The organism is Micromonospora olivasterospora (assembly GCF_007830265.1).
Taxonomy (GTDB): domain Bacteria; phylum Actinomycetota; class Actinomycetes; order Mycobacteriales; family Micromonosporaceae; genus Micromonospora; species Micromonospora olivasterospora.
Map to the genome: position 1 here is coordinate 633,841 of NZ_VLKE01000001.1, position 57,201 is coordinate 691,041.

Sequence of the window (57,201 nt, forward strand, 5' to 3'; positions counted from 1 at the left end):
GTGGCCCCGCCCGCGCCGCCGCCTCCCACCCGCTGACCGGGCGAAGCCGGGCCTGGCCACCCGCCCGCCGGCCGGGCGAACGGGCCGGGCGAAGCCGGGCCTGGCCACCCGCCCGCCGGCCGGGCGAACGGGCCGGGCGAAGCCGGGCCTGGCCACCCGCCCGCCGGCCGGGCGCACCGGGGCCGGGCGAACCGAGGCCGGGCGAACGGGCCGGGCGAACGGGCCGGGCGCACCGGGGCCGGGCGCACCGGGGCCGGGCGAAGCACCGGGCCGGGCGAAGCACCGGGGCGGGCCGGGTGGCGGTGGACGGGTCAGGGGCGCCAAGCCGTCCGGGCGGCCCACTCCTCGGCGAGGTGGTGCTCCTCGTCGAACCACGGCTCCTTGCCGTCGGCGTAGCCGGCGACGTCCGGCCCGCCGGCCGCCAGCCGCCGCTTCAGCGCCAGGTACGCCTCCCGCCGCTGCGGGTCGGCGCGCAGGTGGTCGCGCATCAGCAGCGCGTACCGCCAGCCGGGCGAGCCGGCCGGCCGCAGGTGCAGGTACACCGGGCGGCCGGGGTCGGCGCTGCCGTGCAGCCGCTTCTCCCACCGGCCGCCGCCCGGGTCCGCCGTCCCCCCGGCCAGCCCCGCGGATCCCGCACCGCCGAGCGTGACCGCGCGGGCGTTGTCCCACCAGTCCCCGGGCAGCCGCGGAAAGCCGGCCGCGGCGAGCCGCTCCGCCAGCGGCCCGTCCGCCTCCGCCAGGCTCGGCACGGTGAGTTGGACGTCGACGACGTCCTTGGCCGCCAGGCCGGGAACGGCCGTGGAACCGATGTGGTCGATCCGCAGGTCGGCGGGGGCGATCGCGTGCCGGATCCGGGCGGCCAGCCGGGCGTACTGCTCCGGCCAGCTCGGGTCCGGCCCGGTCAGCACCACCCGGTCCGGGCGCGCCGCCCGCCGGTGGCGCACGTTCGCCTCGTACGGCAGCAGCCGCTCCCGCCACAGCCGGTCCACGGCGGCGTGCAACTCGTCCAGGCTGCCGTCGTTGCGCAGCACCACGTCGGCCGCTGCCCGGCGGCGCGCGTCGTCGGCCTGCGCGGCGATCCGCCGCTCGATCTCCGCCCGGTCCATCCCCCGGTCGCGCTCCAGGCGCGCGAGCCGGGTCGCCACGGCCGTCTCCACGACGACCACCAGGTGGTACGTCGGGGCGAGCCCCACCTCGACCAGCAGCGGCACGTCGTTGACCACGACAGCGTCCGGTGCCGCCGCGGCGGCCAGTTCGGCGCTGCGCGCCCGGACCCGGGGGTGGGTGATCGCCTCCAGCCGGAGGCGGGCCTCCTGGTCGGTGAAGACCACCGCGCCGAGCGCGGCCCGGTCCAGCGCGCCGTCGGGCCCGAGCACCTTGTCGGAGAAGGCGGCGACGATCTCGGTCAGCCCCTCGCTGCCCGGCGCGACCACCTCGCGGGCGATCCGGTCCGAGTCGAGCACCACCGCGCCGAGCGCGGCCAGCCGGGCCGCGACCGCGCTCTTGCCGGACCCGATCCCGCCGGTCAGTCCCACCTTCAGCACCGGCCCAGTCAACCGGATCACCCCGCCCTCCGCCACCCCGGGCCACTCACCCCACCCCCCACCCCCACCCCCCGCCTCCCCGCCTCCCGCCTCCCCGCCGCCCGCCGCCCTCCTCCCCTCCCCTCCCCTCCCCCTCCCCTCCCCTCCCCCTCCCCGCGATCTTGCACTTCCGGCCCCCGGTTCGGGAGTTTGTGCCCGGTTCGTCCGGGCCGAAAGTGCAAGATCGCGGAATGCCGGGGCGGGCGCGCGCGGGGGCGGGGAGGGGCGGGGAGGGGCGGGGAGGGGCGGGGAGGGTGTGGGCGCGGGGAGGTGGAAGCGGCGCGGGCCCCGCCCCCGACGATCCGGTGGTTACCGGATCGCGGGGACGGGGCCCGTCGTCGTCAGCGGCGACTCACCGCGCGGCGTCAGACGCGCCGAGCTGGAGTCGTCACCAGGGTCACTTGCCGCCGGCGAGCTTCTCCCGCAGAGCGGCGAGCGCCTCGTCGGTGGCCAGGGTGCCCGAGGGCTCCTCGGCCTGCCGGCTCGGCGCCGCGGCGGCGCCGCCGCCGGACACGGCCGGAGCCGGGTTGGCAGCGGCCTCGGCCTCGGCGGCCCGGGAGTTCTGCACCTGCTTGGTGTGGGCCTCCCAGCGCTGGCGCGCCTCGGCGTACTGCTGCTCCCACGCCTCGCGCTGCTTCTCGTACCCCTCGAGCCACTCGCCCGTCTCCGGGTCGAAGCCCTCCGGGTAGATGTAGTTGCCCTCGGCGTCGTAGGTCGCGGCCATGCCGTAGAGGGTCGGGTCGAAGTGCTCCTCGCCCTCGACGAAGCCCTCGTTGGCCTGCTTGAGCGACAGCGAGATCCGGCGGCGCTCCAGGTCGATGTCGATGACCTTGACCATGACCTCGGAGCCGACCTGGACGACCTGCTCCGGGATCTCGACGTGGCGCTCGGCCAGCTCGGAGATGTGGACCAGGCCCTCGATGCCGTCGTCCACCCGGACGAAGGCGCCGAACGGCACCAGCTTGGTGACCTTACCCGGAACGATCTGCTGGATCGCGTGGGTGCGGGCGAACTGCCGCCACGGGTCCTCCTGGGTCGCCTTCAGCGACAGCGAGACCCGCTCGCGGTCCAGGTCGACGTCGAGGACCTCGACCTCGACCTCCTGGCCGACCTCGACAACCTCGGACGGGTGGTCGATGTGCTTCCAGGACAGCTCGGAGACGTGCACGAGGCCGTCCACGCCGCCCAGGTCGACGAACGCGCCGAAGTTGACGATCGAGGACACGACGCCCTTGCGGACCTGGCCCTTCTGCAGCTTGTTGAGGAACTCGGTGCGCACCTCGGACTGCGTCTGCTCCAGCCAGGCCCGGCGGGACAGGACCACGTTGTTGCGGTTCTTGTCCAGCTCAATGATCTTGGCCTCGAGCTCGCGGCCGACGTACGGCTGCAGGTCGCGCACCCGCCGCATCTCGACCAGGGAGGCGGGCAGGAAGCCGCGCAGCCCGATGTCGAGGATGAGACCACCCTTGACGACCTCGATGACCGAGCCGCGGACGACGCCGTCCTCGTCCTTGATCTTCTCGATCGTGCCCCAGGCCCGCTCGTACTGCGCCCGCTTCTTGGAGAGGATCAGGCGACCCTCCTTGTCCTCCTTCTGGAGGACGAGGGCCTCGATGTGGTCACCGACCGAAACGACCTCGGCCGGGTCCACGTCGTGCTTGATCGACAACTCCCGCGAGGGGATGACGCCCTCGGTCTTGTAGCCGATGTCGAGCAGGACCTCGTCCCGATCGACCTTGACGACGGTGCCTTCGACAATGTCGCCGTCGTTGAAGTACTTGATGGTCTCGTCGATCGCGGCGAGGAAAGCCTCCTCGGAACCGAGATCGTCGTGGGTGACCCGGGTGGCGCTCGAGGGGGCCTCGATGCTGCTCGTCATGTGGGCGGTTGCTCCGGTCGGATGGTTTGTCACAGCAGGCGTGGTGTCGCGGTGACCTGTTCGCGCCAGCGGATCCGTCGCCGGGCACACCGAACGATCGCTCAGTGGGATCATGTGATGTGGCTCCGTTGACCGCGCACCTGCTCCCTGCCGAGGCACACGATCCGCGAGCGCGTCGTCTAGCCTACCCTCTGCATTACCACAGCGTGCAAGCCCTCCCGCCCTCGCGACAGCGCGTCAGCTGCGAAAGCGGAGATTTCGGCTGTAAGGAGCCACGGCTGTCTCACACGTCACATCCACCACGGCGGTAGCGGGTGGCCGCCGCCGAGGGCCTAGCGTGGCGGGCGTGGACGACGACAGCCGGGTGACCCGGCGCCGGGTCGGCGACGCGGAGGCCCGGCGCGCCAACCGCGGGTGGTGGGACGCCGACGCCGACGACTACCAGGCCGAGCACGGCGCCTTCCTCGGCGACGTGGACTTCGTCTGGTGCCCGGAGGGGCTGCGGGAGGCCGACGCCCGGCTGCTCGGCGACGTCGCCGGGCAGCGGGTGCTGGAGCTGGGCTGCGGGGCGGCCGCCGCGGCCCGCTGGCTGGCCACCCGGGGGGCCCGGCCGGTCGCGCTGGACCTCTCCGCCGGAATGCTGCGGCACGCCGCCGCCGCGGCCGAGCGCGCGGGGGTACGCGTCCCGCTGGTGCAGGCCGACGCGCTCGCCCTCCCCTTCGCCGACGCCGCGTTCGACACCGCCTGCACGGCGTTCGGGGCAATCCCGTTCGTCACCGACTCGGCGGCCGTGATGCGCGAGGTGTTCCGGGTGCTGCGCCCCGGCGGCCGGTGGGTGTTCTCGGTGACCCACCCGATGCGGTGGATCTTCCTCGACGACCCGGGCGAGCGGGGTCTGGTCGCCGTGCACTCGTACTTCGACACCGACCCGTACGTGGAGCAGGACGAGACGGGCGAGGCCACGTACGTCGAGCAGCACAGAACCCTCGGCGACCGGGTGCGGGAGCTGGTCGGCGCCGGATTCCGGCTGGTCGACCTGGTGGAGCCGGAGTGGCCCGAGGGGCACGAGGGGATCTGGGGGCAGTGGAGCCCGCTGCGGGGACGCCTCTTCCCCGGCACCGCGATCTTCGTGGCCGAGAAGCCGGCCGGCTGACCCAGGGCCCACCCGCGGCGTGACCTGCACGCATGCCGGCAGGGCGCGAGTGGCACGCCGGGCGGCCCGCCGTTTCCGGGCACCGCCGCCGGGTACCCGGCGGGCATGGCCGAGAAGGAGTTCCACGAGGGCGACCACGTCTCCTGGGCCAGTCACAGCGGCCGGGCGCACGGCGTGGTCAGGGAGAAGCTGATCGACCGGACGCACGTGCGGGGGCACACGGTCAACGCGTCCCCGGAGCACCCGCAGTACCGCATCCGCAACGACGACTCGGGACGGGACGTCGCGCACAGGCCGGAGGTGCTGCGTCGTGAGGAAGGATGACCCGGGCCGGGACACGTACCGCGAGTTCACCGAGGCCGTGAACATGAAGCCCGGCGAGCTGTCGAAGTGGCTGGAGACCGAGGAGTCGCAGCACGTCGGCTGGCGCAGGAAGGGCAGGGCGAGCGGGGAGTCGGTCGGGCACGAGTCGGGCCGCAGGATCGTCGGCCTGCTGCGCCGCAAACGCTCCGAGCTGTCGGAGGCGGACCTCCGGCACATGCGCAAGGTCATCGGGTACGTCCGCCGGCACATGGCCCAGCGCCCCTCGGGCGACGTCCGCGACACGAAGTGGCGCTGGTCGCTGATGAACTGGGGCCACGACCCGCTCAAGGCCCCGCTCCCGCCGCCGGGCGGCCCGTCCCGCCGCGCCCTCGAGCGGCACGGCGCCCCGCCGAAGGAGCGCCGGGGCCCCGGCCGGTGACCGGCAGCCATGTCGGCGACATGGCGGGGTCCGGGCGACCTGGACACCGCGATGTCGCCGACATGGAGAGGATCGAGGGGTCAGTGGCCGGCGCCGTTCCAGTCTCGGCCGTCGCCGACGGAGACCTCCAGCGGCACCGACAGCGGGTACGCGTCGCCCATCTCCCGGCGCACCAGCGCCTCCAGGGTCTCCCGCTCGCCGGGGGCGACCTCGAAGACGAGCTCGTCGTGGACCTGCAGCAGCATCCGCGAGCGCAGCCCCGCCGCGCGCAGCGCGTCGTCGACGCGCAGCATGGCGACCTTGATGATGTCGGCCGCAGAGCCCTGGATCGGGGCGTTGAGCGCCATCCGCTCGGCCATCTCCCGGCGCTGCCGGTTGTCGCTGACCAGGTCGGGTAGGTAGCGCCGGCGGCCGAGGATGGTCGAGGTGTAGCCGTCGTGGCGGGCCCGGGCGACCACCTCGTGCAGGTAGTCGCGGACCCCGCCGAACCCGGCGAAGTAGTTGTCCATCAGCCCGCGCGCCTCCTCGGCGCTGATGCCGAGCTGCTGGGACAGGCCGAACGCGCTCAGCCCGTACGCCAGGCCGTAGTTCATCGCCTTGATCTTGCGCCGCTGGTCGGCGGTGACCTGGTCGACCGGCACGCCGAAGACGGACGACGCGGTCGCGGCGTGGAAGTCGGCACCGGAGTTGAACGCGTCGATCAGCGCCTCGTCCGACGACAGGTGCGCCATGATCCGCATCTCGATCTGGCTGTAGTCGGCCGTGAGCAGGCAGTCGTAGCCCTCCCCCACCACGAAGGCGCGCCGGATGCGCCGGCCCTCCTCGGTGCGGATCGGGATGTTCTGCAGGTTCGGCTCGGTGGAGGAGAGCCGCCCGGTGGCCGCCACCGTCTGGTTGAAGGTGGTGTGGATCCGCCCGTCCTCGGAGACGGACTTGAGCAGGCCGTCGACGGTCGACTTGAGCTTGGCCACGTCCCGGTGCCGCAGCAGGTGTTCCAGCACCGGGTGCGGGTTCTGCGCGTACAGCCACTGCAACGCGTCCGCGTCGGTGGTGTAGCCGGTCTTGATCTTCTTGGTCTTGGGCAGGCCCAGCTCGCCGAAGAGGATCTCCTGGAGCTGCTTGGGCGAGCCCAGGTTGAACTCCCGCCCGACGGCGGCGTACGCGCCCTGCGCGGCGGCCTTCACCTCGGCGGCGAAGTGCGCCTCCAGCTCGGAGAGGTAGTGCGTGTCGGCGGCGATGCCGGTGCGCTCCAAGGCGGCGAGGACCCGCATCAGGGGCAGCTCCACCCCCGCCATCAGCCGTGCCGACTGCTCGCCGTCGCGGGACAGCTCGGCGTCGATCGCGTCGGCCAGGTCGAGGGTGGCCCGGGCCTGGAGCATCAAATTCTGCTCGGCCTCGCCGTCGTTACCCAGCCCCTCGAAGGTGAGCTGGCCGGTGTCCGGCGCGTCGACCCGCAACTCCCGGTGCAGGTAGCGCAGCGCGAGGTCGGTCAGGTCGTACGAGCGCTGGTCGGGGCGGGCCAGGTAGGCGGCGATCTGGGTGTCGCGGGCGATCCCCTCCAGTGACCAGCCGTGGGCGGCGAACGCGAGCACCGCGGGCTTGCTGTCGTGCAGAACCTTGGGACGCCCGGCGTCGGCCAGCCAGGCGGCCAGCGCCGCCCCGTCGGCCGGGTCGAGGCGGGCCGGGTCGAACCAGGCCGCGGCGCCCCCGGCGGTGGCGAGCGCCATGCCGAGCACCGAGGCGGTGTGCCGCCGGTTGGGGCCGGTGTCGAGCTTGACCGCCACCCCGACCGGGTTGCCGGCCGAGGCGTGCGCCGCCAGCCAGCCGGCCAGCGCGCCGGGCTCGGTGAGCACCTCGCCGGCCAGGTCGAACCCGGCCTCGGCCTCCGGCTCCACGGCCTCCAGGTACTGGTAGAGCCGGTCGCGCAGGATGCGGAACTCCAGCGTGTCGAAGACCTGGTGCACGGCCTCCCGGTCCCACCCGGCCCAGCGGGCGTCCTCGGGGCGGATCGGCAGCTCCAGGTCGGAAACCAGGCAGTTGATCTCGTAGTTGCGGATCACGTCGGCCAGCCGCTCGCGCAGGCTGTCGCCGGCCTTGCCCTTGATCTCGTCGGCGCGGGCCACGACGCCCTCGACCCCGCCGTACAGGTTGATCCACTTGGCGGCGGTCTTCGGCCCGACGCCGGGGACGCCCGGCAGGTTGTCGCTGGTCTCGCCGACCAGGGCGGCGAGGTCGCGGTAACGCTGCGGGCCGACGCCGTACTTCGCCTCGACCGCGGCGGCGTCCATCCGGGCCAGGTCGGAGACGCCCTTGCGCGGATAGAGCACGGTGATCGAGTCGTCGACGAGCTGGAACGCGTCCCGGTCGCCGGTGGTGATGAGCACCGACATGCCCTGGTCGCGGGCCTGGCAGGCGAGGGTGGCGATGAGGTCGTCGGCCTCGTAGCCCTCCTTCTCCACCACCGGGATGCGCAGCGCGGCCAGGACCTCCTTGACCAGGCTGACCTGGCCCTTGAAGTCGGTGGGGGTCTCGCTGCGGCCGGCCTTGTACTCCGCGTACTTCTCGGTGCGGAACGAGCGGCGGGACACGTCGAAGGCGACGACGATGTGCGTCGGCTGCTCGTCGCGCAGCACGTTGATCAGCATCGACGTGAAGCCGTAGACCGCGTTCGTCGGCTGCCCTGTCGTGGTGGAGAAGTTTTCCACCGGCAGGGCGAAGAACGCCCGGTATGCCAGGGAGTGTCCGTCGACGAGGAGCAGGCGCGGCGTCGTAGCTGTCACGCAGCGACTCTAGCCCGTACGCCCGACAACTCCGTTCGCCACGTCCGGCGGGGCAGCGGGATTCACCGCACTGCGATAGCGTCTCGTCAATCTCTTCGAACGGGGGTTCTGAACGAAGAAGTTGATGACGCGCGCCCTGGTGGCGACGTGCGTCGGTGTGCTCGGCGCGGCCTCGGTGGCCGGGCCGGCCCAGGCCGGCGTCTGGATCCACGCCACCACCAACCCTTACGGCTCCGAGGCGGAGTGCGACGCCGCCGGCTCCCGGTACGTCGCGCACTACTGCACCTTCACCACGTATCCGAAGGACTGCGGACGGTGCGGCGTGCGGGGCTGGTACCTCAGCTACTACCTCGACTGACCGGCCCGCGCCCGGGTGCCCGTGGCTCCGGCCGGGTCCCGGGCATCTTGACGGAAGAGCCGGCCGGCGAGGTGATCCCGCCGGCCGGCTCTTCCGTCGTACGGTGCGCGTCCCGGCGCGAGCATGCGCCCCGCCGGGACGCCTCCTACAGCACCTTGGCCAGGAACGCCCTGGTCCGCTCGTGTTTCGGGTTGGCGATCACCTCGCGCGGGTTACCCGACTCGACCACCACGCCGCCGTCCATGAAGACCAACGAGTCACCGACCTCCCGGGCGAAGCCGATCTCGTGGGTCACCACGATCATGGTCATGCCGTCGCGGGCCAGGTCCTTCATCACGTCCAGGACCTCGCCCACCAGTTCCGGGTCGAGCGCGCTGGTCGGCTCGTCGAACAGCATCAGCTTCGGCTGCATGGCCAGCGCCCGGGCGATCGCCACCCGCTGCTGCTGCCCGCCGGAGAGCTGCCCCGGGTACGCCCCGAGCTTGTCGCCCAGCCCCACCCGGTCCAGCAGCGCCGCGGCCCGCTCCCGGGCGGCGGCCTTCTTCTCCCGCCCGAGCAGCACCGGCGCCTCGGTGACGTTCTGCAGCACCGTCATGTGCGGGAACAGGTTGAACCGCTGGAAGACCATGCCGATCGCGCGGCGCTGCGCGGCCACCTCCTTCTCCCGCAGCTCGTGCAGCTTCCCGCCGCGCTCCTGGTAGCCGATCAGCTCGCCGTCGACCCAGATCCGACCGGCGTTGATCTTCTCCAGGTGGTTGATGCAACGCAGGAAGGTAGACTTGCCCGACCCGGAGGGGCCCAGCAGGCAGCACACCTCGCCCGCGCGGACCTCCAGGTCGATGCCCTTGAGCACGTCTAGGGGCCCGAACGACTTGTGCACCTGCTCGGCCCGGACCATCGGCGGCGATTCCGCCGCCGGGGCGCCCGCCTGGGCGGGTACGGTCAGCTCGGTCATCGGGCCGCACCCCCGCCGAGGGCACGCAGCCGCGCCCGGGCCTGGCCGGTGGCGCCGTAGCCCCGCCCGAAGTGCCGCTCCAGGTAGTACTGCCCGACGAGCAGGATGCTGGTCAAAGCCAGGTACCACAGGCAGGCCGCCACGTACATCGGGAAGATCTGGAAGGTCCGTTTCCCGACCGCGTCCAGCTGGAAGAACAGCTCGACGCTCACGGGCACGTACAGCAGCAGCGAGGTGTCCTTGAGCATGGCGATGGTCTCGTTGCCGGTCGGCGGGATGATCACCCGCATGGCCTGCGGCAGCACGACCCGGCGCAGCAGCTGGCCGCGGCTCATGCCGAGCGCCTGGGCGGCCTCGGTCTGCCCGGGGTCCACCGACTGGATGCCGGCCCGGACGATCTCGGCCATGTACGCGGCCTCGGAGAGCGCGAGCCCGAGCAGGCCGGCCATGAACCCGGTGAGGATGTCCCGGGAGGAGAACCCGAACAGCCGCAGTTGCAGGTTGTCGATGCCGAACAGCTGGCCGAGCTGGGTGTCGAACGGCACCCCGAACTCGATGCGGCTCCACAGGATGCCGATGTTGCCGAAGACGGCCAGCAGCACCAGCCGGGGCACGGCCCGGAAGAACCAGGTGTAGAGCCAGGCCACCCCGCGCAGGATCGGGTTGTCGGACAGCCGCATCACCGCGACCACCACGCCGAGCGTGACGCCGATCAGCATCGCGCTGACCGTCATCAGCACGGTGCCGCGCAGCAGGCCCTCGATGATCGGCGGACGGAACATCTTGTCCACCATGAACGACCAGTTGAAGGCCTGGTTGGTGACCAGCACGTGGACGAACATCGCGGTCAGCACGCCCAGCACGGCCACCGCGACCCAGCGCCCCGGGTGCCGTACGGGCACGGCGCGGATCGGCTCCGGCCGCGCCCGTACGGTAGTCGCTTCCTCAGACTTCATGTCGGGTTACGGGTTGACCGCGGGGTCCGTGATCGCGCCGTCGGCCACCTTCCACTTGTCCAGCACGGCCTTGTACGACCCGTCGGCGATCAGCGCCTTCGTCGCGTCCCGGACGGCCTCGGCGAACGCCGCCTGGTCCTTGGCCACGACGTAGCCGTACGGCGCGGCCTCGTACTGCTTGTCGAGCAGCTCGAGGGCGTCGTTGGACTGGGTCACCGCGTACACGCCGACGGGGTAGTCGGCGAGCATCGCGTCGTCCTTGCCGGAGACCACCGCGGCGGTCGCGGCGTCCTGGCCCGGGAACTGCTCGATCGTGATCGCCGGCTTGCCGGCGTCGGTGCACGCCTTGGACCGCTTCTGGATGTCCTCGACCTGGACGGTGTCCTTCTGCACGGCGATCTTCTTGCCGCAGGCGTTGTCGAGGGTGACGCCGGCCGGGTTGCCCTTCTTGGTCACCCACTGGGTGCCGACCTGGAAGTAGCTGACCATGTTGGCCTGGCCCTTGCGGTCGTCGTTGATCGTGAACGACGAGACGCCGACCTCGTACTTTCCGGTATTGACGCCCGTGATGATGTCGCCGAACGGCGCCGAGACGAACTCCGCCTGGAGGCCGAGCTTCTGGGCGACCGCGGTGAACAGCTCCACGTCGAAGCCGATCGCCGTCTTGCCGTCCTGGTCAAGGAACTCCGCCGGGGCGTACGTCGTGTCGCTGCCGACGATGATCTTGCCGTCGGCCTTGATCGCGGCCGGCACCTTGTCCGCCAGGGACGTGTCCGCCGACGCGCTGACGGCCGGGCCGGCGCCGGGCTGCTCGGTGCCCTCCTCCTCGCCGCAGGCGGCGAGGGAGAGCAGCAGCGCGGCCGCGCCCGCGGCGCCGAGCGCCGCCCGCCGGCCACCGTTGAGCTGGAACATGAGGGGAACTCCTAACTGAGGGGGATCGCCGGTCAGGCTACGCCGAGGTACGCCTCTTTGACGGAGGGGTCGTGCAGCAGCTCCGCGCCGGTGCCGGACTTCACGATCCGGCCGGTCTCCAGCACGTACGCCCGGTGCGCGCGGGCCAGGGCCTGCTGGGCGTTCTGCTCCACCAGCAGGATCGTCGTGCCCTGCTGGTTGATCTCGGTGACGATATTGAAGATCTGCTGGATCAGCATCGGCGCCAGCCCCATGGACGGCTCGTCCAGCAGCAGCAGCTTCGGCCGGCTCATCAGGGCCCGCCCGACCGCCAGCATCTGCTGCTCGCCGCCGGACAGCGTGCCGCCAGGCTGCTTGCGCCGCTCGGCCAGCCGGGGGAACAGCCCCAGCACCCGGTCCAGGTCCTGCGCGATGCCGGCCCGGTCGCGCCGGGTGTAGGCGCCCATGTCCAGGTTCTCCAGCACCGTCATGCCCGGGAAGATGCCCCGGCCCTCCGGCGCCTGGCACAGCCCCCGCCGCACCCGCAGGTCCGCCCGGAGCTTGGAGATGTCCTCACCGGCGAACCGGATGCGGCCCGAGGCGATCGGCCGGATCCCGGAGATCGCCCGCATCGTGGTCGACTTGCCGGCGCCGTTGGCGCCGATCAGCGCCACGATCTCGCCCTCGTCCACCGTCAGGCTGATGCCGTGCAGCGCCTGGATCCGCCCGTACAGCAGGCTCACGTCGTCGATCTCAAGCAGCATCGTCCGGCACCCCCAGGTACGCCGCGATCACCTTCGGGTTGTCCCGCACCTCGGCGGGCAGCCCCTCGGCGATCTTCTTCCCGAACTCCAGCACCACGATCCGGTCGGTCACGCCCATCACCAGACGCATGTCGTGCTCGATCAGCAGCACGGTCACGCCGGTGTCGCGGATCTGGCGGATGAGCTGGAGCAGCTCCTCCTTCTCCGCCGGGTTGAAGCCGGCCGCCGGCTCGTCCAGGCACAGCAGCACCGGGTCGGTGGCCAGCGCCCGGGCGATCTCCAGCCGCCGCTGCTCGCCGTACGACAGGTTGCGGGCGAACTCGTGCATCCGGTTGCGGATGCCGACGAACTCCAGCAGGCGCTCGGCCTTCTCCCGGCCCTCGCGCTCCTCCCGCCGGTGCCGCGGCAGCCGGAACAGCGCGGAGATCACGCTCGTCTTGTGGTGCGCGTCCGCGCCGACCTGGACGTTCTCCAGCGCCGTCATCTCCGGGAACAGCCGGATGTTCTGGAACGTCCGCGCCATGCCCATCCGGGTGATCTGGTGCCGCCGCTTGCCGCTGATCTTCTGGCCACGGAACCGGATCTGCCCCTCGGTCGGCTGGTAGATGCCGGTCATGGCGTTGAAGCAGGTGGTCTTGCCGGCGCCGTTGGGGCCGATCAGCCCCAGGATCTCCCCCTTGTAGAGGGTGAAGTCCACATCGTTCAGCGCCACCACGCCGCCGAAGCGCAGCGTGACGTGGTCTACCTCCAACAGCGGCTCCCGCTGCGGCACCGTCTCGACGGCGGGCGCGCCCGCCTGGGCCGGAACCGCCCTGGTCTGCTCGGTGTCACTCACCGACGATCACCTCCTTGCGGCGGTCCTTGAACTCCGCCGCCCGTCGCCGGTTCGGGATCAGGCCCTGCGGGCGGACGATCATCATCAGCACGAGGACCAGGCCGAAGAACAGGAACCGCCACTCGTACAGCTCGATGCCGAGCAGCTCGATGCCGCGGAACCGCTCGATCATGTACGCCACCAGGCCGCCACCGACGATCGCGCCGACGATGTTGCCCGACCCGCCGAAGATCACCGCGGCCAGGATGATGATCGAGTTGAGCAGCTCGAAGTTCTGCGAGTTCACGAAGTTCTGCTTGCCCGCGAACAGGGCGCCCGCCAGACCCGCGATCGCCGCGCCCGCCGCGAACGCCCACAGCTTGAACTTGAACGTCGGCACGCCCATCAGCTGCGCCGCGTCCTCGTCCTCCCGGATGGAGATCCACGCCCGGCCCACCCGGCTGTGCGTCAGGTTCCGCACCCCGATCACCACCAGGATGATCAGCGTCAGCACCAGCCAGTAGTACGGGCGGGCATCCAGCACCCCGAAGAACGGCCTCCCGTCGGCGTACTTGCCCGGCGGGTGCGGGATCTGGCTGAAGCCCCGCTGCCCCTTCAGGAACGGCGAACTGACCGCCGCGATCCGGATCATCTCGGCGAAGCCGAGGGTCACCAGCGCCAGGTAGTCGCCGCGCAGCCGCAGGGTCGGCGTGCCCAGCGCCACCCCGGAGACCATGGTCAGCGCGATCGCGATCGGCACCACCACCAGCCACGGCCACAGCGTCTTGATGTCGCTGCTCGGCGAGGTCAGCACCGCCACCGTGTACGCGCCGACGGCGAAGAAGCCGAAGTAGCCCAGGTCGAGCAGGCCGGCGAAGCCGACCACGATGTTCAGCCCGACCGCCAGCAGCACGTAGATCGAGACGGTGAACAGCACCTGCGTGAAGTTCGCGCCCGGGGTCGGGATCGGCCCCAGGTACTGGTAGAACTCCTTGTTCGGCAGCGCGTAGAAGAACACGATCACCGCCGCCAGCAGCACCCAGCGCACCCAGCGCGGCGCGCCGTGCCACCGTTGCCCGACGGCCTCGCGGCCCGAGCGCACCTTCTCCAGGACCGTCGTCATGCCCGCGCCCTCCCCAGCGATTCGCCCAGCAGGCCGGTCGGCCGGAACATCAGCAGCACCACCAACAACGCGAAGGCGGCCAAGTCCTTCCACTGGCTGCCGAACAGGCCGGAGGCGTAGTTCTCGATCACGCCCAGCAACAGGCCGCCCAGCAGCGCGCCGCGCAGGTTGCCGATGCCGCCGAGCACCGCCGCGGTGAACGCCTTGAGGCCCAGCAGGAAGCCCACGCTGTAGGTCAGGGTCTGGATCCGCACGTCGTAGAGCAGGCCCGCGACACCCGCCATCGCGCCGCCGGCGATGAAGACCATCAGGATGATCCGGTCCTTGTTCACGCCCATCAGCGCCGCGGTGTTGGCGTCCTGGGCCACCGCCCGGATGCCCCGGCCGATCCGGCTGCGGTTGATGAACAGGTCCAGCGCGATCATCATCACCAGCGCGGCGCCGATCGTGAGCAGCTGCACCGGGTCGATCGGCACCCCGAACAGATGAAACAACGGCTTGGAGCTGACCAACGCCGGCGCGCCCTCCGGCAGCCGGCGGGTCCAGATGCCGAACGCCTCGGAGATCGCGATCGAGGCGCCGATCGCGGTGATCAGGAACGCCAGCGGCGGCGCGTTGCGCTTCCGCAGCGGCCGGTACGCCACCCGCTCGATCACCGTGGCGGTGCCCGCCGAGGCGATGGCCGCGACGATCATCGCCACCAGCAGGTAGAACAGGATCGAGCCGACCCCACTGACCGTCGAGTCCTGGTCGAGGCCGAATCCGTTCCAGGTCCAGATCGCGGCGAACGCGCCGGCGATGAAGACCTCGGAGTGGGCGAAGTTGATGAGTCTGAGCACGCCGTAGACCAGCGTGTACCCGAGCGCGACCAGGGCGTAGATGGCGCCCTGCGTCAGGCCGGTCGTGGTGAGTTCTCCGAAATTGGAGAACAGTCCGTCGAAGTTCAAGGAGGGACGCTCCGTCAGCTCTGGAGAAACAGAAGGTGCGGCCGGGAGCGAGCTCCCGGCCGCACCCGCGATCACGACTCAATCGCTTGTGGCAGCGACCGGCGTCAGGACTTGGGGATCTCCTGGTCCGGCACGACCTTGCCGCCCGTGACCTTGAACGCCCAGACCTTGACCTGCGCCGGGTCCAGCTCGCCGCCCTCGACGAACTTGTAGCTGGCCGCGACGCCCTCGCCGCTGTAGCCCTTCACAAACTCCAGCAGGCCCGCGCGGTCGGTCTTACCGGCCTTGATGCCCGCCAGCAGGATGTTCGCCGCGTCGAAGGCGGTGTCGCTGTAGGTGCCCGGGTCGACGCCGTTGAGCGCCTTGTAGTCCGCGGTGAAGGTGCCCCGGGCCTCGGCCGCCGGCTGGCACGGGCAGGTGAGGATCGTGCCCTCGGCCGCCGCCTGGCCGGCGGAGGTGATGTACGCCCCGTCGTTGACGCCGTCGCCGGCGACCAGCGGCGCGGTGACCCCGGCAGCCGAGAGCTGCTTGCGGATCAGGCCGGCCTCCTGGTAGTAGCCGCCGTAGAAGACCGCCTTGACGTTCGCCGTCTTGACCTTGGTGACCACGGCCGAGAACTCGGTTTGCTTGCCCTCGCCCTGGACCTTGTCCGAGCCGACGACCGCCGCGCCGAGCACCTTCTTGACCTCGTCGGCCAGGCCCTGACCGTACGCCGACTGGTCGTCGATGACGTACACCCGGTCGGCCTTCATCACGTTCTTGATGTAGACACCGGCGGCCGGGCCCTGGCTCAGGTCGTTGCCCACGGCCCGGAAGAAGGTCTTCCAGCTCTTCGTGGCCAGGGTCGGGTTGGTGGCGGAGGGGGTGATGGTGACGAGGCCGGCCTCGTTGAACAGCGGGCCGGCGGCCTCGGACTCACCCGAGTAGGCCGGGCCGACGATGCCCAGGATCTTGGTGTCGTCGATGGCCTTCTGCGCCAGACCCGGCGCCTGGTCCGGGCTGCCCTGCGAGTCCAGCTCGACGAGCTCGACCTTGCAGTCCGCGTTCTCCTTGTTGTACTTGTCGACCGCGAGCTTGACGCCGTTCCTCTCGTTGATGCCCAGCGCGGCGGAGCTGCCGGTGAGCGCACCGAAGAACCCGATCTTGCTGCCGCAGGCGTCGCCGCCGGACGCCTCGTCGCTGCTGCTGCTGGAGCAAGCGGTGCCGCCGGCGACGAGCGCCAGCATGGCGACCCCGCCGATCACGCGTGCGAGCTTCTGCCTCAAGGCCCGAACCCTCCTCCATCCCATGGCCCGAACCACCCGCCGCTCATTGGCTCTTGCAGGGCGGACGAACCAGACCGTCGTCGCCGGTCTGGGGCGGGACGTTATCCCACCCGGAAGCGGTGACAAAAGCCCTGCGAACACGGGTTGACCGAACCGTTACACGCCGTGGCGGATTGGAAACGATCGCTGTAAGAACCTTCGGTTCCGAGAGAGTCTCACCTTCCATTCGTCGGTAACGAGCGCACCTTTCTCCGCTCCCTACCGATCGACCTCCGCTCCCTACCGATCGACGCCCGGCAGCGGCGCCCACCAGGCGCTGGCCCCCCGGTCGTCGTCCGCCACCAGCACCAGCCGATCCCCCTGCGCCGCCACCGCCACCGCCGTGTCGCCGCCACCCGGCACCGCGACCGGCATCGTCACCGCCCGCCACGACGCGCCGCCGTCCACCGAACGCCACACCCGCCGCCCGCCGCCGTCACCGGTCGCCGCCACCAGGACCCGCCCCACCGCCACCAGACCCGACACCGACAGCACCCCCGGGCCCACGTGCCCGTACGCGGATTGCCGTGCACCCCGCCGACCTGCGCGCCCAACGCCGCCACCCGGCCGTCCCGGCACGCCGCCGCGTACAGCACGTGCTGCCGGCCGTAGAACGTCTCACCCCGCACCGGCAATGCCGACCAGGAGATGCCGTCCCCGCTCGACCACGCCGCCGGCCGCGTCCCGCCCGACGCGTCGGCCACCGCACCCACCGCGAACCAGCGGCCCCCGCACGCCACCGCGTCGCGCAGCACCAGCCGCCCCGGCCCGCCCGGCGGCGCCGGCAGGTCCACCGCCCGCCACTCCGGCCGCACCGGCTCAGGCGCGGGCGCCGGGCCCTCCGCCGACCGGCAACCGGCCAGCAGCACGGCACACCCGACCAGCACGCCGAGCGCCGCCAGCGGCCACCGACGAGGCATGCATCCGATCGTATCGATCGGACGGGCCGGCCGAAGCCCCCGAAGCCGTCAGGACGCCGGCTGGGCCACCTCGCCGCCAGCCGTCTCGGCGAGGATCCGCTCGGCGACCTCCTTCATGGTCATCCGGTGGTCCATCGCCGTCCGCTGGATCCACTTGAACGCCTGCGGCTCGCTCATCCCGTACGTCGTCATCAGCGCGCCCTTCGCGCGCTCGACCGTCTTGCGGATCTCCAGCCGGTCGGTCAGGCCCGCGACCTCCGCCTCCAGCGCGGAGATCTCCGCGTACCGGGACAGCGCGATCTCCACCGCCGGCACCAGGTCGCTCTTCTGGAACGGCTTCACCAGGTACGCCATCGCGCCGGCCGCCCGCGCCCGCTCCACCAGGTCCCGCTGGCTGAACGCGGTCAGGATGATCACCGGGGCGATCCGGGCGCCCGCGATCCGCTCGGCGGCGGCCAGCCCGTCCATGATCGGCATCTTGATGTCGAGAATCACCAGGTCAGGCTTCAGCTCGTCGGCGAGCCGGACGGCCGTCTCGCCGTCACCGGCCTCGCCGACGACCTCGTAGCCCTCCTCGACGAGCATCTCGGCGAGGTCAAGCCGGATGAGCGCCTCGTCCTCGGCGATCAAGACCCGCCTGCGCTCGGCATCCGTCTGCGTCTCGGCCACGAGCCTCTCCTACCAGTTCAAACTGACACCGCCGTGCCGGGTGTCGCGGCCCCTAGCCTAGTGGGTACTCTGTCAGTGCCGAATCACGGAAGCCCCTGTACTCCAACCGGGAGAGAGACGGAGCTCAAACCTCCGACAGTGTGGGTTCGAATCCCACCGGGGGCACAAACTGTCATACGTGCGTTCAAAACTGGGCACGTGCACCCACCTGAGATTCGCGCCCGAGCAAGACGCCTCTACCTGGCCGGCGCCACCGTCGCGGAGGCCGCCCGCGCCGTCGGAGTCTCCTACCCCACTGTCCGGCACTGGTGCAAAATCCGACCGGAGCCGAAGCCACAGGGCACAGCACTGCGCTGCTTCCGCTGCCGCACCGACGTCGGCAAGCCGACAGACCTCGGGCAGTATGCCTACCTGCTCGGCCTCTACCTCGGTGACGGCTACCTGGTTACCACCGCCCGGGTTCCGGTGCTGCGCATCTCCTGCGCCGATACGTGGCCCGGCCTGATCGACGCCTGTGAGGACGCCATGAAGAGGGTTCTCGCGACGGAGGTGCAGCGCGTCCAGCAACAGGGCTGCATCAGTGTGCAGAGCTACGGCACGCACTGGCCGTGTCTGCTGCCGCAGCACGGACCCGGCAGGAAGCACGAGCGTCCCATCGTCCTCGCCGACTGGCAGCGGGAAATCGTCACCGCCCATCCCGGGGACTTCGTGCGCGGCCTGTTCCACTCCGACGGCTGCCGGGTCGGCAACCGGGTCACGGTTCGCGGCAAGGCGTACGTCTACCCGCGTTACCTGTTCACCAACGAGTCCGCGGACATCATGGGGCGGTGCCAGTGGGCGCTGGGCCTGCTCGGCGTCGCCTGGAAGATGAACCGGCGCAACTCGCTGTCGGTCGCGCGCCAGGACGCGGTGGCCGCCCTGGACCGGCACGTCGGCCCGAAGTCCTGACCCGACGCGTCACGCGCTGCGGCACGGCCAGGCATCCTCGCCGAGTGCGTCGCCTGCGACGCGCCCAGCCTGCACGCCCTGACGAGGCAGGGGCAAGGCACTACTGCCCGACAACATCCACGAGGGGGGTCGCCCACGGCGGGTGGCCCGCCTCGCCGCGCAGCGGCCCTCACGGCAAAGGCGGCGAACGTAAGACTGACGCGCAGCGGACCCACCGCAGAATATTCTGTTTGTGGTCCTTCTACGGCGTGTGAATTCGGAGCAGGATGGGCGCATGCCCGTTTCACTGAACGACGTGCGGCCGTTCGCGGCCCTGGACGATGTCGATCGCGCGATTCTGCGGGAGCTGACGGCGGACGGCCGGCTGCCGAACAACGCCCTGGCGGAGCCGGTGAGGGTGGCGCCGTCGACGTGCCTGACGCGGACGCGGGCGCTGCGGGAGTGCGGGGCGATCCGTGGGTTCCACGCGGAGGTGGACCCGGCGGCGGTGGGGTTGCCGTTGGAGGTGCTGGTGTCGGTGCGGTTGGCGGCGCACGAGCGGGCTACACGCAGACGAGTTTGATTTTCGAGCAGGCGCGCGGAATGGGGTGAGCCACACGTGCCCGGCCGGGAACATTTCGGGCGCGCTGCGGGTTGGGGTGTCGCATGATCGACGTACCGTTGGCTGTTCTTGATCTTGCACCGGTCGCGGCCGGCGCGGGCGCGGGCGAGGCCCTGCGGCACACGACCGAGCTGGCCCGGCGCACCGAGGAGCTGGGTTACCACCGGTTCTGGGTGGCGGAGCACCACAACATGCCGGGGATCGCGAGTTCGGCGCCGGCGGTGCTGATCGCGCACCTGGCGGCGGCGACCTCGACGATCCGGCTGGGGTCGGGCGGGGTGATGCTGCCGAACCACGCGCCGCTGGTGGTGGCCGAGCAGTTCGGCACCCTCGAAGCGCTGCACCCGGGCCGGATCGACCTGGGCATCGGTCGGGCGCCGGGGACGGACCAGGTGACGGCGCTGGCGCTGCGCCGGACGATGGAGGGGCTGTCGGCGGAGGGCTTCCCCCGGGAGCTGGCGGACCTGATGAACTACTTCACGGGCGAGCGGCCGGGGCCGATCGTGGCCACGCCGGGGCGCGGCGAGCTGCCGGCGATCTGGCTGCTGGGGTCGAGCGGGTTCAGCGCGCAGCTGGCCGGGCTGCTGGGCTTGCCGTTCTCGTTCGCGCACCACTTCAGCGCGGCGAACACGCTGCCGGCGTTGGCGCTGTACCGGCAGCACTTCCGGCCGTCGCGGTATCTGGAGAAGCCTTACGCGATGGTCGCGGTCAACGCGGTCTGCGCGGATACGGACGAGCGGGCCCACTGGTTGGCGGGCCCGGCCGACCTGTCGTTCCTGCGGCTGCGCTCGGGGCGGCCGGCGGCCCTGGCCACGCCGGACGAGGCGGCGGCGTACCCGTACACGGAGCTGGAGCGGGAGTTCGTGACGCAGCGGCGGGAGGGGCAGGCGCTGGGGTCGCCGGAGACGGTGCGCCGGCAGCTGACGGAGCTGCTGGCCCGCACGGGGGCGGACGAGCTGATGCTGACGACGCTGGTGTACGACGTGGCGGACCGGGCGCGCTCGTACGAGCTGATCGCGGAGAAGGTGGCGGGCGGCCTGCGCCGCTGAGCCGCGGCGGCGCGGGTGGCACCGCGCCCGGCCGACGGGTCGGACACCTGCGCGAAACGCCCGAAACACGATCTTCATACCGGCGTCACCCCCGCTTCGCGGACGCCGCCTAACGTTGTCGCCGGTGGTGGTACGGCATCTCCCGGTCGGGACGGGTCGGGGAATGCCGCGGTGTGGTGCACCGGGCCGGAGCTGTGCGGATTCCGCGGCTGCGGCCCGGTGCCTGCCACCCCGGTGCGGACCGGGCTCTTGCCTCGGGTGGTTCCCGTTTGGTCGACTCGGCGGATGGCTGAGCACATGGACCCCGAGGAGTTCCGCCGGGCCGGGCACGCGGTGGTCGACTGGATCGCGGACTACTGGGCGACGCTGGGGCAGCGTCCGGTCACCTCGCAGGACCCGCCGGGGGCGCTGGCGGCCGCGCTGCCGGCCGGGCCGACCGCCGACGGCGAGCCGGTGGAGGCCGTGCTGGCCGACCTGGACGCCCTGGTCGCGCCCCGGCTGACGCACTGGCAGCACCCGGGATTCTTTGGCTACTTTCCGGCCAACACCTCCGGCCCGAGCGTGCTGGGCGACCTGGTCAGCGCGGGACTCGGCGTGCAGGGCATGCTGTGGGCGACCGGCCCTGCCTGCACCGAGCTGGAGACGGTGCTGCTGGACTGGCTGGCAGGCCTGTTGGACCTGCCGGAGCGGTTCCGCTCCACGGGTCGCGGCGGCGGGGTGATCCAGGACTCGGCTTCCTCGGCGACCCTGGTGGCCACCCTCGGCGCGCTGCACCGGGCCGGCGGGGGGCGGTGGCGCGAGGCGGGGATCGACCGCCGGTACCGGGCCTACACCTCCACCCAGGGGCACTCGTCGATCGAGAAGGCGGCGCGGATCGCCGGCCTCGGTTCCGACGGCGTACGAATGGTCGAGGTGGACCCGGAGACGCTGGCGATGCGCCCGGAGGCGCTGCGGGAGGCGATCCGGGCGGATCTGGCCGCCGGGGACGTCCCCGCGATCGTGGTGGCCACGATCGGCACCACCTCCACCACCGCCGTGGACCCGCTGCCGGAGATCGGGGAGATCTGCGCGGAGTACGGCGTCTGGCTGCACGTCGACGCCGCGTACGCGGGGGCGGCGGCGGTCTGCCCGGAGCTGCGCTGGTCGCACGCGGGGCTGGAGTACGCGGACTCGTACTGCTTCGACCCGCACAAGTGGCTGCTCACCGGGTTCGACTGCGACGCGTTCTGGGTGGCGGACCGGGGTGAGCTGATCGAGGCGCTGACGGTGCTGCCGGAGTACCTGCGCAACGCGGCGACGGAGTCCGGCGCGGTGATCGACTACCGGGACTGGCAGGTGCCGCTGGGCCGCCGGTTCCGTGCCCTGAAGCTGTGGTTCGTGTTGCGCTGGTACGGGGTGGAGGGGCTGCGGGCGCACGTCCGTGCCGGGGTGGCCCTCGCCGGCCGGTTCGCCGACCGCGTCCGGGCCGACGACCGGTTCGTCCTCGCCGGGCCGCATCCGTTCTCGCTGGTGTGCTTCCGGCTGGCCGCGGGGGACGAGGCCAGCGCGGAGCTGCTGTCCCGGGTCAACGCCACGGGCCGGGTGTTCCTGACCCACACCCGGGTCGGTGGCCGGTACACGCTGCGTCTCGTGGTCGGCTCGCCGCTGACCACGCAGTCGCACGTGGACGAGGCGTGGGCGCTGGTCAGCGAGGCGGCCGGCACGGTGCTGTCCGACGCGGGCTGACCCGGGCCGGCGGGCCGACCCGGGTGCGGCACGCGTGGGTGGTGCCGCAGGCCAACCGCGAGTGCCGTTCCGGGCGGCCCGCCGTCTACCGGGTGCTCAACCGGCCGCGCTCACCTCTCGACGGCGGCGAGCGGGACGGGCTGCGCCGGGGTCTCGTTCCGTGCGGGGGCCGCGGTGGCCTGGTCGCGGCGGTTGCGGCGCAGGGCGCGGACGGCCAGGACCATCGCGGCGACCCAGCCGGCGGCGAGCAGCCCGTACGCGAGCCACTGGACGCCGCCGGGCAGCTCGCCGGCCCGGACCAGGGTGCGGGCGTTGGTCAGCACGATCACGCCGCCGACGGTGGCGCCGAGCAGTTGGGCGGGGACGATCCGGATCAGCCAGGCGGCGACCGGGGCGGCGATCAGCCCGCCGATCAGCAGGGCGGCGACGGTCGGCAGCAGGAAGCCCTCGCTGCCGAGACCGATCAGGAAGCCGGCGCTTGCGGCGCCGGCCACCAGGAACTCGGCGGTGTCGACCGAGCCGATCACCCTTCGGGGCTCCATCCGCCCGGAGACGAGCAGCGCCGGGGTGGCGACCGGTCCCCATCCCCCGCCGCCGGTGGCGTCGACGAACCCGGCGACCAGGCCGAGCGGGCCGAGGAACCGGCCGCGCAGCCGCCCGGCGCCGGGGTTGACGCGCAGCGGCCGGGCGAAGCGCACGAGCAGGTACGCGCCGAGGGTGAACAGGATCGCGGCCATCCACGGGGCGGCGGCCTCGGTGGAGATCGCGCTGAGGAAGGTGGCCCCGCCGAACGCGCCGAGCGCGCCGGGGACGGCGATGCGGGTGACCACGCGCCAGTCGACGTTGCCGAACCGCCAGTGGGCCACCCCGGCGGCCAGCGTGGTGCCGATCTCGGCCAGGTGGACCGACGCGGACGCGGCGGCCGGGGCGACCCCGGCGACCAACAGCAGGGTGGACGACGTCAGGCCGTAGGCCATGCCGAGCGAGCCGTCGACCAGCTGCGCGACGAGCCCGACCAGAGCGAGGACCAGCAGCTTGCGCACGGGCGCCCCCTGACTTTTCGGCATGTCCTATCGACTTGGTCGACAATGCGGCACGGACGCGCTGCGGTCAAGCCCCCTATCGACTACTGGGACGCGCCGAACGGCCGGGGCGCCCGCGGCGAAGGGACGCCGCCGGAGGAATCGGTCAGCTCCAGGCGCGCGGGTCGGCGGCCAGCTCGTTGACCCGGCCCGGAAGGCTCCCCCTGGCCACGTCCGCCACGGTGACCAGTTCGAGGATCTCCCGCTCGCTGGCCCGCAGCGCGATCCACACGTCCTGCAGGGCTCGCGCCGCACCGTGGTACCCGAGCTGCTCGGGGCGCTGCCCCCGGACGTGCGCCAGCGGCCCGTCGATCACCCGGATCACCTCGGCGAGGGAGATCTCGGCGGCCGACCGGGCCAGCCAGTAGCCGCCCTCGGGGCCACGCTGGGCGTGCACGATGCCACCGCGGCGCAGTTGCAGCAGGATGCTCTCCAGGAACTTCGGCGGAATCTCCTGCGCCTTGGCGATCTGATCGGCGGTCACGGGGCGGGACCGCCCGGTGCCGGCGCGCTCGGCGACCGCGGCGAGCTCGGCGGCCGCGCGCAGGGCGTAGTCCACCCGGGCGGAGAGACGCATGTCCGACAGATTAGACCCCTGGTCAGCGGGCGGAGCTGCCGCCCCTCCGCCGAACGGTCGACCGGCCGCCCCGCTGGGCGGGGCGGTCAGCCGCCGACGCGGCGCAGCAGCCCCTCCTGCACCGCGCTGGCAACGTGCCGGCCGTCGGTGGTGAACATCCGGCCGGTGGCCAGGCCCCGGGCCCCGGAGGCGGACGGGCTCCAGCAGTCGTAGAGGAACCACTCGTCGGCCCGGAACGGCCGGTGGAACCACAGCGCGTGGTCGAGGCTCGCGCCGACCACGCCGCCGGGACCCCACACCTCGCCGTGCACCGACAGCACCGAGTCGAGCAGGGTCAGGTCGGAGGCGTACGTCAGGGCGCAGGCGTGCAGCAGCGGGTCGTCCGGGAGCTTGCCGTCGATGCGCATCCAGACCCGCTGGTTCGGGTCGGCGGGACGGTCGCCGGGGCGTACCCAGCCGGGCTCGCCGACGTAGCGCACGTCGATGGGGCGCGGGATCTGCCCCCAGATGCCGAGCCGCTCGGGGTAGCGGGCGAGCCGCTCGGTCATGGTGGGGACGTCGTCCGGGGCGGGAACGTCGGGCGGGGTGGGGGCATGGTGGTCCAGCCCCTCCTCGCGCTGCTGGAACGACGCCGACATGAAGAAGATCGGCCGGTCGTGCTGGAGCGCCACCGAGCGGCGCACCGAGAACGAGCGGCCGTCGCGGACGTTCTCCACCTGGTACTCGATCGGCTCGGACGGGATGCCGGGCCGGACGAAGTAGCCGTGCAGGGAGTGCACGAAGCGGTCCGGGTCGACGGTGCGCCCGGCGGCGACCAAGGCCTGGCCGGCGACCTGGCCGCCGTACACCCGTTGTGGGCCGACCGGGGGGCTCACCCCGCGGAAGGTCATCTCGGCGGTGTGCTCGAGGTCGAGGACCTCCAGCAGTTGGTCGACGGCCGCCTGGCCGACTGTGACCCCGTCGGTCACTGCAACGCCCGGGCGGACGCGGCGTCGACCAGCGAGCCGAGCTGGTGCACCCGCAGGGTGTTGGTGGAGCCGGGGGTGCCGGGCGGGCTGCCGGCGACGATCACCACGTAGTCGCCGGGGTTGGCCCGGTTGAGGCCGAGCAGCGCCTGGTCGACCTGGCGGAACATGTCGTCGGTGTGCTCGACGAACGGCATCAGGAACGTCTCCACGCCCCAGCAGAGGGCGAGCTGGTTGCGCACCTCGGGCACCGGGGTGAACGCCAGCAGCGGCAGGTCGCACTGCAGCCGGCTGAGCCGGCGCACGGTGTCGCCGGTCTGCGAGAACGCCACCATGGCCTTGGCGCCGATGGCCCGGGCGATCGACGAGGCGGCGACGGTGAGCGCCCCGCCGTGCGTACGCGGGTCGTGCTGCAGCCGGGGCACGGCGATGGAGCCGGACTCGGTGGTGTGGACGATCTTGGCCATGGTGCTGACGGTGAGCACCGGGTACTTGCCGACGCTGGTCTCGCCGGAGAGCATCACCGCGTCCGCGCCGTCGAGCACCGCGTTGGCCACGTCGGAGGCCTCGGCGCGGGTGGGCCGTGAATTCTCGATCATGGAGTCGAGCATCTGGGTGGCGACGATGACCGGCTTGGCGTTCTCCCGGCACAGTTGCACGGCGCGCTTCTGCACCAGGGGGACCTGGTCCAGCGGGAGCTCGACGCCCAGGTCGCCGCGGGCGACCATGACGCCGTCGAAGGCCAGGACGATCGCCTCCAGGTGGTCGACCGCCTCGGGCTTCTCCACCTTCGCGAGCACCGGCCGGTGCACCCCGACCTCGGACATGATCGCGTGGACCAGCTTGATGTCCTCCGCCGAGCGGACGAACGACAGCGCGATCAGATCGACCCCGAGACCGAGGGCGAAGCGCAGGTCCTCGGCGTCCTTGTCCGACAGGGCCGGAACGCTGACCGCCACGTTGGGCAGCGAGACGCCCTTGTTGTTGGAGACCGGCCCACCCTCGGTCACCAGGCAGCGGATGTCGTTGCCGACCACCTCGCTGACCTCGACGGCCACCCGGCCGTCGTCGATCAGCAGCCGGTCGCCGGCCTTGACCTCGCGCGGCAGCCTCCGGTAGGTGCAGGAGACCCGGTCCCGGGTGCCGACGACGTCGTCGCCGGTGATCACCACCGAGTCGCCGGTGCGCCACTCGTGCGGGCCGTCGGCGAACCGGCCGAGCCGGATCTTCGGGCCCTGGAGGTCGGCGAGGACGGCCACGGGGTGACCGGTGGCGTCGGCGGCCTCCCGGACGAGCCGGTAGACCGCCTCGTGGTCGGCGTGGCTGCCGTGGCTGAAATTGAGTCTCGCCACGTTCATGCCCGCCTCGACAAGGCCCCGGATCCGCTCCGGGGACGAGGTGGCGGGGCCCAGGGTGCAGACGATCTTCGCGCGGCGTGTCACGCCCATCAGGCTAGTCTCTCCTTCGGGTCGGACTGCGGGCCGACCCCTTGCGGACTGCGGAACAATTGTCCAACGACGCGCCACGCCCGCGCAGCCGGCGGACGGAACCGCACCGGAATCGTCGTGCGGAGTCGTCGTGTCGGCGGGCATCGGCGACCGCGCGCCCGGAATCGTACCGCTCGGCCTCACCCGGCGCTGGTGCCGCTCCCCCGCCTCCGGCACTCCGCTTCGGGAGAATTCCGGACGACCAGGTCGCCGCCGCTGTCGGCTTCCGGTCAGCGCTCGGCGCGGCGGCCGGAAGGCCCGGCGAACCGTTCGGGGGCGACGCCCGGCCGGGGCGCGGGGTAGAACGGGTGCTGCGCCCCGCCGCGGGGCCGACGCCGACGGGAGGGGACGGAATGGCCGTGCCGGAGCACGACGAGGAGATCGAAGAGAGCCCGGTCGACTGGGTCGCCAGCCACGTCCGCCGGTACGTGGAGACCGACGGCGCCGAGGGGAGCTTCCACGGCTACGACGCTTTGTTGATCACCACACGGGGCCGCCGGTCCGGCAAGCTGCGACGCACGGCGCTGATCTACGGCCGCGACGACGACCGGATCGTGCTGGTGGCGTCCAACGGCGGTGCGGCCAGGCACCCGAACTGGTACCTCAACCTCAGCGCCGAGCCGGCGGTAGAGATCCAGATCGGCGCGGAGCGCTTCCGGGGCCGGGCCCGGACGGCCTCCACCCGGGAGCGGCCCCGGCTGTGGGAGTTCATGACGAGGGTCTTTCCCCGGTACGCCCGCTACCAGCGCAACACCGACCGGGAGATCCCGGTGGTCGTGGTGGAACGCGCCTGACGCTTCCCCGGGGTCCGGCGCCGCGTCCGGCATGAGCCGGCGCCGGGCGGACGGGTCCTCCCGTCCGCCCGGCCAGGCTTCACAGCGCGAAGCAGTCGGGCCGCACCGGCGAGTCGGTGAGCGCGCCCCGGACCACCGTGTACGTGGTGCCGTCGACGACGAGGCCGACGTGCCCGACGACCCGCAGCAGGCACCAGTCCTGGATCAGCACGTTGGTCGCCCCGTCGGCGAGGCTGGCGTTACCGACCGGTTGGACCAGCTCGTCCTGGAGGGTGCGAACGGTCGTCCAGCGCACGTCGCCCGGGGTGTCGTCGCCGCTGTTGAGCGTGGCCAGGAAGCTGGACCCGATCGTCATCTGCTGGCAGGCGACGATGCCGAGGCAACTGCCCACGCCGAGGAACTTGGCGATGTTGGCGACGTACGTGCCGTACTGCGGGGAGCCGAGGCTGATGTAGCGGCCGACCTTGCTCGCGCCGCCGAGGTACTTGATGTACCAGCGGGAGACCAGCCCGCCCTCGGAGTGGCCGACCACGTCGACGCGGGCCGCGCCGGTGGCGGCGCGCACCTGGTCGACGTACCCGGCGAAGGCGCGCGCCGAGGCGGTGACGTCGCCGAAGCCGAGGCCGGGAAGCTCGTAGCTGGAGACCCGGTAGCCGTCGGCCCGCAGCCGGGCGGCGAGGGGCTCGTAGGCGAAGGCGACGCCACTGAGCCCGCCGACGACGATCACCGGATTGCCGGCGGCGGCCGTGGCGAGGGGCGCGGGCGCGGCGGCGGCGGCGGCCGGCGACGGTACGGCCAGCGCGGCGGCGGCCGACACCGTGAGGGCGGCGACGATCTTTCGGAGCAGCATGGGCTGCACCTCCTGGTGGGGGGTCCCGGGGGATGCCGGGAGGAGGTCAGTGAGCGGTCCGATCGATCGTGCAGAGAGAATGACCTTTGTCATCCAGAAACGTCAATAAGAAGTTATGGACGGGTAACACGTTGTCGCGCAGGAAGCGCGTTCCGGCATATCGGGCGGGTTCGGCGATCAGGCCCGAGCGCGAGTGACTCCGGGACCCTCCACCGTCCCCCGCGCCACGGCGCCGGTCCCCGCGCCGAAGAACCAGCTCACCGTGGTGGCCGCCGGGGATCTACTGGTGCACCCACCACTCACCGAGCAGGCGGCCGCCGACGCGCAGGCGGCGGGCCGTACCGGTCACGACTTCACCCAGGTGCTCGGTGCGATCCGCCCCCGGGTGAGTGCCGCGGACCTCGCCATCTGTCACATGGAGACGCCGCTGGCGGATCCGCAGGGTCCATTCACCGGATGGCCCGCCTTCAGCGTGCCCCCGGAGCTGGCCGACGCGGCTGCCTGGGCCGGATTCGACACCTGTTCCACGGCATCCAACCACTCACGGGACACGGGCCTGGAGGGCATCACCCGAACCCTGGACAACCTCGACCGGGTCGGGTTGCGGCACGCCGGCACAGCCCGCAACACGGACGAGGCGGCCCGGCCGACGATCATGGACGTTGCCGGCGTGAAGGTCGCCCAACTGTCGTACGCGCTGAGTTTCAACGACATCCCGCTGCCGTCCGGGAAGCCGTGGGCGGCCAACCTCATCGACCGGGATGCCATCCTCACGGCGGCGCACCAGGCGCGGGCGACGGGCGCGGAGATCGTCATCCTCTCGATGCACTGGGGAACCGAGTACCAGAACGCGCCGAACGACGACCAGCTGGATCTTGCCCGGGAGCTGCTCGCCTCGCCCGACATCGATCTGATCATCGGACACCACGTCCACGTGGTACAGCCGTTCGAGAAGATCGGTAGGAAGTGGGTCGCCTACGGGATGGGCAACCTGACCGCCCGGTTCGACGACAGTTCGCCGGAGAACACGCAGGACGCCGTGGTGCCCGAGTTCACCTTCACCCGGACCGCTCCGGGTAGCTGGGAGGTCACCGGGGTGAGCGTGCTGCCGACCTGGATGGAGTACCGGCCGGCGGCCCGGGTGGTCAACCTGGTCAGCGCCGCCAAGGACCCGGCGGTGTCCGCCGGGCAGCGGGCGCACTATGCCGAGATCGAGAAGCGGATCAACGGGTACGTGGGCATGCGCGGCGCCTTCGAGGCGGGGCTGCTTCCCCTCTCCTGACGCTACTAGCCGGCGCCTGCCGGGCTCGCTCAGGCGGGGCGGATCGCCGCCGCAACGGCGCGCAGCTCCGCCTCAGGCACCCGCTCCGGGTCGGCGAGCACGTCGACCGCGACCCCGGGCCCGACCAGCGAGAACGCCTCGCCGTCGCCGGCCAGTCCCGGCACACCGCCGGTGTCGAACCCGTCGAGCCGCCAGTCGTCGGCGTCCCGCTCGTGGTACGCGGCCAGGAAGTCGCGCAGCTCTTCGAGCGTGGTCAGCCGCCCGGCGCGCAGGACGTGCACCCGCATGTCGACCCGGTAGCCCTCCTCGACCTGCCGCTCCCACACCCGGGTACGGAAGCGCACGTCCTCCCACTCGCTGGCGAAGTCCGACACCTCCGCGCCGACCCCCGCCGGCACGTACCCGATCACGAACCCGTCCAACTCCTCGCTCACCGACATCCTCCCCACTGCCCGGCCCGGTTCCGAAGCCAATCTTGGACACTTCTCGTCCACAGAGGACGACAACTGTCCAAGATCAGGCCGTGCTTCCCGTCGTACGGTCCCACTCCAGCAGGGCGAGGAGCCCGCGCAGGGCCGGGTTCGTGCTGTCGCGGGGCCAGGCGAGCCCCACGTCGACGGTGGGGGTCGGCGCCGTGAACCGGCGCAGCCGTACGCCGGGGACCCGCAGGGCGCGGGCCCGGCCCGCCGGAACGGCCGCCACGACGTCGCCGCCGGCCACCGCCCGCAGCAACTGCTCGTCGTCCGGCTCCTGGCGGACCAGGCGGAAGCCGCCGCCCGGCCAGACCTGGGCGATCGTCCGGTCGAACATGCCCGGGCCGTTCTCGCGCGGCCACATCACCGCCGGCAGGTCGACCACCTCGGCCCGGCTGATCCGGCGGCGGCCGCTGGCGAGGGGGTGCCCCGCCGGCAGGGCCAGCAGCAGTTCCTCGGTGTCGACGGTCCGGCAGACCAGCGCCGGCTCGTCGACCGGCGGGCGGACGAAGGCCGCGTCGAGCCGGCCGGCGAGCAGGCCGGCGACATTCGGGGCCGTCCAGGCGGTCTCCGAGACCACCTCGACGTCCGGGTGGGCGGCCCGGAACCCGGCGACCAGCGCGTCGACCCGTCCGCCGCGCGCCGACCGGGTGTACGCCAGACGCAGCCGGCCGCCCCGGCCCCGCACCAGGTCGCGGATCCGGGCGGTCCCCGCGTCCACCTCGGCGAGCAGCCGGGCGGCCTCGTCGGCGACCCGCGCGCCCACCTCGGTCAGGGTGCAGCCGCGGCTGGTGCGGTGCACGAGCGGCACGCCGAGCTGGCGTTCCAGGGCCCGGATCTGCTGGCTGAGGGCGGGCTGGGCGATGCGCAGCCGGGCGGCGGCCCGGGTGAAGTGCAGCTCCTCGGCGAGCACCGCGAAGTAGCGCAGCCGCCGCAGGTCCCACCAGGCGTCCCGGTTGGACGGATCGGACATGGGACGATCATAAGCGCCGCTTATCGCCCGCTGCCCGATCCGTCTTGGACGGCGGGCCGCCGCGGCGGCGACGATCCGAGGCCAACGGCACGAGCAGGCCGGCGGTCACGTTTCCGGGCCGACGGCACGACGGGGCTGGCGGCCACCTATCCCGGCCGACGGCACGAGCAAGCCGACGGCCACCTCTCCAGGCCGACGGCACGAGCAAGCCGACGGCCACCTCTCCGGGCCGACGGCGCTAGGGACGGGAGCGGACGATGACGCGGACGAGGGACGTGACGGTGGTCGGTGGCGGGGTCGTCGGGATGACGGCGGCGATCGTCCTCCAGGAGCGGGGCGCACGGGTGACGGTGCTGGCGGCCGACGACCCGGCGGACACGGTGTCGACCGTGGCCGCCGCGGTCTGGTACCCGAGCCACACCGACCAGGACCCGAGGGTCCTGCGCTGGGCGCGCGAGACGCACGCGGAGCTGACCCGCCAGGCGGCGGCCGGCGCGCCGGGGGTGGTCGCCCGGCCGACCCGGATGTGGCTGCGCCGGCGCTACACGGGCCCGCCGTGGTGGGCCGAGGCGTGCGGGGATCTGGTGGCCGAGCCCGCGCAGCCGCCGTACGCGGCGCTGCTGCGGTTCACGGCGCCGACGGTGGAGATGACGCCGTACCTGGCCTGGCTGCGGCAGCGGCTGGAGGCCGGCGGCGGGCGGGTACTGCGCCGCCGGGTGGAGCGCCTGGCCGACGCGTTCGACACCGCGCCGACGGTGGTCAACGCGACCGGCCTGGCCGCCGGCCGGCTCGCCGCCGACCCGGCCGTGCATCCGGTGCGCGGGCACCTGGTGCTCGTGGCGAACCCGGGCCTGACCACCTCGGTCCGCGACGAGGAGGACCCGGCGGGGATCACGTACGTGCACCCGCGCCGGCACGACGTGGTCCTCGGCGGCACGTACCAGCCGGGGGTGGCGCACACCGGCCCCGACCCGGAGACGGCGGCGGCTATCCGGCGTCGGTGCGTGGCGCTGGTGCCGGAGCTGGCCGGCGCCCCCGTGCTCGGGGAGCGGATCGGGCTGCGGCCGGCCCGGCACGGTGGCCCCCGGGTCGAGGTGGACCCGGACCCGGCGGGCCCGCCGGGAAGCCGGTTGGTGCACGCGTACGGCCACGGTGGCGCGGGGGTCACCCTCTCCTGGGGCTGCGCCGCCGAGGTGGCCGATCTCGCCCTCCTCCCCGCCTGACCCGCTGCCGGCGAGCGCGCAGATTCACGGAAAGAGTGGGCATTCCCGCCCGGATGGCCACTCTTTCCGTGAAAGAGGCCCCGAGGCGGCCCCCGGCGTCAGGGCAGCAGGCGGAAGACCAGCAGGTAGGCGCAGTACGCCAGGGGCACCAGCAGCGCGCAGATCACGAAGCCGAGCGGGGCGAACCGGGGCGGCGCCTCGGTGCCCAGCGCCGGCCGCCCCCACCGGCCGAGCACCAGGTATCCGGCGAGGAACGACAGCACGGGCAGCCCCGCGCACGTCGCGGCGTACAGGGCGCCGAGGCCGACGACCGCCAGGTCGGAGGCGACCACCATGGCCAGCATCAGCACGACCCCGGCCAGCGCGCAGCCGACGTACACGATCAGGGCCCGGGCCGGCGGCGACCAGGTCGGCAGCAGCGGCGGCCGGTGGGCGACGGCCTCGGTGTGCGCGACGAGCCGGTCCGCCTCGTCGGTGAGCCGGTGCGCCTCGGCCAGCGCTCCGGCCGGTTCGCCGCCCGACGCGGGCACGCCGGGGCCGGCGGCGCTGGTCGAGGGACCCGACGCGGCATGCGGCCCAGACGCCACCAGCGGCCCGGACGCAACATGCGGCCCGGATGCAACGTGCGACCCGGAGGCGACCTCCGACCCGGGCGCAACGTGCGGGCCGGGCGCGACATGCGGGCCGGGCGCGGTGGGCGGGCCCGACGCGGTGGGCGGGCCCGACGCGGTGGGCGGGCCCGACGCGGTGGGCGGGCCCGACGCGGTGGGCGGGCCCGACGCGGTGGGCGGGCCCGACGCGGTGGGCGGCGTCACGCCGAGGGCCTGACCGAGCTGGTCGAGCCGGTGCCCCTGCGCGGTGAGCCGGTGGCCGAGCTGGTCGAGCGTCCCGTGCAGGGCGCGGCGGTGGGCGGCCTCGGCCGCGGCGTCCCGGTCGTTCTCGCGGCGGTGGGCGGCGAGCTGACGGGCCAGTGCGGCGTACTCGTCGAAGGTGGACACGCCTCAGCCCTCCCCGCCCCCGGCGAACGGGACGATCAGCAGGGTCCGCTGGTCGTGCCGGTCGACCAGCAACGCCCGGTCGGCGCGCGGTTGGTATGCCAGGGCGGGCACGCCCAGGTGCAGGCCCAGCTCGGCCGCGGGGACGTTCAGCGCGACGAGGCAGGCGACGTCGTCGCGGTGGTGCGCCCCGCCGAGGTCCTCGGCGAGCCGGGGCAGGCCCCGCCACCAGCCGAGCACGTGCACCCCGCGGCCGGAGCCGTCGCGGAGCAGGGCGCGCAGGTCGTCGTGGCCGGAGCGGAACGTGGCCGGGTCCGGGCGGGCGAGGGCCGCCGTGGCGGCGTCCGCGCCGAAGAGCACCAGGTACGTGCGTTTGCCGGGCGGCCCGGCGCCGGCCAGGTCGGCGAGCCGGTCGCGCAGGGCGGCGGCGTCGAGCCGCTCGACGGGGTGGCCCGCGGCGGCCAGGTTCGCACCGGTGGACTCCGCGGCCCCGGCGCCCGCCTCGGCCAGCGGGGCGAGCAGGAACCGGGCGTCGCCGGGGGCATGCTGCCGGGCGAGGCTGAGCGCGGCGGCGCGCAGCACGTCGGCACCGACCGGCGCGGCGCCGACCACGGCCAGGTGCCGGCCCGGGGTGGCGTCCAGGGTGAAGGACGCCGCGCTGCCCGCCACGTCGACCGTCCGGCCCACCAGGGCCACCGGGTGCCCGCCGCCGGGGCGCAGCGCGGCGAACGCGGGGTCGTCCTCCAGGCGCGCGGCGGCGTAACCGCGGAACACGGCGGGCGGGCGGTTGTCGGCCGGGCGGGCCCGCCACAGCTCCTGGCGCAGCCGGGCCAGTTCGTCCCGGGCGCCGTACGCGTCGGGGAAACGGACGACCGTGCCGGCGCCGAACGCCCCGGCGGCGGTGTTCAGCACGGCCGCGCCGGTTGGCAGGGCCGACGCGGCGTCGTCGCGCGGGTCGAGCACTCCCCCACCGCCGGCTAGCGCCACCCGCAGCGGGAACTGCCCGAAGATCGCCTCGGCCCGGCCATACAGGGACTCGATGCCGGTGGTGGCCTGGCTGGCCAGCACGAGGTGCATCCCGTACGAGCGGCCCTTGCGGGCCAACTCCTCCAGCAGGTCGACCGCCTCCCGGGCGAGTGCGTCGGTGCCGGCGAGCAGCACCTGGAACTCGTCGACGACCGCGACGACCCGGGGCATGCGGGCGTCGGCGGGCAGATCGGCGAGCTTGGTGACGCCGTGCCGCTTGAGCACGCCCGCCCGCCGGTCCAGCTCGCGGCGCAGCTCCCGCAGCACGGCCAGGCCGTACTCCCGGTCGGACTCGATGCCGACGGCGCGGGCGTGCGGCAGCCACGACGGGTCGCGGTCGGTGGGGACGAACTCGGTGAAGCTGACGCCCTCCTTGAAGTCCAGCAGCCACAGCTGAAGCTCCGCCGGGGCGTAGCGGGCGGCGAGTCCGTAGAGGACGTCGAGCAGGAACACCGTCTTGCCGGCCCCGGTGCGACCGGCGACGAGCCAGTGCGGGGTGGCGTCGTCGAAGGCGACCGTGACGGCCCGCCGGTCGGCCCGGCCGACCACCGTGGACAGCCCGGAGGCACTCGACTCCGTCCAGCGGGCGGTGGGAAGCAGGTCGGCGAAGGCTGGCGGCGTGTCGCGGCGGGCGGCGGGACCGAGCCGCGCGGCGAGCGCCGCGACGGTGTCCGGCGGCAGGTCTCCGTCGAGGACGACGGGCGCGGCCAGCCCCGACCCGTCGGCGCTGAACGGATGCCCGGGCGGGTCGCCGACGTGGGCGTACCGCTGCAGCAGTCGCACGGCGGTGGCCGCCCCCGACGGCGGCGCCTCGCCCGGGCCGGCGGGCGGGTGACCGGCGAGCAGGACGCAGACGGCGGCGGACGCGCCGGCGTGGGTGAGCGCGGCGAGCCGGGCGGCCTCCCGGGGCGGGGGCGCGGCCGCGGCGACCAGCACGAGCAGCTCCCGGTCGGCCGGCGCGGCCTGCTGCGCGGCGCGGGCGTGGCGCTCGGCCTCGTCGAGCAGGGCGGCGACGTCGGCGACGGTCGTGGCGGCCGGGCGCAGCACGCCCGCGTCGAGCAGCGGGCGCAGCGGCAGGAACGTGGCCCCGAACGCCACCGTGTCGATCCCGGCGACCCGGACCGTGCCGGCCGGGGCGGCGGCGAGCAGCCGCAGCACCACCGTACGCAGCAGCTCGCCGACCCGCAGGTCGCGGGCGTCCGCGTCGACGGTCAGGTGGCAGCCGCCGCCCAGCGGGACGAGCACCGGGAAGCCACCGTCCAGGGTGGTCGCCTCGCCGATCCGGACGGGAACCGGATCCTCGGTCGCGGGGGTCGCGCCGGAGGCGGGGGCGGCGAGCCGCCCGCCGAGCCGGGCCAGCCGGGCGACCAGCTCGGTGGCGCTCGGGGCGGCCGGTCCGAGGGCGGCGAGCAGCCGCCGGGCCAGATCCAGCCGCTCGCGCGCGAGCCGGTGGGCCGTGACCGCCTGGCCGTACGCGGACGCGAGCCTGCCCACCTTCTGCCCTCCCACGCCGTGCGGTCCAACGAACCCTAACGGACCCCGGTAACGGCCGACACTCACGCAGGTCAGCGCCCGCCCCGCACATACGGTTGGCCCAGTGTTCGCCCGGCCGTCACCGGCGCCGGTGCCGCCGTTCCACCGGCCCGGCTTGCCTTCACCAGGGAACACCTGCGACAGGAAAGGCAACGACGTGACCTCCTCTCCCCTCTCCCGCCGGGACGTGCTGCGGGCCGGCGCGGCCGGTGGCCTCGGGATCGCGCTCGCCGGCAGCATCGAGGCGATCGCCGGCCCCGCCGCCGCCCAGGCCGCCTTCCGTCCGGCGGTCGGCTACGGCGAGCTGGTGCCGGACCCCGCCGGCCTGCTGTCCCTGCCGCCCGGCTTCTCGTACACGATCGTGGCGCAGGCCGGCGTGAGCCTGCTGGAGTCCGGCCAGCCCACCCCGAGCGACACCGACGGCACCGGCTGCTTCCGGTCGCCCACCGGCTCGGTGCTGGTCAACAACCACGAGATCGGCGGCAGCGAGCCGTACCCGGTGCCGGCGCTGCCCGGCCTCGTCTACGACCCGGGCGCCCGCGGCGGCACCACCACCATCGAGGTCGACGGCCAGGGCCGGCGGCTCGGCGAGTACGTCAGCCTCGCCGGCACCCACAACAACTGCGCCGGCGGGATCACCCCGTGGGGCACCTGGCTGACCTGCGAGGAGACCGAGCAGCGGGCCGGTGGGCGCTACCAGAAGGACCACGGGTACGTCTTCGAGGTGGACCCGCACGACCGGGAGCAGAACCTCGACCCGGTGCCGCTGAAGTTCCTGGGCCGGTACGCCCACGAGGCCGTCGCGGTCGACCCGTACACCCACGCGATCTACCTGACCGAGGACGCCGGCAACCCGAACGGGTTGTACTTCCGGTGGAGCCCGCCGGAGGGCTTCCGGGGCGGCAAGGGCGCGCTGCGCGCGCTGGCGCAGCGGCCGGACGGCGACACGGTCGGCACCCTCCAGGCGATGCGCTGCCTGCACGGCAGCCGGTACGTCGCCGACCTGGCCGAGGCCACCCTCCCGGGCACCCGGTACAAGGTGGAGTGGGTGGACGTGCCGGACCGGGACGCCCGGACCGTGTCGGTGCGCAAGCAGTTCGCCGACGGCGAGGTGACCCGCAGCCGCAAGCTGGAGGGCGCCTGGTGGGCCGACGGCGGGGCGTACTTCGTGGCGAGCTTCGCCCGGCACGCCGACGGCAGCGTCAACGAGCACGACGGCCAGGTCTGGTTCTACGACCCGAAGACGGAGACGGTCACGCTGAAGACCATCTTCGGCGTCAACCCGGACCCGTCGGTCGAGGGCAACTTCGACGGGCCGGACAACATCACCGTCTCCCCGTACGGCGGGGTGATCCTGGCCGAGGACGGCGACGGGCTGTCGCACCTGTTCGGGGTGACCGAGCAGGGCAAGGCGTACCCGCTGGCCCGCAACGAGCTCAACGGGAGCGAGTTCGCCGGCCCGACGTTCAGCCCGGACGGCAAGGTGCTGTTCGTCGGCATCCAGTCCCCGGGCCACGTCCTCGCGATCACCGGTCCGTGGCGGCGGCCGAGCAACGCCGACGTGGCCTGACGGGTTCTACCCGCCGCGGCGGTCGCCGGGGCGAAGTTGGCGTTCGGGTGTGGAAGTAGTGGCCTCCCGGGGCACGGGAGGCCACTACCGCCCGGATCGCGGGCGATCCTGCGGGGGCCGGCGTACGGGGCCGGACGAGGTGTCGGCTGCCGGTGCCGGCGACCACCGCCAGCCCGGCGGCGGGCGCCGCGTGGGCGGCCTGGGCGACGATCAGCAGCGGCTTGGCGGGCAGCCGCGACTCGATGTCGGCGACATGGCGGCATCCGGAGCGCTCGGGCGCCCCCATGTCGCCGACATTGACCTGACCGGGACGGATCAGCGCGCGGCCAGCGGCTGCCGGGCCGGGTCCACCGGCGCGGGCAGCTCGCCCACCCCGCCGAGGTACGCGTGGATGGCCGCCGCGGCGGCCCGCCCCTCGGCGATCGCCCAGACGATCAGCGAGGCGCCCCGGTGCATGTCGCCGGCGACGAAGACGCCGTCGGTGTCGGTCTGCCAGTCCGGGCGGGCGTCGACGGCGCCCCGGGCGTTGCGGGCGAGCCCGAGCTGCTCCAGCAGCGGCTGCCGCTCGGTGCCCTCGAAGCCGATCGCCAGCAGCACCAGGTCCGCCGGCAGTTCCCGCTCCGAGCCGGGCAGGGCGGTGACGATCCGCCGGCCGTCGCGCTTCTCGACGGCGACCTCGGCGACGCGGACGGCCCGGACCTGGCCGGTGCCGTCGTCGACGAACTCCTGCACCGCGACGGCGAAGACCCGCTCGCCGCCCTCCTCGTGGGCGGGGTAGTCGCGCAGGACCCACGGCCAGGTCGGCCACGGGTCCCGCGCGGCGTCGCGCGAGTGCGGGGGCTCGGGGTACAGGTCGAGCTGGTACACCCCGGCGGCGCCCTGGCGGTGCGCCACCCCGAGGCAGTCCGCGGCGGTGTCCCCGCCGCCGATGATCACGACGTGCCGGCCGGCGGCGTCGATCGGCGTGCCGTCGGGCAGCACGGCCGGGGCCAGCCGGCCCTCCCCCGCCACCGCGTCGCTGGGCTGGCCGGCGGCCGTCCCGGCGACGGCGCGGTTGGCGGCGACCAGGTGCGTCATCGCCTGGTGCACGCCGCGCAGCCCACGCCCGGGGGTGTCGGGGGTGTCCCGGCCCTCCAGCGCGCCGCAGGCGAGCAGCACGGCGTCGTGCTCGGCGCGCAGCTGCTCGGCGGTGACGTCGACGCCGACGTTCACCCCGGTGCGGAACCGCACGCCCTCGGCGGCGAGCTGGGCCAGCCGCCGGTCGATGTGCCGCTTCTCCAGCTTGAAGTCGGGGATGCCGTACCGGAGCAGGCCGCCGACCGCGTCGTCGCGCTCGTACACGGTCACGGCGTGACCGGCGCGGGCGAGCTGCTGCGCGGCGGCCAGGCCGGCGGGCCCGGAGCCGACCACGGCGACGGACCGGCCGGTGGGCGCCGCCGCCGGGCGGGGCTCCAGCCCGCCGCGGGCCACCGCCGCGTCGGCGATCTCCACCTCGACCTGCTTGATCGTCACCGGCTGCTGGCCGCCGAGGCCGAGGACGCAGGCGGCCTCGCACGGCGCCGGGCAGAGCCGGCCGGTGAACTCGGGGAAGTTGTTGGTGGCGTGCAGGGACTCCACGGCCGCGTCCCAGCCGCCGGTGCGGACCAGGTCGTTCCAGTCGGGGATGCGGTTGCCCAGCGGGCAGCCGTCGTGGCAGAACGGGATGCCGCAGTCCATGCACCGGGTGGCCTGCTCGCGGATCAGCTCCTCGCCCGCCGGCGGGTACACCTCCCGCCAGTCCATGATCCGCACTGGGACGGGGCGGCGCGCGGGCAGCCGCCGGTCGTAGCGCAGGAAACCGTTCGGGTCAGGCACGGGCCACCTCCTGGGCCATCGTCCGCGGGGCGGACGGCACCGGCATGGACGGGTCGGACGGCGCGGACTGCGCCGCGGATGCGTTCGACGGCGCCGGCTGAGCTGCTGGGGCGGCTGGCGCCGCGAGTGCGCTCATCACCGCGTCGTCCACGTCGCGGCCGGCGGCTTCGGCGGCCCGCATGATCTCCAGCACCCGGCGGTAGTCCCGGGGCACCACGGCGGTGAACTCCCGCACCGCCTCCGGCCAGCGCCCGAGCAGCCGCTCGGCGACCGCCGAGCCGGTCTCGGCGAGGTGCCGCCGCACGAGGTCGTGCAGCCGGTTCCGCTCCTCCTCGCGCAGCGGGGACAGGTCGACCAGCTCGGTGTTGACCCGCCGCCGGTCCAGCTTCCACACGAACGCCATGCCGCCCGACATGCCGGCGGCGAAGTTGCGCCCGGTCTCGCCGAGCACCACCACGGTGCCGCCGGTCATGTACTCGCAGCCGTGGTCGCCCACGCCCTCGACCACGGCCACCGCGCCGGAGTTGCGCACCGCGAAGCGCTCGCCGACCCGGCCGCGCAGGAATACCTCCCCGGCCGTGGCCCCGTACAGGATGGTGTTGCCGGCGATGATCTGGTCCTCGGCCCGGCCTCCGGGGGCGGCGAACGGCGCGGCGGCGTCCGGGCGCACGACGATCCGGCCGCCGGACAGGCCCTTGCCGACGTAGTCGTTGGCGTCGCCGTGCAGCCGCAGGGTGACCCCGGGCGGCAGGAACGCGCCGAACGACTGGCCGGCGGTGCCACGCAGCAGGAACTCGATCGTGTCGGCGGGCAGGCCGGCACCGCCGAAGCGGCGGGTCACCTCGCCGCCGAGCATCGCGCCGACGCTGCGGTGCTCGTTGCGCACGGCCAGCTCGACCAACACGGGGGTTCCGTCGGTCAGCGCCGGCCGGGCCAGGGCGATCAGCTCGTTGTCCAGGGCCGCCTCCAGCCCGTGGTCCTGGGCCCGGACGCCGCGGCGGGCGGCGCCGGCCGGCAACTCCGGCAGGTGCAGCACGCGCCCCAGGTCGAGGCCCTTGGCCTTCCAGTGCTCCACGGCCGGTACGACGTCGAGCAGCTCGGCGTGCCCGATCGCCTCGTCGATGCTGCGGAAGCCCAGCTCGGCCAGGTAGCCGCGGACCTCCTCGGCGAGGAACAGGAAGAAGTTCTCCACGAACTCGGGCCGGCCGGTGAAGCGTTCCCGCAGCACGGGGTTCTGGGTGGCGATGCCGACCGGGCAGGTGTCCAGGTGGCAGACCCGCATCATCACGCAGCCGGAGACGATCAGCGGGGCGGTGGCGAAGCCGAACTCCTCCGCGCCGAGCAGCGCCGCGACCAGCACGTCCCGGCCGGTCTTGAGCTGGCCGTCGACCTGCACGGTGACCCGGTCGCGCAGCTTGTTGAGCAGCAGGGTCTGCTGCGCCTCGGCCAGGCCCAGCTCCCACGGGGTGCCGGCGTGCTTGAGCGAGTTCAGCGGGGACGCCCCGGTGCCGCCGTCGTGGCCGGAGATCAGGATGACGTCGGCCTTGAGCTTCGCCACGCCGGCCGCCACGGTGCCGACGCCGACCTCGCTGACGAGCTTGACGTGCACCCGGGCGGACGGGTTGACGCACTTCAGGTCGTGCACGAGCTGGGCGAGGTCCTCGATGGAGTAGATGTCGTGGTGCGGCGGCGGGGAGATCAGGCCCACACCGGGGGTGGCGTGCCGGGTCCGGGCGATCCACGGCCACACCTTGTTGCCGGGCAGCTGGCCGCCCTCGCCGGGCTTGGCGCCCTGGGCCATCTTGATCTGCAGGTCGTCGGCGTTGACCAGGTATTCGCTCGTGACGCCGAACCGGCCGCTGGCGATCTGCTTGACCGCCGAGCGGCGCTCGGGGTCGTGCAGCCGCGCCACGTCCTCGCCGCCCTCGCCGGTGTTCGACTTGCCGCCGAGGCGGTTCATCGCGACGGCGAGGGTCTCGTGCGCCTCCGCGGAGATCGACCCGTACGACATGGCGCCGGTGGCGAACCGCTTGACGATCTCGGCGGCCGGCTCGACCTCGTCCAGCGGGACGGGCGGGCGGACCCCGGTGCGCAGGGTGAACAGCCCGCGCAGCGAGCCCGCCTGCGCGGCCAGCTCGTCCACCTTCGCGGTGTACTGCCGGAACACCTCGTACTGCCGGCTGCGGGTGGCGTGCTGGAGCAGGAAGACCGTCTCCGGGTTGAACAGGTGTAGCTCCCCGTCGCGGCGCCACTGGTACTCGCCGCCGACCTCGAGCCGGTCGGACGCCTCGGCGCCGGGCGCCGGCCAGGCCAGGGCGTGGCGGGCGGCCACCTCGGCGTGGACGCCGTCGAGCCCGATGCCGCCGATGGTGCTCGGGGTGCCCCGGAAGTACCGCTCGACGAGGCGGGCGTCGAGGCCGACGGCCTCGAACACCTGCGCCCCGCAGTACGAGGAGACGGTGGAGATCCCCATCTTGGACATGATCTTCAGGACGCCCTTGCCGAGCCCCTTGACGTAGTTGCGCACCGCCTTGTCCGGCTCGACGCCGACCAGCGCGCCGGTGGCGATCATGTCCTCGACCGACTCGAACGCGAGATAGGGGTTGACGGCCGCGGCGCCGTACCCGATGAGCACCGCCGCGTGGTGCACCTCGCGACAGTCCCCGGACTCCACGACCAGCGCCACCTGGGTGCGGGTCTGCTCCCGGACGAGGTGCTGGTGCACAGCGGCGGTGAGCAGCAGCGAGGGGATCGGGGCGAGGTCGGCGTTGGAGTCCCGGTCGGAGAGCACCAGGATGCGCACGCCGTCCGCGATCGCCTCGGAGACGTGCCGGCAGATCTCGGTGAGCCGGGCCTTGATGCCGGCGGCGCCCTCGCGGATGCGGTACAGCCCGGAGACCCGCACCGCCTTGAAGCCGGGCAGGTCGCCGTCCTCGTCGATGGAGAGGATCTTGGCCAGCTCGTCGTTGTCGATCACCGGGTACGGCAGCACGATCTGCCGGCAGCTCGCCGGGCCCGGGTCGAGCAGGTTGCCCTCCGGGCCGATGGTGGACGCCAGGCTGGTCACCAGCTCCTCGCGGATGGCGTCCAGCGGCGGGTTGGTGACCTGGGCGAACAGCTGGTGGAAGTAGTCGTAGAGCAGCCGCGGCCGGGTGGACAGCGGGGAGATCGGGGTGTCGGTGCCCATCGAGCCGATCGGCTCGGCGCCGGTGCGGGCCATCGGGGCGAGCAGGAGCTTCAGCTCCTCCTCCGTGTAGCCGAAGGTCTGCTGGCGGCGGCGTACCGAGTCGTGGGTGTACACGATGTGCTCGCGGGCCGGCAGGTCGGTCAGCTCGATCAGGCCGGCGTGCAGCCACTCCGCGTACGGCTGGGCGGCGGCCAGCTCCGTCTTGATCTCCTCGTCGGAGACGATCCGGCCGGCGACGGTGTCGACCAGGAACATCCGGCCCGGCTGGAGCCGGCCCTTGGCGACCACGGTCGCCGGGTCGAGGTCGAGCACCCCCGCCTCGCTGCCGAGCACCACGAGCCCGTCGGCGGTGCGCCACCAGCGGCCGGGGCGCAGCCCGTTGCGGTCGAGCACCGCGCCGACGACCTCGCCGTCGGTGAAGGCGACGGACGCCGGCCCGTCCCACGGTTCCATGAGGCTGGCGTGGAACCGGTAGAAGGCGCGCTTGTCGGCGCGCATGTCCGGGTCGTTCTCCCACGCCTCGGGGATCATCATCAGCACCGCGTGCGGCAGGCTCCGCCCGGCCAGGTGCAGCAGTTCCAGGACCTCGTCGAAGTTGGCCGAGTCGGAGGCGGCGGGGGTGCAGACGGGGAAGATCCGGCGGATGTTGCCGGGCAGGTCCGCCGACCGCAGCAGCGCCTCGCGGGCCTGCATCCAGTTCCGGTTGCCGCGGATCGTGTTGATCTCGCCGTTGTGGGCGATGAACCGGTACGGGTGGGCCAGCGGCCAGGACGGGAACGTGTTGGTGGAGAACCGCGAGTGCACCAGCGCGATCGCGCTGACCACCCGCTCGTCGGTGAGGTCCGGGAAGAACGCGGGCAACTGGTCGGGGGTGAGCATCCCCTTGTAGACCATGGTCCGGCTCGACAGCGACGGGAAGTACGCCGGCACGTCCCGCTCGGCGCTCTCCCGCTCGGCCTGCTTGCGCACGCAGAACGCCACCCGGTCCAGGTCGATGCCGGTCAGCGGCGAGCCGGCCGGGCCGGCGGGGGCGTCGGTGAGCCGGCGCGCGGCGAGGAAGAGCTGCCGCACCCGGGGCAGCGCGGCGAGCGCGGTCTCGCCGAGGCCGCTCGGGTCGGTGGGCACGTCCCGCCAGCCGAGGATCTCGGCGCCCTCGACCAGGGCGTACTTCTCCAGCACCCGCCGGGCCCGCGCCTCGCCCTCGTCGTCGTCGGGCAGGAAGACCAGGCCCGTGGCGTACGCGCCAGCGGGCGGCAGCGGGAAGTCGACCACCGCGCGCAGGTACGCGTCCGGCACCTGGATCATGATCCCCGCGCCGTCGCCGGTGTTGGGCTCCGCGCCCCGGGCACCTCTGTGGTCCAGTCGAAGTAGGGCGCCGAGGCCGTTGGCGACGACGGCGTGCGAGCGCCGGCCGTACAGGTCCGCCACGAACGCCACCCCGCACGCGTCGTGCTCGTTCGCGGGGTCGTAGAGGCCGGTCGCGGGCGGGGCCGACTGCTGGGTGTGAGGGTACGGAAAGGCCACCGGGCCTCCTGTCGTCACTCAGGCTGGATCATGGTCGGGACGACGTCGGCCCTTGTCGGTTTGGTTGAGTCTACGTTAGGGGTTGTCGCACAGGGCCAGTTCAGATTGATCACACTTCCAGATGCTGGGAAGGATAGTCTCGCGCCGTGGATCACGTACGTGTTGAGACAAGTGAGACGTTCGACCGGTTGGAGCACTTCTACGACGCGTTGCCCCGCGACGGCGCCCGAGCCGAGGAACACGGCCCCCTGGTGTTGTTCGTCCGGGAGGGGGCCGGCTGGCCGTTCTACGCCCGGCCCCGGCCGGACGCCGCCGGGCCGGCCTCGGTGGCGGACGTGGCCGCCGTCCGCGCCCGGCAGCGGGAGCTGGGCCTGCCGGAGGCCTTCGAGTGGGTGCACGAGCGCAACCCGGAGCTGCTGGAGGTGGCCCGCGCGGCGGGGCTGGCCGTGCTGGAGGCGCCATTGCTGGTGCTCGACCCGGATGCGCTGGCCGACCCGGCGGGCTTCACCGACGTACCGGTGCGGCTGCTGGACCCGGCCGCGCCCGGCTTCGCCGCCGACGTGGCGATCCGGCGGGCCGTCGCCGCGGTCGGCTTCTCCGCCGCCGGGACCTCGCGCGGCGAGGCCGGTCCGGCGCAGCGGGACGCGGCCGTGACGGAACTGGACGTGGCGGCGCTGGCCGAGGAGCGGGGCCGGATCGCCGACGGCCGGCGGCTGTCGGCGCTGGCCGAGACGCCCGCCGAGGGGGCGCTGGCCGGCGGGATGGCGATGCGGGTCGGGGACACCGCGGAGATCGCCGGGGTCGCCACCCTGCCGTCCGCCCGCCGCCGGGGCCTGGGCGCGGCGGTCACCGCCACCCTCGCGCACGCGCTGCGGGCGGCCGGCACCGACCTGGTCTTCCTCTCCGCCGGCAGCGAGGAGATCGCCCGGGTCTACCTGCGGGTCGGCTTCCGCCGCGTCGGCACGGCCTGCATCGCCGAGCCTGCCGCCCTCGTCAACTGACCGCTGCCGGGACCGGACGGCTACGGGAGGGTCAGGACGGGGGCGCCAAGCCGCGGCGGAGGCGGCGGCGGTGGACAGCAGGCGGGGGCTGATCGTGCCGAGGGCGGCGTCGCGGGCCCGCAGGGCGAGCCGGCCGCGGGCCTGCAGGACCGCGGACATCCGGCGGGTCTGCCGGACCACGGTCGCCGCCCGGGGCCGGCGCAGCCGGTCGTACGCGACGACGGCGTCCGGGAGCCGGGACTCGCGCAGCAGCGAGGCCAGCGTGGCGGCGTCCTCGAAGGCGAGGCAGGTGCCCTGGCCGAGGTGCGGCGGCATGGCGTGGGCCGCGTCGCCGAGGAGCACCACCCCGCCCGGTCCGGCCGGGAAGCCGTACGCGCGGGGCAACGGGCGCAGCTCGCGGATCTCCTGCTGGACCAGGTCGGCCGGGTCGGTCGCGTCGAGCAGGTCGCCGACCGGCGTGGGCCAGCCGGCGTACCAGCGACGGAGCAGGGCGAGCTGGGTCTCCGGCGGCTCCGGCCGGGGCGCCCCGGCGGCGGTGGCCACCCAGTAGATGCCGCCCCGGCTCGACCCGCCCGACGAGCCGCGCTCGCCCAGCGAGGCGGCCACGAACCGGTACCCGGCGCCCAGCACCTCCCCGCCGACGGGCCGGTCGCCGGGCAGCCGGGGCGCCCGGTACCAGGGGATCACGGCGCGCCAGGCGGCACAGCCGGAGCTGACCACCCGGGACTCGGGGGCCAGCCGCCGGCGGATCTCGCTGTCGGTGCCGTCCGCGGCGACCACCAGGTCGGCGGCGAAGCGCTGCCGGCCGTCGGAGACCGAGGGCCGCTCCCCCGGCTCGGCGCTGACCGTGCGCACCGTCACGCCCGTGCGCAGCTCCACCCGGTCGCCGAGGCCCGCGATGAGGGCGTCGTGCAGGTCCTCCCGGTGCACCACGACGGGCATCCGGTCGGCGGGGGTGGGACGCGGCTGGACCAGCCAGTGCCCGTCGGGGCGGCGTACCCCACCGTCGGGCAGCGGGGTGGCGATCGCGGCGAGCCCGGCGCCGAGGCCCAGGGCGTGCAGCGCGCGGACCCCGTTGGGCCAGAGCACGACCGCCGTCGGGTCCGGGCGGACCCGGTCGGTGCGCTCCAGCAGGGTCACCTGCCAGCCGGACCGGGCCAGCGCGCCGGCGACCGCCAGGCCGCCGACCCCGGCGCCGACCACCACCGCCGTACGCATGTTGCCAGCTCCCCCGCTCAGCTCTCGCGGGTGCCGGCGGCGCCGGCCTGCTCGCCGTCCCGCGGCTCGTCCCCGGAGGGCGCCTCGGCGGACGCGTCCCCCTCGTCGGACGCCGCGGCGCCCGGCGCGGGTTCCTCCGGCACGACGCCGGTCTCCTGGTACGCGCGGAACCGCTCCTCGTCGACCACCCGGTAGCCCTCCGGGGCGGCCGCCTTCGGCCCCGCCTCGCGCTGTGAGAGGTCGACCTGGGAGACGTCACCGCCGCCGGTGGGCGCGGCGGGGGCGGCCCCGCCGATCGGGACCAGGTACGCCCGGGGGCCGCGGACCCGCAGGAAGTAGACCAGCGCGCCGGCGAAGACCAGCGCCGCCGTCCAGACGTTGAGCCGCAGGCCGAGGATCTGGTTGGCCTCGTCGCGGCGCATCATCTCGATCCAGAACCGGCCGGCGGTGTAGCCCATCACGTAGAGCGCGAACGCCCGGCCCCGGCCCAGCCGCAGCCGCCGGTCGAGGACGAGGACGAGAACGGCGACGCCGACGTTCCACAGCAGCTCGTAGAGGAACGTCGGGTGGTAGAGGCCGGGCTCCAGCACCGGCCGGCCGTCGACGACCTCGGCGTGGCCCGGGTTGCGCGGGTCCATCCGGTGGATCTCGAGCCCCCAGGGCAGGGTCGTCCGGCCGCCGTACAACTCGTTGTTGAACCAGTTGCCGAGCCGGCCGACCGCCTGCGCCAGCGGCAGCCCCGGCGCGACCGCGTCGGCCACCACGGCGAACGGGATGCCGAGCTGCCGCGCGGCGATCCACGCGCCGAGCGCGCCGCCGGCCACCCCGCCCCAGATGCCGAGGCCGCCCTCCCAGATGGCGAACGCCTTGAGCGGCTCACCCCCGGCGCCGAAGTACTTCTCCGGTGAGGTGATCACGTGGTAGAGCCGCGCGCCGATGATGCCCGCCGGCACGGCCCAGACGGCGATGTCGAGCACCGCGCCGGGGGCGACCCCGCGCGAGCGCAGTCGGCGCTCGGTGACCACGCAGGCCACCACGATGCCGGCGATGATGCAGAGCGCGTACGCCCGGACCGGCAGTGGTCCGAGCTGCCAGACGGCGGTGCTGGGGCTGGGCAGGGCCGCCTGGGGGATCGACGAGGCGAGGGTCACGGGTGAACACGCTACCGCTGCGCACCCCTTCGGCGGCAACCCCGTCCGGCCCGGCGCGGTGCCGGAGCGTCAGCGGCGCGGAGCGCGGACGCCCTCGGCCAGTTCGGCGGCGAGCGCCCGCAGGGCGGCCAGGCCGGCGGCCTGGTCCGGCGCGTCGAGCAGGCAGCGGATCAGCGCGCTGCCGACGATCACCCCGTCGGCGTACCCGGCGACGGTGCCGGCCTGGGCGCCGGTGCCGACGCCGAGCCCGACGCCGACCGGCAGGTCGGTGACCTCGCGCAGCCGCGAGACGAGCACCGGGGCGGCCTCCGAGGTCTGCGCCCGGGCCCCGGTCACGCCCATGATCGCGGTGGCGTAGACGAAGCCGCGGCAGTGCTCCACGGTCATCCGCAGCCGGGCGTCGGTGGAGGACGGGGCGACCAGGAAGGTGCGGTCCAGCCCGTACGCGTCCGAGGCGGCCAGCCACTCGTCGGCCTCGTCGGGGATCAGGTCGGGGGTGATCAGCCCGGTGCCGCCGGCCGCCGCGAGGTCGCGGGCGAACGCGTCGACGCCGTACTGCTCGATCGGGTTCCAGTACGTCATCGTGACCACCGGCGCGCCCGTGGCCGCCACGGCCTCGACGATGCGCAGCGCGTCGGCGGTGCGGACGCCGTTGGCCAGGGCGATGTCGCTGGCCCGCTGGATCACCGGGCCGTCCATCACCGGGTCGGAGTACGGGATCTCCACCTCGATGACGTCCACGCCCGCCTCGACCATGGCGGTCATCGCGGCGATGCTGCCCTCGACGGTCGGGAAGCCGGCCGGCATGCAGCCGACCAGCACCGCCCTGCCGTCGGCGCGCGCCTTGTCGAAGGCGACCCCGATGCGGCTCACGCCCGCACCTCCCCGCGGCCGTGGGCCCGCGTCGTACGGCGCCGGCCGATCCCCTCGCTCATGCTCACTGCTCCTTGTCGAGGATGCCGAAGTACTCGCCGGCGGTGTGTACGTCCTTGTCGCCCCGGCCGGAGAGGTTGACCACGATGACGGGCTCCCGACCCAGCTCGGCGGCGAGCTCCGGGGCGATCTTCAACGCGCCCGCGAGGGCGTGCGAGCTCTCGATCGCCGGGATGATCCCCTCGGTGCGGCAGAGCAGCTCGAACGCGGCCATCGCCTCGGCGTCGGTCACCGGCCGGTAGACCGCCCGGCCGGTGTCGTGCAGCCAGGCGTGCTCCGGGCCGACGCCCGGGTAGTCCAGGCCTGCGGAGATCGAGTGCGACTCGATCGTCTGGCCGTCGGCGTCCTGCAGCACGTACGTGCGGGTGCCGTGCAGCACGCCCGACGAGCCGCCGGTGATGCTGGCCGCGTGCCGGCCGGTCTCCACCCCCTCGCCGCCGGCCTCGAAGCCGTACAGCCGCACGCCCGGGTCGCCGACGAAGGCGTGGAAGACGCCCAGCGCGTTGGAGCCGCCGCCGACGCAGGCCGCGACCGCGTCGGGCAGCGCGCCGGTCAGCTCCAGGCACTGCTGGCGGGCCTCGTCGCCGATGCCGCGGACGAAGTCCCGGACCATCTCGGGGAACGGGTGCGGGCCCGCGGCGGTGCCGATCAGGTAGTGGGTGTCGTCGACGTTGGCGACCCAGTCCCGCATCGCCTCGTTCATCGCGTCCTTCAGGGTGCGCGAACCCGTGGTGACCGGGACGACGGTGGCGCCGAGCATCCGCATCCGGGCCACGTTGAGCGCCTGCCGCCGGGTGTCCACCTCGCCCATGTAGACCACGCACTCGAGGTCGAACAGGGCGGCGGCGGTCGCGGTGGCGACGCCGTGCTGGCCGGCGCCGGTCTCGGCGATCACCCGCCGCTTGCCCATCCGCTTCGTCAGCAGCGCCTGGCCGAGCACGTTGCGCACCTTGTGCGCCCCGGTGTGGTTCAGGTCCTCCCGCTTGAGCAGCACCCGGGCGCCCGCCCGGGCCGAGAACCGCTCGGCCGCGTAGAGCAGCGAGGGTGCGCCGGCGTACGTGCGCAGCAGCGCGTCGAACTCGGCCAGGAACGCCTCGTCGGTCATCGCCTTGCGGTACGCGGCGTCCAGCTCGTCGAGCGCCGCGACCAGCGCCTCCGGGACGAACCGGCCGCCGAACCGGCCGAAGTGACCGGCGGCGTCGGGAAGCTGGCCGGCGTCGGCCGGGGCGTTGGCGCTCATCGCGGGTGTCCTCTCGCTGCTGACTGGTGCCTCGGCGCGGCTCAGCGCGCCGGGCGGGGCGTGGCCGGGTGGTTCCCGGCGTTGACCAGCTCGGCGACCGCCTCGCGGGGACTCTTCTGGGTCACCAGGCCCTCGCCGACCAGGACGGCGTCGGCGCCGGCCGAGGCGTACCGGATCAGGTCGTGCGGTCCGCGTACGCCGGACTCGGCGATCTTGACGATGCTGCTGGGCAGGCCGGGCGCGATCCGCTCGAAGACCGAGCGGTCGACCTCCAGGGTACGCAGGTTGCGGGCGTTGACCCCGATCACCTGGGCGCCGGCCTCCAGGGCCCGGTCGGTCTCCTCCTCGTCGTGTACCTCGACGAGCGCGGTCATGCCGAGGGACTCGATCCGCTCCAGCAGCCCGACCAGCACGTTCTGCTCCAGCGCGGCGACGATCAGCAGGACCAGGTCGGCGCCGTGCGCGCGGGCCTCGTGCACCTGGTAGCTGGAGACCACGAAGTCCTTGCGCAGTACGGGGATGTTCACCGCGGCCCGGACGGCGGCGAGGTCGTCCAACGACCCGCCGAACCAGCGGCCCTCGGTGAGCACGCTGATCGCCCGGGCGCCGCCGGCCGCGTACTCGCCGGCCAGGTCGGCCGGGTCGGCGATCTCGGCGAGCTGCCCCTTGGACGGGGACGAGCGCTTCACCTCGGCGATCACCGCCACGCCGGGTCGACGCAGGGCCGCGTACGCGTCCAGCGGCGGCGGCGCGGCGGCGGCCAGCTCCCGGATCCGCTCCAGCGGAACCTGCTCCTGCCGCCGCGCGACGTCCTCGCGTACGCCGGCCAGGATCTCGTCGAGCACGCTGCCGGACGCGGCTCCGTCCCCCTCGGCGTGCGCATGCTGAGCAGTCACCAACGGACTCCCCTCTCCGGGTGTCATGGGCCGATGCTAGGGGGCGCCACCTGGCACCGGGTGCCGGGGGTATGGCGCTCCTCACGAAATGGGCTGCGGCATAATGTCCGACTTCCGGTGAACAGTGGATCACGCAGAGCCACGCCGGGCGTGGGCGCGCCGACCCGCCCCTCGGGCGCCGCACCCGTCGCCGGAGGCCCCCATGACGCCATTGTCGGCCCTGCGGCACGCCACACGCACGTCGGGTCGATGTTGTGAGAAAGCTCAAGGACGCGGGTCCTGCCAGGTCAGCCGGCTCCACCGACCGTTGACGTGGGCGTCATCACGGCGAAACGTCGGCGGGGCATCGTCGTCCTCGGGCAGACTCGATGGCGCGCCTGCCTGAGCCGTCGGAACGATATTCGTGCGGGGTGACCATGAGCACTGCCGGGCCCAAGCCGACCATCGGGCTGACCACCATCTCCCGTACCGTCGCGTCGCTCGCCGTGGGGGTGGTGCACACCCTGGAGCGGGCCGTGGTCGGCGACGGCCGGGTCCGCACCGCCCGGGGCAACGCCTGGGAGGCGGTCTGCGCCGACCGGGCCCGCGCCGACCAGCGCGCCGAACTGGACCGCCTGGTGGCCGAGTTGGCCGCCGCCCGCGCCGCCGCGCGCGACCGCCAGCCCGTCGCCTGAGCCCGGGCCGGGCCGGGCCGGTAGATCCACTCCGTGTCGCCGACATGGTGGGGTCCAGCGGGCTCGAACACGCCCATGTCGCCGACATCGGCCTGATCACCAGCCGGACGGTCAGCCGGCGGTCGGGTCCTCGCCCCGGTCGAGGGCGTCCCACGCCTCCGTGGTGCGCCGCCCGGTCACCGGGCCGGCCGCCGCGCCGGCCGGCGCGTCGGTCGCCGGCCGCGCCCGCCGCTCGTACCGGGCGCCCATCGCCGGCCAGTCGCCGCCCCGCAGCGCGGTCAACGCGCCCCCGGCGGCGGCGAGCAGGCCGCCCACCAGGCAGAGGGCCGGCCAGCTCCGGCTCACCTCGCCGCCCAACGCCGCCACGAGGCCGTAGCCGCCGCCGGCTGCCACGGCCACGCCGAGCCCCAGCAGCAGGGCGCCGAGCAGGCGACGTACCGCCGCCCGGGTGGCCAGCACCGCGCCGCCACCGGCCAACGCGACGACCGCCAGCGCCGGCAGCCACGGCAGCAGCCCGGCGCCGGTGCGCGCCTCGCGTACCGGCGGCAGCGGCGCCGGCCGGGCCGTCAGCTCGACCGCCCAGGTGCGGGTCGAGGCCCACACCGCCAGGCCAGCCCCGGCCAGGCTCAACAGCACGGCGTACGCCAGCTCGCGCCGCCCCCGCGCGGCCGGCGCCGAGACCTCGGCGGAAACCGGTGTCACCGGTGCCACTTTCCGTTCGCGACTGCGGGGCTCCGCTCCGCTGCACTCCTCGCGCTCACCGGTGCCACCTTCCGTTCACGACTGCGGGGCTCCGCTCCGCTGCACTCCTCGCGCTCACCGGAGTCTTCTTTCGTTCGCGACTGCGGGGCTCCGCTCCGCTGCACTCCTCGCGCTCACCGGTGCCACCTTCCGTTCGCGACTGCGGGGCTCCGCTCCGCTGCACTCCTCGCGCTCACCGGAGTCTTCTTTCGTTCGCGACTGCGGGGCTCCGCTCCGCTGCACTCCTCGCGCTCACCGGAGTCTTCTTTCGTTCGCGACTGCGGGGCTCCGCTCCGCTGCACTCCTCGCGCTCACCGGGCGGGCCGGAGCGTCTCGGCGGCGGCGATCGCCGCCAGCACGGCGGCGGCCTTGTTCCGGGTCTCCTGGTCCTCGGCGGCCGGGTCGGAGTCGGCCACCACCCCCGCCCCGGCCTGCACGTACGCGCGCCCGTGGCGGATCAGCGCGGTGCGGATGGCGATCGCCATGTCCAGGTCCCCACCGAAGCCGAAGTACCCGACGGTGCCGCCGTAGAGGCCGCGCCGCACCGGCTCCAGCTCCTCGATGATCTCCATGGCCCGCACCTTCGGCGCCCCGGAGAGCGTCCCGGCCGGGAACGTCGCGGCGAGCGCGTCGAACGCCGTGCACTCCTGCCGCAGCTCGCCGACGACGGTGGAGACGATGTGCATGACGTGGCTGTACCGCTCGATGGTGGCGAACTCGGGCACCTCGACGGTGCCCGGCCGGCAGACCCGGCCCAGGTCGTTGCGGCCCAGGTCGACCAGCATCACGTGCTCGGAGCGTTCCTTCGGGTCGCCGAGCAGTTCGGCGGCGAGCCGGGCGTCGGCCTCGGGGGTGCCGCCGCGCGGCCGGGTGCCGGCGATCGGATGCAGCAGCGCCCGGCGCCGGCCGTCCGCCGCGGTGCTCACCTTCAGGTGCGCCTCGGGGGACGAGCCGACGATGTCGAAGCCGTCGAAGCGCAGCAGGTACATGTACGGGCTGGGGTTGGTGGTGCGCAGCACCCGGTAGACGTCCAGCGGGTCGGCGTGGGTCGCCCGCTCGAAGCGCTGGGCCAGCACGATCTGGAAGCACTCGCCGGCCCGGATCGCCTCCTTGGCCGCCTCGACGGCCTTCGGGTAGCCCCCCTCGGCGGTGCGGCTGACGACGTCGCCGGCCGCCGGCCGGGCCACAGTCGAGATCATCGGCGGGATGGGCCGGGACAGCGCCGTCGTCATCGCGTCCAGCCGCCCGACCGCGTGGTGGTACGCGGCGGCGACCTGGGCGTCGCGGTCCGGCGCGTCCGACGGCGGCAGCACGGCGTTGGCGATCAGCAGCGCCGAGCCGTCGTAGTGGTCGAGGACCACCAGGTCGGTGGCGAGCATCATGCCCAGCTCGGGCACGCCGAGGTCGTCCTCGGTCAGCTCGGGCAGCCGCTCGAAGCGGCGCACCAGGTCGTACCCCAGGTAGCCGACCATGCCCCCGGTCAGCGGCGGCATGCCGCTGGCCGGGTTCCAGGCCGGGCCGGCGAGGGCCGCGACGGTCTCGCGCAGCACCCGGACGGGGTCGCCGCCGGTCGGCAGCCCGGCCGGCGGCTGGCCCGTCCAGTACGCGACGCCGTCGGACGCGGTGAGGGTGGCGCTGCTGCGCACCCCGACGAACGAGTACCGCGACCAGGCCAGGCCGGCCGAGCCGGCGCCCTGCTCGGCGGACTCCAGCAGGAAGGTGCCCGGGCCGCCGGCCAGCTTGCGGTAGACCCCGACCGGGGTCTCCCCGTCGGCGAGCAGCCGGCGGGTGACCGGGACGACCCGCCAGCGGCCCGCCAGGTCGGTGAAGGTGGCCTGGTCGGGGCTCACCACGCCGTCGGTCATGCCGGCTCCCCCGTGACGGTCACCGGCAGCTCGGTGAAGAAGCAGGTGCGGTGGCCGGTGTGGCAGGCCGCGCCGACCTGGTCGACGCTGACCAGCAGCGCGTCGCCGTCGCAGTCCAGCGCGACGGAGCGGACGTACTGGTGGTGGCCGGACGTGGCGCCCTTCACCCAGTACTCTCCCCGGCTGCGCGACCAGTACGTGGCCCGGCCGGTGGTGAGGGTGCGGTGCAGCGCCTCGTCGTCCATCCAGGCGACCATCAGCACCTCTCCCGTGTCGTGCTGGCGGACCACCGCCGCCACCAGGCCGTCGGGGGTGCGGCGCAGCCGGGCCGCGATGGCCGGGTCGAGCGCGGACGGGCGGGCCGCTCCGCCGGCCGCGGGCGGGGTCTGCTCGGCGTGGGCGCCGGTCACCGGCGCGTGAGGTACGGGCACAGTGACCCATTGTCCCGCACGCGGCGCGGGCACCGGCGACGAGTCCCACCGGGGCTGCCCCGGCTCCGGGCTTCGCGGGGGCCGGGGCGGCGGCACGGGGTTGGTCAGTTGGGCGAGGTAGCGGTCCAGCCGGCCGTCGAGCAGCGCGTCGGCCAGGTCCAGGCCGGCCACCGCGGCGATCTCGTCGGCGTACGGGCGTACCAGCGGGACGGTGCCCGTGACCAGGCGCGCCGCCGCGGCCCAGAGCTGCCCGGTGGAGCCCGGACGCGCGCCGAGGCAGAGCAGCATGTCGTCGCGGTACCCGGACGGGGCGACGGACAGGTCGAGGGCGGCGGCGAACGCGTACCGCCGGGACACCACCCGGACCGACGGGTTGGCCAGCCGGAGCACGGACGGGCAGAGCCGGGCCAGGTCGGCGGCGGCCAGCCGGACGCCGAGGTGGTCGTCGCGGGCGCGGGCCCCGGCGACCTTACCGAGCGTGGCGATCAACTCCTCCAGCCGCGGCTCGTCGGCGGGCTGGCAGAGCACCGGCAGGTCGAGCCGGGGCCGCCAGCGCGGGTCGGCCCAGAGCAGGCGGGCCGGCGCGGTGACCGGCAGCCCGAAGGCCCAGTCGGCCGGCTCGCCGAGGTGGGCCAGCCAGGAGCGGACGTCCCGGACGGCCACCGAGACGTGGGTCAACCGGCCGCCGGATTCGGCCAGGTAGGCGCGGCGGGCGGCGTACGGGACGGGGTGGGGCCCGCCGTTTGCCGGTCCGGCCCCGGATGCGTCGTCGACCAGCACGTCGAGGTCGACGTCGCTGTGCTCGGTGGCCCCGCGTCGGGCGTGGCTGCCGCGCAGCAGGATGCCGACCACGGGGCGTTCGGCCGACTGCCGCAGCCGGGCGGCCCACTCGTCGAAGAACCCGTCGCCAGGTGACGCAGCGTGACCCACCGCGCCATCGTGCCGTACGCCCGATCCGGGCGCAATGCCGGTTGGCACACCGCCTGTCCGATCCGGAGCCTAGTGCCCGGTGTCGGTTGGCGCGATGTCGCCGGCGTGGCGGTGTCCGGGACGGCGAGTCCCCGCGATGTCGCCGACACGGCGGGGTCCGGGACGGCGAGTTCCCCCGATGTCGCCGACCCGGCGGTGTCGGGTCCGCGAGCGGGGTCGTGGCACCAGCACCCGGAGCCGACCGTTGCGGTCGCCCGGTCATCTCACCTAGCGTTGAGTTCATCGACTGTTGAATTTTGCGGGAGGTGGGCGATGGACCCTGCGATCGCGGTCCGCGACCTGGTCGTGGACCGGGGCCGGCGGCGGGTGCTGCACGGCATCAGCTGTGCGGTGCCGCGCGGCGCGGTGACCGGCCTACTCGGCCCCAGTGGCAGCGGCAAGACCACCCTGATGCGGGCGATCGTCGGGGTGCAGGTCGTCCGCTCCGGCTCGGTGACCGTGCTCGGTCGGCCGGCGGGCGCACCGGCGCTGCGCCGCCGGGTGGGCTACCTCACCCAGGCCCCCAGCGTGTACGCCGACCTCACGGTGCGGGAGAACGCCCGGTACTTCGCCGCGCTGCAGGGGCGGGACCGGGCCGACGCCGAGCGGGCCGTGGCCGACGTCGGGTTGGCCGACGCCGCCGGCCAACTCGTCGGCACCCTCTCCGGTGGGCAGCGCAGCCGGGCCTCCCTGGCCTGTGCCCTGGTCGCGCAGCCGGAGCTGGTCGTCCTCGACGAGCCGACCGTCGGGCAGGACCCGGTGCTACGGGCCGACCTCTGGGCCCGGTTCCACGCCCTCGCCGCCGCCGGCACGACCCTGCTGGTGTCCAGCCACGTCATGGACGAGGCGGCCCGCTGCGACCGGCTGCTGCTGATCCGCCAGGGTCGGCTCGTCGCCGACGACACCCCGGACGCGATCCGCGCCGCCGCCGGCGTCGACGACCTCGACGAGGCGTTCCTGCGCCTCATCCGCGCTGGCGAGGCGGCGGCCGGCCGCGACGGTCGGGGGGCGTCATGACCCCCCGCATCCTGGCCGCCACCACCGGCCGAATCCTGCGGCAGTTGCGGCACGACCGGCGCACCGTCGCCCTGCTGGTGCTGGTGCCGGCGCTGCTGCTGACGCTCGTCAACTACATGTACGCCGACCAGCCCGCCCCGCCCGGCCAGCCGAGCATGTTCGACCGGGTGGCGCTGGTGATGCTCGGCGTCTTCCCGTTCGTGATCATGTTCCTGGTGACCAGCATCGCCATGCTGCGCGAGCGCACCTCCGGCACCCTGGAACGCCTGCTCACCACCCCGCTCGGCCGGCTCGACCTGCTCTTCGGCTACGGCATCGCGTTCGGGCTGGCCGCCGCCGGGCAGGCGTGCGTCGCCGCGGCCGTGGCGTACTGGGCGTTCGGTCTCGAGACCGCCGGCAGCAGCGCCCTGGTGATCGTGATCGCGGTGGTCAACGCGGTGCTCGGGGTGGCCCTCGGGCTGCTGTGCAGCGCCTTCGCGCGCACCGAGTTCCAGGCCGTACAGTTCATGCCGGTCGTGGTGCTGCCCCAGCTGCTGCTGTGCGGCTTGTTCGTCGCCAGGGACCAGATGGCCGGCTGGTTGCAGGCGGTCAGCGACGCCCTGCCGCTGTCGTACGCGGTGGAGGCGTTGCAGGAGGTCGGCGCCCACGCCGAGCCCACCGCCACGATGTGGCGCGACCTCGCGGTGGTGGCCGGCTCGGTGGTGCTGGCGCTGGTGCTCGCGGCGGCCACCCTGCGCCGGCGCAGCGGCTGAGGCTCCCGGCGGCCCGCTCCCCCGCGACGCCGCCGGACGGGCCGCGACGGGCAGGGAACGGCCGCGACGGACGGGAACACGCAGGAAGGGGGCCCCGACGGGCGGGGGCGGGCCGCGCCGGACGGGAACAGGCAGGAATGGGCCCCGACGGGCGGGGACGGGCCGCGCCGGACGGGAACAGGCAGGAAGGGGCCGCGACGGGCGGGGGCCGCGACGGGGGCGGGCTTGGGGCGTACCCGCGATGGACGAGCGAAGGGCGGCGATGGCGCGGCGAACGGGGCGGCGGCCCGGCAACCCGGACACCCGGGAGGCGATCCTCGGCGCGGCGCGCGCCGCGTTCGCCGAGCGGGGCTTCGACGCGGCCTCGATCCGGTCGATCGCCCAGGCCGCGGGCGTCGACCCGGCGCTGGTCCACCACTACTTCGGCAGCAAGGACCAGCTCTTCCTGGCCGCGATGAACGCCCCGCTCGACCCGGGGGCGCTGCTGCCGGCGGTGCTCGCGGGCGCGCCGGACGGCCTCGGGGAGCGGCTGGTGCGCACCTTCCTCGGGGTGTGGGACTCGCCGGCCGGCGCCGCCGCCGTGGCCCTGCTGCGCTCGGCGGTCAGCAACGAGTGGACGGCCCGGCTGCTACGCGAGTTCGTGGTCACCCAGGTGCTGCGCCGGGTGCTCGACCACCTCGACGTCGACCCGGCCGAGCTGCCGCTGCGCGGCTCGCTGGTGGCCACCCAGCTGATCGGGCTGGCCACGACGCGCTAC

The 57,201-nt window shown here is 73.9% G+C and carries 50 protein-coding genes, 1 tRNA gene and 3 pseudogenes (2 of these 54 cut by a window edge); 20 read left to right on the forward strand and 34 right to left on the reverse strand.

Annotated features, from left to right (window positions below; genetic code table 11):
* Positions 1–36 carry the end of a hypothetical protein gene (locus JD77_RS02580; protein WP_145772864.1) on the forward strand. Its footprint begins 645 nt before the window's first position, so only the last 36 of its 681 coding nucleotides appear in the window; its start codon lies off the left edge, out of view; its stop codon occupies positions 34–36.
* 275 nt (positions 37–311) lie between these two features.
* Here the strand turns inward: JD77_RS02580 and coaE are convergent, their stop codons facing one another.
* Positions 312–1,544: a dephospho-CoA kinase gene (coaE, locus tag JD77_RS02585; protein WP_145777387.1), complete on the reverse strand. Its 1,233-nt coding sequence runs from the start codon at positions 1,542–1,544 to the stop codon at positions 312–314.
* A gap of 436 nt (positions 1,545–1,980) precedes the next feature.
* Entirely contained in the window at positions 1,981–3,462 is a 1,482-nt protein-coding gene (gene rpsA, locus JD77_RS02590) for a 30S ribosomal protein S1 (protein WP_145772865.1), read from the reverse strand.
* Positions 3,463–3,799: 337 nt separating this feature from the next.
* Here rpsA and JD77_RS02595 point away from each other — a divergent pair, with 337 nt between their 5' ends.
* The 3 genes from JD77_RS02595 to JD77_RS02605 all read left to right on the forward strand — a co-directional run bounded on the left by JD77_RS02595 (position 3,800) and on the right by JD77_RS02605 (position 5,357).
* The gene (locus JD77_RS02595; RefSeq protein ID WP_387227122.1) at positions 3,800–4,615 is read left to right on the forward strand and encodes a class I SAM-dependent methyltransferase; all 816 of its coding nucleotides are present in this window, start codon (positions 3,800–3,802) and stop codon (positions 4,613–4,615) included.
* A 105-nt stretch (positions 4,616–4,720) separates the two neighbouring features.
* Complete coding sequence (locus JD77_RS02600) at positions 4,721–4,939, forward strand: hypervirulence associated TUDOR domain-containing protein (RefSeq protein ID WP_145772867.1); 219 nt, start codon at positions 4,721–4,723, stop codon at positions 4,937–4,939.
* Between the two features lie 43 nt (positions 4,940–4,982).
* Complete coding sequence (locus tag JD77_RS02605; protein ID WP_145777388.1) at positions 4,983–5,357, forward strand: DUF3140 domain-containing protein; 375 nt, start codon at positions 4,983–4,985, stop codon at positions 5,355–5,357.
* Between the two features lie 80 nt (positions 5,358–5,437).
* Here the strand turns inward: JD77_RS02605 and polA are convergent, their stop codons facing one another.
* Entirely contained in the window at positions 5,438–8,137 is a 2,700-nt protein-coding gene (gene polA, locus JD77_RS02610) for a DNA polymerase I (RefSeq protein ID WP_145772868.1), read from the reverse strand.
* A gap of 124 nt (positions 8,138–8,261) precedes the next feature.
* Here polA and JD77_RS02615 point away from each other — a divergent pair, with 124 nt between their 5' ends.
* Positions 8,262–8,495, forward strand: coding sequence for a hypothetical protein (locus JD77_RS02615; RefSeq protein ID WP_145772869.1), 234 nt, complete (start codon positions 8,262–8,264; stop codon positions 8,493–8,495).
* Between the two features lie 145 nt (positions 8,496–8,640).
* Here JD77_RS02615 and JD77_RS02620 read toward each other — a convergent pair whose 3' ends face one another.
* From JD77_RS02620 to JD77_RS02665, 11 genes are all read right to left on the reverse strand, one after another.
* On the reverse strand, positions 8,641–9,450 hold the full coding sequence (locus JD77_RS02620; RefSeq protein WP_145772870.1) for an amino acid ABC transporter ATP-binding protein: 810 nt from the start codon (positions 9,448–9,450) through the stop codon (positions 8,641–8,643).
* Entirely contained in the window at positions 9,447–10,406 is a 960-nt protein-coding gene (locus JD77_RS02625) for an amino acid ABC transporter permease (RefSeq protein WP_145772871.1), read from the reverse strand. The genes JD77_RS02620 and JD77_RS02625 overlap by 4 nt, the downstream gene beginning before the upstream one ends.
* 6 nt (positions 10,407–10,412) lie before the next feature.
* Positions 10,413–11,318, reverse strand: coding sequence for an ABC transporter substrate-binding protein (locus tag JD77_RS02630; protein WP_145772872.1), 906 nt, complete (start codon positions 11,316–11,318; stop codon positions 10,413–10,415).
* 32 nt (positions 11,319–11,350) lie between these two features.
* On the reverse strand, positions 11,351–12,061 hold the full coding sequence (locus JD77_RS02635) for an ABC transporter ATP-binding protein (RefSeq protein WP_145772873.1): 711 nt from the start codon (positions 12,059–12,061) through the stop codon (positions 11,351–11,353).
* Positions 12,051–12,896 (reverse strand): ABC transporter ATP-binding protein, encoded by an 846-nt coding sequence (locus tag JD77_RS02640; RefSeq protein WP_145772874.1) that lies wholly within the window; start codon positions 12,894–12,896, stop codon positions 12,051–12,053. Before JD77_RS02640 ends, JD77_RS02635 begins: the two co-directional genes overlap by 11 nt.
* Positions 12,889–13,998, reverse strand: coding sequence for a branched-chain amino acid ABC transporter permease (locus tag JD77_RS02645; protein ID WP_145772875.1), 1,110 nt, complete (start codon positions 13,996–13,998; stop codon positions 12,889–12,891). The genes JD77_RS02640 and JD77_RS02645 overlap by 8 nt, the downstream gene beginning before the upstream one ends.
* Positions 13,995–14,945, reverse strand: a complete 951-nt coding sequence (locus tag JD77_RS02650) for a branched-chain amino acid ABC transporter permease (RefSeq protein ID WP_145772876.1) — start codon at positions 14,943–14,945, stop codon at positions 13,995–13,997. Before JD77_RS02650 ends, JD77_RS02645 begins: the two co-directional genes overlap by 4 nt.
* 104 nt (positions 14,946–15,049) lie before the next feature.
* Positions 15,050–16,210, reverse strand: a complete 1,161-nt coding sequence (locus JD77_RS02655; protein WP_145772877.1) for a branched-chain amino acid ABC transporter substrate-binding protein — start codon at positions 16,208–16,210, stop codon at positions 15,050–15,052.
* 279 nt (positions 16,211–16,489) lie between these two features.
* Positions 16,490–16,630, reverse strand: coding sequence for a hypothetical protein (locus JD77_RS32720; protein ID WP_211372472.1), 141 nt, complete (start codon positions 16,628–16,630; stop codon positions 16,490–16,492).
* Positions 16,627–17,169, reverse strand: a complete 543-nt coding sequence (locus tag JD77_RS02660) for a hypothetical protein (protein ID WP_211372473.1) — start codon at positions 17,167–17,169, stop codon at positions 16,627–16,629. Before JD77_RS02660 ends, JD77_RS32720 begins: the two co-directional genes overlap by 4 nt.
* A 48-nt stretch (positions 17,170–17,217) precedes the next feature.
* Positions 17,218–17,838 (reverse strand): ANTAR domain-containing response regulator, encoded by a 621-nt coding sequence (locus JD77_RS02665; protein WP_145772878.1) that lies wholly within the window; start codon positions 17,836–17,838, stop codon positions 17,218–17,220.
* 91 nt (positions 17,839–17,929) lie between these two features.
* Between JD77_RS02665 and JD77_RS02670 the strand changes: the two genes are divergently transcribed.
* From JD77_RS02670 to JD77_RS02690, 5 genes and pseudogenes are all read left to right on the forward strand, one after another.
* Positions 17,930–18,003, forward strand: a tRNA-Leu gene (locus JD77_RS02670).
* A gap of 33 nt (positions 18,004–18,036) precedes the next feature.
* Complete coding sequence (locus JD77_RS02675; RefSeq protein WP_145772879.1) at positions 18,037–18,786, forward strand: helix-turn-helix domain-containing protein; 750 nt, start codon at positions 18,037–18,039, stop codon at positions 18,784–18,786.
* A gap of 274 nt (positions 18,787–19,060) precedes the next feature.
* Positions 19,061–19,330: pseudogene (locus JD77_RS02680) on the forward strand (Lrp/AsnC family transcriptional regulator); the annotation flags it as partial.
* Between the two features lie 101 nt (positions 19,331–19,431).
* The gene (locus JD77_RS02685) at positions 19,432–20,436 is read left to right on the forward strand and encodes an LLM class flavin-dependent oxidoreductase (protein ID WP_211372474.1); all 1,005 of its coding nucleotides are present in this window, start codon (positions 19,432–19,434) and stop codon (positions 20,434–20,436) included.
* Positions 20,437–20,721: 285 nt separating this feature from the next.
* Complete coding sequence (locus tag JD77_RS02690; protein ID WP_246140504.1) at positions 20,722–22,161, forward strand: pyridoxal-dependent decarboxylase; 1,440 nt, start codon at positions 20,722–20,724, stop codon at positions 22,159–22,161.
* A gap of 110 nt (positions 22,162–22,271) precedes the next feature.
* On the opposite strand, the gene JD77_RS02695 is transcribed toward JD77_RS02690, so the two are convergent.
* The 4 genes from JD77_RS02695 to pyk form a co-directional block, all read right to left on the reverse strand.
* On the reverse strand, positions 22,272–23,204 hold the full coding sequence (locus tag JD77_RS02695; protein ID WP_145772881.1) for a sulfite exporter TauE/SafE family protein: 933 nt from the start codon (positions 23,202–23,204) through the stop codon (positions 22,272–22,274).
* A gap of 145 nt (positions 23,205–23,349) precedes the next feature.
* Entirely contained in the window at positions 23,350–23,820 is a 471-nt protein-coding gene (locus JD77_RS02700; RefSeq protein ID WP_145772882.1) for an RrF2 family transcriptional regulator, read from the reverse strand.
* A gap of 86 nt (positions 23,821–23,906) precedes the next feature.
* Positions 23,907–24,788 carry an acyl-CoA thioesterase gene (locus JD77_RS02705; protein WP_145772883.1) on the reverse strand — a complete coding sequence of 294 codons (882 nt, stop codon included), beginning with the start codon at positions 24,786–24,788 and terminating at the stop codon, positions 23,907–23,909.
* Positions 24,785–26,233 carry a pyruvate kinase gene (gene pyk / locus JD77_RS02710; protein WP_145772884.1) on the reverse strand — a complete coding sequence of 483 codons (1,449 nt, stop codon included), beginning with the start codon at positions 26,231–26,233 and terminating at the stop codon, positions 24,785–24,787. The genes JD77_RS02705 and pyk overlap by 4 nt, the downstream gene beginning before the upstream one ends.
* A 392-nt stretch (positions 26,234–26,625) precedes the next feature.
* Here pyk and JD77_RS02715 point away from each other — a divergent pair, with 392 nt between their 5' ends.
* Positions 26,626–27,066, forward strand: a complete 441-nt coding sequence (locus JD77_RS02715) for a nitroreductase family deazaflavin-dependent oxidoreductase (protein WP_145772885.1) — start codon at positions 26,626–26,628, stop codon at positions 27,064–27,066.
* A 79-nt stretch (positions 27,067–27,145) separates the two neighbouring features.
* On the opposite strand, the gene JD77_RS02720 is transcribed toward JD77_RS02715, so the two are convergent.
* Positions 27,146–27,916, reverse strand: coding sequence for an esterase/lipase family protein (locus JD77_RS02720; protein ID WP_145772886.1), 771 nt, complete (start codon positions 27,914–27,916; stop codon positions 27,146–27,148).
* Between the two features lie 193 nt (positions 27,917–28,109).
* Between JD77_RS02720 and JD77_RS02725 the strand changes: the two genes are divergently transcribed.
* Positions 28,110–29,198 carry a CapA family protein gene (locus JD77_RS02725; RefSeq protein ID WP_145772887.1) on the forward strand — a complete coding sequence of 363 codons (1,089 nt, stop codon included), beginning with the start codon at positions 28,110–28,112 and terminating at the stop codon, positions 29,196–29,198.
* Between the two features lie 29 nt (positions 29,199–29,227).
* Here the strand turns inward: JD77_RS02725 and JD77_RS02730 are convergent, their stop codons facing one another.
* A complete protein-coding gene (locus JD77_RS02730; protein WP_387228413.1) occupies positions 29,228–29,638 on the reverse strand; it encodes a hypothetical protein in 411 nt (136 codons plus the stop codon).
* A gap of 76 nt (positions 29,639–29,714) precedes the next feature.
* Positions 29,715–30,644, reverse strand: coding sequence for a LysR family transcriptional regulator (locus JD77_RS02735; RefSeq protein ID WP_170286362.1), 930 nt, complete (start codon positions 30,642–30,644; stop codon positions 29,715–29,717).
* A 257-nt stretch (positions 30,645–30,901) separates the two neighbouring features.
* On the opposite strand from JD77_RS02735, the gene JD77_RS02740 reads away from it, so the two are divergent.
* A complete protein-coding gene (locus tag JD77_RS02740) occupies positions 30,902–31,867 on the forward strand; it encodes an FAD-dependent oxidoreductase (RefSeq protein ID WP_145772890.1) in 966 nt (321 codons plus the stop codon).
* 98 nt (positions 31,868–31,965) lie between these two features.
* Here JD77_RS02740 and JD77_RS02745 read toward each other — a convergent pair whose 3' ends face one another.
* Positions 31,966–32,865, reverse strand: a complete 900-nt coding sequence (locus JD77_RS02745; RefSeq protein WP_145772891.1) for a hypothetical protein — start codon at positions 32,863–32,865, stop codon at positions 31,966–31,968.
* A 3-nt stretch (positions 32,866–32,868) separates the two neighbouring features.
* Entirely contained in the window at positions 32,869–35,397 is a 2,529-nt protein-coding gene (locus JD77_RS02750; RefSeq protein WP_425463556.1) for an FtsK/SpoIIIE domain-containing protein, read from the reverse strand.
* A 181-nt stretch (positions 35,398–35,578) separates the two neighbouring features.
* On the opposite strand from JD77_RS02750, the gene JD77_RS02755 reads away from it, so the two are divergent.
* Together JD77_RS02755 and JD77_RS31810 are read left to right on the forward strand one after the other, a co-directional pair.
* Positions 35,579–36,991 carry an alkaline phosphatase PhoX gene (locus JD77_RS02755; protein WP_145772893.1) on the forward strand — a complete coding sequence of 471 codons (1,413 nt, stop codon included), beginning with the start codon at positions 35,579–35,581 and terminating at the stop codon, positions 36,989–36,991.
* A gap of 152 nt (positions 36,992–37,143) precedes the next feature.
* A complete protein-coding gene (locus JD77_RS31810) occupies positions 37,144–37,296 on the forward strand; it encodes a hypothetical protein (protein ID WP_170286363.1) in 153 nt (50 codons plus the stop codon).
* A 10-nt stretch (positions 37,297–37,306) separates the two neighbouring features.
* On the opposite strand, the gene JD77_RS02760 is transcribed toward JD77_RS31810, so the two are convergent.
* Positions 37,307–38,845, reverse strand: a complete 1,539-nt coding sequence (locus tag JD77_RS02760) for a glutamate synthase subunit beta (protein ID WP_145772894.1) — start codon at positions 38,843–38,845, stop codon at positions 37,307–37,309.
* Positions 38,838–43,556 carry a glutamate synthase large subunit gene (gene gltB / locus JD77_RS02765; RefSeq protein WP_145772895.1) on the reverse strand — a complete coding sequence of 1,573 codons (4,719 nt, stop codon included), beginning with the start codon at positions 43,554–43,556 and terminating at the stop codon, positions 38,838–38,840. The genes JD77_RS02760 and gltB overlap by 8 nt, the downstream gene beginning before the upstream one ends.
* Before the next feature lie 146 nt (positions 43,557–43,702).
* On the opposite strand from gltB, the gene JD77_RS02770 reads away from it, so the two are divergent.
* Positions 43,703–44,557, forward strand: a complete 855-nt coding sequence (locus JD77_RS02770; RefSeq protein WP_145777390.1) for a GNAT family N-acetyltransferase — start codon at positions 43,703–43,705, stop codon at positions 44,555–44,557.
* A 39-nt stretch (positions 44,558–44,596) separates the two neighbouring features.
* Here the strand turns inward: JD77_RS02770 and JD77_RS02775 are convergent.
* The 5 genes and pseudogenes from JD77_RS02775 to trpC form a co-directional block, all read right to left on the reverse strand.
* A pseudogene (locus JD77_RS02775) lies at positions 44,597–45,775 on the reverse strand (FAD-dependent oxidoreductase); the annotation flags it as partial.
* Between the two features lie 17 nt (positions 45,776–45,792).
* A complete protein-coding gene (lgt, locus tag JD77_RS02780) occupies positions 45,793–46,926 on the reverse strand; it encodes a prolipoprotein diacylglyceryl transferase (protein ID WP_145772896.1) in 1,134 nt (377 codons plus the stop codon).
* A 69-nt stretch (positions 46,927–46,995) separates the two neighbouring features.
* The gene (gene trpA / locus JD77_RS02785) at positions 46,996–47,799 is read right to left on the reverse strand and encodes a tryptophan synthase subunit alpha (protein ID WP_145772897.1); all 804 of its coding nucleotides are present in this window, start codon (positions 47,797–47,799) and stop codon (positions 46,996–46,998) included.
* Between the two features lie 64 nt (positions 47,800–47,863).
* Positions 47,864–49,099 (reverse strand): tryptophan synthase subunit beta, encoded by a 1,236-nt coding sequence (trpB, locus tag JD77_RS02790; RefSeq protein WP_145772898.1) that lies wholly within the window; start codon positions 49,097–49,099, stop codon positions 47,864–47,866.
* Between the two features lie 41 nt (positions 49,100–49,140).
* On the reverse strand, positions 49,141–49,944 hold the full coding sequence (gene trpC / locus JD77_RS02795; RefSeq protein WP_211372772.1) for an indole-3-glycerol phosphate synthase TrpC: 804 nt from the start codon (positions 49,942–49,944) through the stop codon (positions 49,141–49,143).
* A 467-nt stretch (positions 49,945–50,411) separates the two neighbouring features.
* Between trpC and JD77_RS02800 the strand changes: the two genes are divergently transcribed.
* Positions 50,412–50,669, forward strand: coding sequence for a hypothetical protein (locus tag JD77_RS02800; RefSeq protein WP_145772900.1), 258 nt, complete (start codon positions 50,412–50,414; stop codon positions 50,667–50,669).
* A 111-nt stretch (positions 50,670–50,780) separates the two neighbouring features.
* Here the strand turns inward: JD77_RS02800 and JD77_RS02805 are convergent, their stop codons facing one another.
* The 4 genes and pseudogenes from JD77_RS02805 to JD77_RS35040 all read right to left on the reverse strand — a co-directional run.
* Positions 50,781–51,371, reverse strand: a complete 591-nt coding sequence (locus JD77_RS02805; protein ID WP_145772901.1) for a Trp biosynthesis-associated membrane protein — start codon at positions 51,369–51,371, stop codon at positions 50,781–50,783.
* 350 nt (positions 51,372–51,721) lie between these two features.
* Positions 51,722–53,275 carry an anthranilate synthase component I gene (locus tag JD77_RS02810; RefSeq protein WP_145772902.1) on the reverse strand — a complete coding sequence of 518 codons (1,554 nt, stop codon included), beginning with the start codon at positions 53,273–53,275 and terminating at the stop codon, positions 51,722–51,724.
* Entirely contained in the window at positions 53,272–53,706 is a 435-nt protein-coding gene (hisI, locus tag JD77_RS33275) for a phosphoribosyl-AMP cyclohydrolase (protein WP_145777391.1), read from the reverse strand. Before hisI ends, JD77_RS02810 begins: the two co-directional genes overlap by 4 nt.
* 258 nt (positions 53,707–53,964) lie before the next feature.
* A pseudogene (locus JD77_RS35040) lies at positions 53,965–54,684 on the reverse strand (phosphoribosyl-AMP cyclohydrolase); the annotation flags it as partial.
* Between the two features lie 264 nt (positions 54,685–54,948).
* Here JD77_RS35040 and JD77_RS02820 point away from each other — a divergent pair.
* The 3 genes from JD77_RS02820 to JD77_RS02830 form a co-directional block, all read left to right on the forward strand.
* Positions 54,949–55,692, forward strand: a complete 744-nt coding sequence (locus tag JD77_RS02820) for an ABC transporter ATP-binding protein (RefSeq protein ID WP_145772903.1) — start codon at positions 54,949–54,951, stop codon at positions 55,690–55,692.
* Positions 55,689–56,444 (forward strand): ABC transporter permease, encoded by a 756-nt coding sequence (locus JD77_RS02825; RefSeq protein ID WP_145772904.1) that lies wholly within the window; start codon positions 55,689–55,691, stop codon positions 56,442–56,444. The genes JD77_RS02820 and JD77_RS02825 overlap by 4 nt, the downstream gene beginning before the upstream one ends.
* Before the next feature lie 262 nt (positions 56,445–56,706).
* On the forward strand, positions 56,707–57,201 hold the 5' portion of the coding sequence (locus tag JD77_RS02830; protein WP_145777392.1) for a TetR/AcrR family transcriptional regulator. 99 nt of this gene lie beyond the right edge of the window; the window shows 495 of its 594 coding nt (coding positions 1–495); its start codon is at positions 56,707–56,709; its stop codon lies off the right edge, out of view.

What these genes read in the sequence shown, in the direction of transcription:
- JD77_RS02720 (WP_145772886.1), bottom strand. Translation starts at nt 27,916, where the DNA reads ATGCTGCTCCGAAAGATCGTCGCCGCCCTCACGGTGTCGGCCGCCGCC.
- JD77_RS02660 (WP_211372473.1), bottom strand. Translation starts at nt 17,169, where the DNA reads ATGCCTCGTCGGTGGCCGCTGGCGGCGCTCGGCGTGCTGGTCGGGTGT.
- JD77_RS02740 (WP_145772890.1), top strand. Translation starts at nt 30,902, where the DNA reads ATGACGCGGACGAGGGACGTGACGGTGGTCGGTGGCGGGGTCGTCGGG.
- JD77_RS02715 (WP_145772885.1), top strand. Translation starts at nt 26,626, where the DNA reads ATGGCCGTGCCGGAGCACGACGAGGAGATCGAAGAGAGCCCGGTCGAC.
- JD77_RS02735 (WP_170286362.1), bottom strand. Translation starts at nt 30,644, where the DNA reads ATGTCCGATCCGTCCAACCGGGACGCCTGGTGGGACCTGCGGCGGCTG.
- JD77_RS02645 (WP_145772875.1), bottom strand. Translation starts at nt 13,998, where the DNA reads ATGACGACGGTCCTGGAGAAGGTGCGCTCGGGCCGCGAGGCCGTCGGG.
- JD77_RS02615 (WP_145772869.1), top strand. Translation starts at nt 8,262, where the DNA reads ATGACGCGCGCCCTGGTGGCGACGTGCGTCGGTGTGCTCGGCGCGGCC.
- JD77_RS02800 (WP_145772900.1), top strand. Translation starts at nt 50,412, where the DNA reads ATGAGCACTGCCGGGCCCAAGCCGACCATCGGGCTGACCACCATCTCC.
- JD77_RS02700 (WP_145772882.1), bottom strand. Translation starts at nt 23,820, where the DNA reads ATGCGTCTCTCCGCCCGGGTGGACTACGCCCTGCGCGCGGCCGCCGAG.
- JD77_RS02605 (WP_145777388.1), top strand. Translation starts at nt 4,983, where the DNA reads ATGAAGCCCGGCGAGCTGTCGAAGTGGCTGGAGACCGAGGAGTCGCAG.
- JD77_RS02630 (WP_145772872.1), bottom strand. Translation starts at nt 11,318, where the DNA reads ATGTTCCAGCTCAACGGTGGCCGGCGGGCGGCGCTCGGCGCCGCGGGC.
- JD77_RS02820 (WP_145772903.1), top strand. Translation starts at nt 54,949, where the DNA reads ATGGACCCTGCGATCGCGGTCCGCGACCTGGTCGTGGACCGGGGCCGG.
- JD77_RS02810 (WP_145772902.1), bottom strand. Translation starts at nt 53,275, where the DNA reads ATGACCGACGGCGTGGTGAGCCCCGACCAGGCCACCTTCACCGACCTG.
- pyk (WP_145772884.1), bottom strand. Translation starts at nt 26,233, where the DNA reads ATGGGCGTGACACGCCGCGCGAAGATCGTCTGCACCCTGGGCCCCGCC.
- JD77_RS02600 (WP_145772867.1), top strand. Translation starts at nt 4,721, where the DNA reads ATGGCCGAGAAGGAGTTCCACGAGGGCGACCACGTCTCCTGGGCCAGT.
- JD77_RS02730 (WP_387228413.1), bottom strand. Translation starts at nt 29,638, where the DNA reads ATGTCGGTGAGCGAGGAGTTGGACGGGTTCGTGATCGGGTACGTGCCG.
- trpB (WP_145772898.1), bottom strand. Translation starts at nt 49,099, where the DNA reads ATGAGCGCCAACGCCCCGGCCGACGCCGGCCAGCTTCCCGACGCCGCC.
- JD77_RS02685 (WP_211372474.1), top strand. Translation starts at nt 19,432, where the DNA reads ATGATCGACGTACCGTTGGCTGTTCTTGATCTTGCACCGGTCGCGGCC.
- JD77_RS02690 (WP_246140504.1), top strand. Translation starts at nt 20,722, where the DNA reads ATGGCTGAGCACATGGACCCCGAGGAGTTCCGCCGGGCCGGGCACGCG.
- rpsA (WP_145772865.1), bottom strand. Translation starts at nt 3,462, where the DNA reads ATGACGAGCAGCATCGAGGCCCCCTCGAGCGCCACCCGGGTCACCCAC.
- JD77_RS02825 (WP_145772904.1), top strand. Translation starts at nt 55,689, where the DNA reads ATGACCCCCCGCATCCTGGCCGCCACCACCGGCCGAATCCTGCGGCAG.
- JD77_RS02620 (WP_145772870.1), bottom strand. Translation starts at nt 9,450, where the DNA reads ATGACCGAGCTGACCGTACCCGCCCAGGCGGGCGCCCCGGCGGCGGAA.
- JD77_RS02635 (WP_145772873.1), bottom strand. Translation starts at nt 12,061, where the DNA reads ATGCTGCTTGAGATCGACGACGTGAGCCTGCTGTACGGGCGGATCCAG.
- JD77_RS02625 (WP_145772871.1), bottom strand. Translation starts at nt 10,406, where the DNA reads ATGAAGTCTGAGGAAGCGACTACCGTACGGGCGCGGCCGGAGCCGATC.